The following is a 57,245-nucleotide window of genomic DNA, read 5'->3' on the forward strand; positions in this document are numbered from 1 at the left end:
GTGTTTGGGACGTAAAGCGACAGCAGTCCCAAACACCGGCCCCGCAGGCCCGTCACCGCACCCGACACCCACCCAGCCCGCCGCAGGCGCAACGGCGAGCAACCACCGCGGCGGGACAGCCAGCTACGTGCGGCGGCACCGCAAAGCGCAACGGCGAGAAACCCCGACGGCGGGACAGACGGGTACGTGGGAGTCAAATGCAACTCGCAATGAGGAGCGCCACGTCGTCCGGGTCCTCCGGGCGGCGTAGTTCGCGGAGGAGGCGGTCGCAGGTTTCTTCCAGGGAGCGGTCGGGCGCGTCCAGCAGGTGCAGGAGGGTCTCCAGGCGTTCGTCGAGGGAGTGGTGGCGGGTCTCGACCAGGCCGTCGGTGTACAGGACGAGCTGGTCGCCGGGGGCGAGGTGCACCGTGGTGGTCTCGAACGGGACGCCGCCGACCCCGAGCGGGGTGCCGGTGGGCAGGTCGAGGAAGGTCGGGTGATGGCCGCGGCGGACGAGGACGGGCGGCAGATGGCCGGCGGTGGCCAGGTGGCAGGCGGCGCGGTGCGGGTCGTAGATCGCGTAGACGCAGGTGGCGATGTAGTGCTCCAGCGCCGAGGTGATCTTGTCGAGGTGGGTCAGGACCTGCGCCGGATCCAGATCGAGGTCGGCGAAGGCGCTCGTGGCGGTGCGCAGCCGGCCCATGGTCGCGGCGGCGTCGATGCCGCTGCCCATGACGTCGCCCACGACGAGCGCGGTCCGGTCGCCGTCCAGCGGCAGTACGTCGTACCAGTCGCCGCCGATCTCGTACGTGGCCTGTGCGGGCCGGTACCGGGACGCGATCTGCAGGCCGGGGAGCTGCGGCGGGTGGTCCGGGAGCAGGCTGCGCTGGAGCGTCTCGGCGGCGTTGCGCACACTCTGGTGCGAGCGGGCGTTGTCGATGCACACCGCGGCGCGGGCGGCCAGTTCGCCGGCGAGCGCGAGGTCGTCCTCGTCGAACGGCTGCGGGGTGCGGGCCCGGGACATGCCCAGGAAGCCGAGGATCTGGCCCCGGGCGGTGAGCGGGGCCAGCAGATAGGAGTGCACCCCGGCGCGTGCCATCCGGGCGGCGGCGGGGGCGTTGCGGGCGATGCGTGCGAGGTCCCGGTCGTCGGTCCGGGGCACCAGGATCGGGCGGCCGGTGCGGACGCACTGGGTGGCCAGGCGGTCGGGGGCGTAGGCGACGGTCTGGCCGGGGGGATCGGCGGCCTGGACGGCCTCGGTGGGGTAGGCGGCCTTGACCGCGAGGGCGCGGAAGATCGCGGGCCCTTCGGCGGCGTCGTGGCGGTGTTCGTCGAGGACGGAGTCCAGTACGTCGACGGTGGCGACGTCGGCCAGTTCGGGGACGGTGACCTCGGCCAGTTCGCGGGCGGTCTGCCGGACCTCCAGGGTGGTGCCGATACGGGCGGTGCCGTCGGCGATCAGGGCCAGCCGCCGGCGGGCTTCGGTCGCCTCCATGGCGGCCTGGTACCGGTCGGTGACGTCGACCACGAGGTCGGCCACGCCCAGCACCCGGCCCTGGGGGTCGTCCAGCCGGTACAGGGAGATGGACCAGGCGTGCAGCCGGCCGGGGTCGGCGGGGGTGTGGCCGACGATGGTGGTCTGGTCGACCATGGGGGTGCCGGTGGCCAGGACCTGCCGCATCGCGGCCTCCGGCACTTCGAACTTCGGGGCGGTCATGATCTCCCGGTAGTGCCGGCCCAGGTGCTCCTCGGCGGGGACGCCGTGCATCCGCTCCAGGGCCGGGTTCACGGCCACGTACCGCAGTTCGGTGTCGAGGATCGCCAGCCCGATGGGGGACTGGGATATCAGCCGGGTGGACAGCGCGACGTCCCGCTCCAGCTCGCGCAGGGTCGGTGAGTCGGTGGCGAGCCCGAGGGCGTAGAAGTCGCCGCGGTCGTCCAGCAGCCGCATGTTGCGCAGCTCCACCATGCGTGCGGTGCCGTCCTTGTGCCGGACCGGGAAGGTGCCGCCCCAGCTCCCGCCGGTCTCCATGACCTCGGCGAACTTCTTCAGCACCAGGTCCCAGTGCTCTTCGTGCACGAGCAGTGGCGCGGCGTATTTGCCGAGCGCCTCCTCGGCGGTGTAGCCGTAGAGGTCCTCGGCCTGCGGGCTCCACAGGGCGATCCGGCCGTCCGCGTCCACGAGCACGGCGGCCACGCCGAGGAGGTCCATCAGCCCGCTCGGCGGGGACCACCGCCCCTCCGGCAGGCCGGCCTCGGGCCCGTCGCCGGCCGGCGGGGTCCCGGGGTCTTCGGCTGCGCTCACCCGGGCACTCCTTCCACTGCCCCGGCTTCCATCGTGCCCCCGTCCCCGCGGATGCGCCGACCGGGGAAGCGGCCGGTCCGGGCGGCGGGCCGGCACGCGCGGTGAAGTCCCGTTTTCCCGCGTCCCGTTCGCGTGGTCTTGTGGTGGCTACTAGCACGTAATGATCATTGAAGCAACCTCACGTTTTCGCGTCGTGGCTGGTTATGATCGGCAACCCCCACGGCCTCACGATCACGGACCGGCGCCTTCCGTTTCCCCCACGCGGAGCGGCCGAACCGCTGATGGTCTTCTGTTCCCTGTCTCCGCCCCCGAGGACCGATGACTCCCACAGACCCTGAGGGCCCGCCGCCCGAAGGCCAGCGAAAGCAAGCAAGAAACCGCCGGCGGGGTGTGGTCCGGCTGCGCACCCTCCTCATCTGGCTGGCGGTGGTGCCCACCGTCGCGATGGGCGCCCAAGTCTTCGTCTCCGCCGACCGGCTGCTGCAGCAGTCCGCGAACCTGCGCGCCGACGTGGCCGACGGTGAGCGGATCGGCCGGCCGCTGTACGACCTCATGGCCCAGATGCAGGCCGAGCGCAGCATGACGGCGGCGCGATGGGCCGGCTCGCCGGTCGCGCGGACCGTCCTGACACGTCAGCGCGCCGCCACCGACCGCGCCGTCGCAGCGTTCCAGCGGGCGGCCGGTGTCCGGGACACCCGGGACGACGACCGGGTCGACCGCTACGTCCGTGAGGTGCAGAAACAGCTCGGGGAGCTGGACGCCTACCGCGAGCGCACGGATGCCCGTTCCGGCAGCGCGGACCGGGTCACCGGCTACTACAGCGACGCGATCGGCCGGATGATCCGCGTCTACCAAGAGTTCAGCAACATGGACGACGCCGAGCTCACGCAGGAAAGCCGGCCGGTGGTCGCGCTGTTCGCGGCCTCCGAGGTGCTCGCCCGCGAGGACACCCTCTTCGCGTCCGCCGGTCCGGCCCGAAGGCTGAACGGGGCCAGGTTCGGCGAACTCACCAACTCCATCGGCGCCCACCGCTTCCTCTACGGCACGTCGATCGTGCCCTATCTGCCGGAAGACGGCCGGAAAGCCTATGCCCGGATCGCCGCCTCGGACGCGTGGAAGACCATGTCCCGCATCGAGGACGCGGCCCTCGCCGACCACCACGACATCCCGAACGGCGTCGCCCTGCCCCGCGCGGTGCGCGACTGGCCGGCCGCCTACGGCAAGCTCGTCCCACAGCTGACCGACCTCAACTCCGATCGGGTGCAAGGGGTCATCGAGCACGCCGACGCCACGGCCGACGCGCTGGAGGCCGAGGTCTGGTGGATGGTCGCGGGCAGCGCCGCCGGCCTGCTGCTCGTCGTGGCCGTCGTCGTCTTCACCACCCGCACGGTGCTGCGCCGCATGGCCAGGCTGCTCGAACGCACCGTCACCATCGCCGAGAAGACCCTCCCGGACATCGTCGACCGGCTGCAGCGCGGCCGGCCCGTAGATGCCGCCGCACTGCCCGAACCCGGGCGGGAACGGGACGAAGTCGGCCGGATCAGCGACGCGTTCGCCCGGGCCGTGACGGTGTCCGTCGAGGGCTACCGGCAGCTCGCCGACGAGCGGCACGGCTTCGGCATGTTCGCCGCGGGCATCGCCGCCCGCACCGGAAACCTGGTCAGCCGCCAGCTCAGCCTGACCGAGGACCTCCAGGACACCTTCGGGCACGACGAGGCGCTGCTCGCCCAGCTGATGAAGTCCGACCAGCTGACGGTGGGTATGCGGCGGCAGATCGAGAACCTGCTGATCCTCGCCGGCGGCGAGATCACCGACCCGCACACCGAGCCCATGCGCGTCGCCGACCTGCTCCGGGAGGCCGCCGCGGAGGTCGAGGACTTCCGCCGGATCGACCGGGTCGCGCTCGACGAGATCAGCGTGGAGGCCCGGTCCATCAGCGCGATCAGCCACCTCCTCGCCGAGCTGCTGGACAACGCGACGCGGTTCTCCCCGCCGGCGTCGAAGGTCGCCATCCGGGCCGAACTCGTCACGGACGGACTGTCCGTGGAGATCGAGGACCGCGGCCCGCGCGTCGCCGCCGAGCGCTACGAGGAGATGAACGCCCGGCTGCACGCCGCCCCGCCGTACGCCGTCCTCGCCGAGAACGCCCACCGGCTCGGCCTCTTCGTGGTCGGCCACCTCGCCGACCAGCTGCAGGCCCGGGTCACCCTGCGCCGCTCCGCGTTCGGCGGGACGGCGGCCATCGTGATCATCCCCCAGGACCACCTGGTCCGGACCGAGGAGACGGCCACCGCCGCGCCGGCACCGGGTGTCCCCGCGCCGGAACGGCCGTCCCCGCGCACCCCCGCACCGCCACGACAGGAGGAGCGCAAGCCCGAACTCGTCCTCCACGCAAGCCCCGTGGCACCGGCCGAACCTGCCGGACGGGCGCCCGCCGGGCCCGGGCTGCCGCGCCGTCAGCCCGCCGAAGCCCGGGCGACGGTCCGGCCGCTGACCCGGGACGGCTCCGCCCCGCCGCCGCTGCCGGAACGTGTACCCCAGACGCACATGGCCCGGCAGCTCCGCGAGCCCCGCACCGTGGAGCCGGCCGGCCAGGACACCGCGACCCCCGAAGAGGTGGCCGACGCCTGGGCGGATTACGAGCAGGGCACCGAAACAGTGGAAATCGAGCTCCGACAGGACCAGCCATGACGACGAACGACATGATCTACAGCATTCTGGACAACAACCTGAGCCGGATCGCCGGCATCGAAGGCGCCGTACTGCTGTCCAACGACGGGATCCGGCTCAGCGCCTACCTGCTGGAACGGGACCAGGCCGAACGGATAGCCGCGGCCTCCTCCGGCATCGCGGCCACCATGAAGGCCATCTCCCGGGAGGTCGGCGGCGGCCGGGTGATCCGGCAGCTGGTGGAGATGGACGACCGCTACCTCTGCCTCGTCGGCTGCGGCGAGGGCAGCACGCTGATCGTCGTCACCTCGCGCAAGGCCCGCCTCGGCGAGCTGGGCGGTGAGGTCGTACGGGCCTCGCAGGCGCTCGGGGAGTGGCTCGGCACCCCGGAGCGCACCGCGGCCCCCGAGCCGTCATGACGGCCGGCCCGCAGCCGCCCCGGCGACGTCGCACGCGGCTGTACGCCCTCACCGACGGGCGGACCACCGCGCCGCGCACCGTCCTGACCATGGACACCCTGATCACGGCGACGGTCGCGGCGGATGCCGACGGCAGCCTGTCCACCGAGTGGCAGGCCATCCTCGCCATGTGCCGGCCGCCCAACGGACGGGCCGTCGCCGAGATCGCCGCGCGGATGCACATGCGCCTCACGCCCATGGCGGTCCTCCTCAGCGAGCTGGCGGACCGCGGTCTGATCCATCACCGGCCGCCGCTGGAAGCGGCCGAAACGTCCAATGTCCATCTGCTCAGGAAAATCAGGGACAACCTTGCCCGGATATGACACAGACGCCCTGGAAGAGTCACCCGTCAAGATCCTCATCGCCGGTGGATTCGGGGTCGGCAAGACGACGCTGGTCGAGGCGATCTCCGAGATCGAGCCGCTGCGCACCGAGGAGCGGCTGACCGCCGCGGGCGTCGGCGTCGACGACCTCCAGGGCATCGAGGACAAGTCGGCGACCACCGTCGCGATGGACTTCGGCCGGATCACCCTCAGCGACGCCGGGGTGGTCCTCTACCTCTTCGGCACACCGGGCCAGGAACGTTTCTGGTTCATGTGGGACGACCTGTTGGCGGGCGCGCTCGGGGCGATCGTCCTGGTCGACACCCGGCGGCTGGACCGCAGCTTCCCGGCCGTCGACTTCTTCGAGAACCGCGGGCTGCCGTTCGTCGTCGGCGCCAACTGCTTCGACGGCGAGCAGCCGTACACCGCCGAGCAGATCAGGGCGGCCCTGCACCTCAAGGACCCGGAAACGCCCCTGCTGATGCTCGACGCCCGCTCCCGCGAGGACGTCCGCGGCGCCCTGCTGTCGCTGCTGGACCTGCTCATCGCCGAAGCGGAACCGGTCCCGTCGGTCTGACACCACCTGCGGCGCCGGGGCGGCTGGCCGTGATCCGGCCGCCCGGCACCGCCCGCCCGGCGCCGCCCGCCCGGCACCGCCCGCCCGGCGCCGCCCGGCCGCCCCGACGACCGCCCCGGCGCCGCCCGGCAGGCCACCGGGGGCGGCCCGGTCCCGATCACCTAGACTCGGTGGATGGCGAAGTACTTCGATGTCCACCCGGAAAACCCCCAGCGGCGCACCCTCACCACCGTCGCCGACAGCATCCGCTCCGGCGCGCTCGTCGCGTATCCGACGGACTCCTGCTACGCGCTGGGATGCCAGCTGGGCAGTCGGGACGGCATGAGCCGGATCCGGTCGATCCGGAACCTCGACGAGCGCCACCACTTCACCCTGCTGTGCCAGAACTTCGCGCAACTCGGGCAGTTCGTGCACGTCGACAACGACGTCTTCCGCGCCATCAAGGCCGCGACGCCCGGGAGTTACACCTTCATCCTCCCCGCGACGCGGGAGGTCCCGCGGCAGCTGCAGCACCCGAAGAAGAAGACCGTCGGCGTCCGGATCCCCGACCACCTCGTCGCCCAGGCCCTCCTCGCCGAACTCGGCGAACCGCTGCTCTCCAGCACCCTGCTGCTGCCCGACGAGGACGAGCCGATGACGCAGGGCTGGGAGATCAAGGAACGACTCGACCACGTGGTGGACGCCGTGCTCGACTCCGGGGACTGCGGTACCGAACCGACCACGGTCATCGACTTCTCCGGCGGCGAACCCGAGATCGTACGCCGTGGCGCGGGCGACACCGCGCGGTTCGAGTAGCCACCGACGGGCGCCGCACTCCGTTCGGCGCGCGGACCGCAGCCCGCGCGCCTAGCGTGAAAGTCGGAAGGAGTGAGGCACACCATGAGCGATTTCCCGGAAGGCGCCCCCTGCTGGGCGGACGCCATGTTCAAGGACGTCGAAGGCGCCAAGAGCTTCTACGGCGAGGTGCTCGGCTGGACCTTCGGCGAGGCGGCCAGCGAGTTCGGCAATTACACCCAGGCGTATTCCGACGGCAAGGCCGTCGCCGCCGTCGTCCCGCCGATGCCCGGCGGCGACGACGTGCCCTCCGCATGGTGTCTGTATTTCGCCTCCCACGACGTGGCGAAGACCGCAGAAAAGATCAAGGGCGCCGGCGGCACCCTCCTCATGGAGCCGATGCAGGTCGGCTCGTTCGGCTCGATGACGCTCGCCAGGGAGCCCAGCGGTGCCGTCCTCGGGGTCTGGCAGGCCGGCGAACACCACGGATTCGAGAAGGTGGCCGAACCCGGCGCGTACTGCTGGTCCGAGGTGTTCACCCGCGCCCCGGAAAAGGCCGACGCCTTCCTCCAGGCGGTGTTCCCGTATTCCGCGAAGAAGATCGATCCGGGTGACGACCCCGAGGCCCAGGGCATGGACTTCAAGGTCTTCAGCCTCGGCGACTCCGGAAATCCGGTGCTCGGCCGGATGAAAATGGGCGACGAATTCCCGGCCGAGATCCCCTCCTACATCCAGGTGTATTTCACCGTCGCGAACTGCGACGACGCCGTCGCCGCGGCGACGAAGCTCGGCGGCCGGCTGCACTTCGGCCCCATGGACAGCCCCTTCGGCCGCTTCGCCGCCCTCACCGACCCCCAGGGCGCGGCCTTCGCGGTCATCGACACGACCACGACGACCGGCGAGATGCCGCGGATGAGCGACGCCTAGCGGACACCCGCCAGATACGGACACCCCGCCAGATACGGACACCCCACGGGATACGGACACCCTGTCAAAGACGGAAACCCCGTCGGTCCGGTCGATCCCGCCGGTCCGGTCGCCCCCACGGCCCCTTCGTCTCGGCCCCTTCGTCCCGTCGGTCCGACAATGGCCGGTTTCCCGGTGTGGAGGACCGGCCGATACGGCTTGGGTGGGGGCTCCACCACCGGTTGGGGAGGGGACGGGACGGTGCACGTGTACGACTACATCATCGTGGGTGCCGGGTCGGCGGGGTGCGTACTGGCAGCCCGGCTCAGCGAGGACGAGGACGTCCGGGTCCTGCTCGTCGAGGCCGGGCCGCCGGACGACGCCCGGGAGATCCACGTACCGGCCGCGCTGGCCAAGCTGTTCCAGACGAAGTACGACTGGCGCTACCTCAGCGACTGCGAACCCGGACTGGACGGCCGCCGCCGGGTCCTCCCCAGGGGGCGCATGCTCGGCGGTTCCTCGTCGATGAACGCCATGGTCTACATCCGGGGCAACCGGCGCGACTACGACGCCTGGGCCGCCGGCGGCGCCGAACAGTGGGGCTGGGACGACGTCCTCCCGTACTTCCTGCGCGCCGAGGACTTCCAGGGGCCGCCCTCCGTCTGGCACGGCATCGGAGGGCCGCTCACGGTCAGCGAAGGCCGCTCCCGGCACCCCCTGATGGCCGCCTACGTGGCGGCGGCGCAGGAGGCCGGTCATCCCCTCACCGCCGACTTCAACGGCCCCGAACAGGACGGCGTCGGCCACTACCACCTCACCCAACGCGACGGCCTGCGCTGCAGCACCGCCGTCGGCTATCTGCGGCCCGCCCTGGCCCGGCCGAACCTCGACGTGCTCACCGGCGCCCAGTGCACCCGCGTACTGTTCGACGGCGACCGCGCGACCGGCGTCGAGCTGGACCGCGGCGGGGAGCTGCTGCGGCGGCGGGCGGAACGCGAGGTGGTGCTCTGCGCGGGCGCGTACAACTCCCCGCAGCTGCTGATGCTGTCCGGGATCGGACCGGCCGGGGAACTGGCGGCCCACGGCATCACCGCCCGCGTCGACCTCCCGGTGGGGGAGAACCTCCAGGACCACCCGCACGTCGGCCTCACCTTCCTGACTGACACCCCGTCCCTGCTGTCCGCCGAAAACCCGGACGCGGTACGGCAGTTGGAGAACCACGGGGCCGGCCCGCTCACCTCCAACGTCGGCGAGGCCGGCGGCTTCCACCGCACCCTCGACGGCCTCGAAGCCCCCGACATCCAGGTGCACGCCGCCCCGGTGATGTTCCACGAGGAGGGCCTCGGCGCGGTCACCGACCACGCGTTCATGGTGGGCGCGGCCCTGCTCACCCCCACCAGCCGGGGCAAGGTCTCGCTGCGCTCCGCGATCCCCAGCGCACAGCCGCGCATCCTGCACAACTACCTGGCCACCGACGAGGACCGGGACACCATGGTCCGGGCGGTCAGGCTGCTGCTGGACATCGCTGACCGGCCCAGTCTGCGCAAGCACCGCAGGGCCGACTTCCGCCACCCCGCCACCCTGACGGACGCGGGCCTGCTGGACTTCGTCCGGCGCGAACTGCACACCCTGTACCACCCGGCGGGAAGCTGCGCCATCGGTCCCGTCGTCGACCCGCGCCTCAGGGTGCACGGGGTGCGCGGGCTGCGGGTGGTGGACGCGTCCGTGATGCCCACCGTCGTACGGGGCAACACCAACGCCCCCACGATCATGATCGCCGAAAAGGCGGCGGACCTGATCCGCGACCTCCCGGCGCCCGTCTGAGCCCGCCGGCCGGAAAACCGCAGGCATATCGCCCGCCGTCACATTCGGTGAATTGACGGCGGGCGACACGGGCCGGGTAGCGGCCGGAAGGGTGAATTCGTGCACTCATTGTGACGCCTCGGGAGCGCGGTCCGCATTGAGGTGTTCCTACGGTTGAGTCATCGGTGGGCATGTGTGGCCCCACCCGAACGAAGGCTCTTCCATGGACAATCGGATCGTACAAATAAAGATTCACCCTGCCATCGGCATAGCCCGGGTGGGCAACAGCGACCAGCAGCCCTTCATCGGCCCGGAATCACCGGATCAGCCGGCACTTCCGGCCGGCTCGTACAAGGACAGCTCGGGCAAGGTCGTCCGGCAGGCCGCCCGATTCCGGATCTACGGCTACAACGAGAAGGGGGAGGTCGTCAAGGAGCTCAAACAGGGCCAGGACGGCGTGACGGAAATCAAATGGTCGGTACATCTCGCCAACAAGAAGGCCGCCTGGTACCAGTTCCACATTCCGCTCGACATCCCGGAAGCCGCCGCCCTGCCGGACGCCCAGCGGCGCCGGCGTAATTTCGACGTCAAGGGCGCGGACCGGAAGAAACTTGTCATCGATCCCGGCCGCAAGGACATCCGTGCCTCCGCGCAGGAGACCGCCACCTTCGACGGCAAGATCATGGACAAACCGGTTTCCCTGGGGTCCATCTCCACCCAGCAGGACGGTCGTCTCCTGGTCGTCGGAGGCGCCGGCAGGTCGGCCTCCTACGCCACCCCGGAGAAGCCGATCACCGGTGTCACCAACAACGACACCTGGTACGACGACGTCTCCGACGGCCCGGTGACGGCGGAGGTCACGATCAACGGCGCGACGAAGGCCGCGACCCCCAGCTGGGTCGTCGTCGCCCCGCCGCACTACGCCCCCGGCGTGAAGACCGTCCGCACCCTCTACGACCTGCTGTACGACGTGTTCGTCACCGAACAGACACTGCCCGTCGAGCAGCGGCCTTCGTTCCCGGACGACATCGAACCGCTGCTGGGCCGGTTCTGCGATCTGCAGTGGGTCAACCACGGCTTCGCCACCCAGTTCGGCTGGCAGGGACCGCACGACTTCCGCAACCCGGCCCTCCGCAAGCGGCTCGCCGACCCGGGCGAGGCCAGCCGCGAACTCCGTCGCCAGATCTACGTCCAGATGCGCGACTACTGCCGGGACGGCATCTCCCCCGTCCCCTGGCCGTGGCTCTACGGCGACGCCATGGCCAGCAAGCCCAACTCCGTCCGGCAGCACATCACGCTCTCTCCCACCCAGGACCGGATGCTGGCGCAGTGGGCCGAGGGCCACTTCACCACCGGCCCGATCCGCACCGGCTACCCCGACGTCGACCAGGCGCCCGTCACCGAGCAGCCGCGCCTGCTGGACCGGGGCGCGCTGGAGAACTGCGCCGCCGACGCCTTCCATCCCGGCTGCGAGGTCACCTGGCCGGTGCGGCACAAGACCATGTACTCCGAGCCGTTCCGCATCCTGCACCGCACGCCGGAGAACCCGGAACGCGACTACGGCGATGTGCTCAGCCTCGCGGACGCCCTCGGCAAGAACGGCCCGCTGTACGCGCAGGGGCCCGGCGACCTCACCCGCTGGATGGCCGCCCCCTGGCAGTGCGACGCGGCGAGCTGCCGCTCCGGCTATGAAGTACGTGCCGGGCTCGGCCCCCGCTACAGCCCCTATCTGCCGACCTTCTGGCCCGCCCAGGTTCCCAACCACGTGCTGAAGCAGGCCGACTTCGACATCGTCAACACCAAGCCGACCGGCAATGACGACAGCGCCAGGGAGAAAGCCTTCGAGAACCGGGCGGTGTGGCTGCGCGGCCTGAAGGGCACCGACTTCAACGTCCAGCGCCGCCAGATGATCGACGACTGGTACAAGTTCGGGATCGTCCGGACCCAGGAATACCAGGTGGGCGACGAGAAGTTCCCCCGGTTCATGCAGGTGGAGTCCGAGCCCGGATATCCGAAGGCCCCCGACCACGCCAACCTCATCAACATCCAGGTGCCCGAGGCGGGCGCGCCCCAACTGGCCGGCGCGGCCGACGCGTGGACCGGCGAGGTCGCCGCCGCGGACGTCTCCGCCATGCTCGTGCAGCAGGTGGTCCAGGAGGTCAAGGAGGCCACCGGCCACGACGAGGCGGCGATCGCCGCCGGATACCTGGAGAAGCTCGACCCCCTGCACGGCTCCCCGTGAGCCCCGCGCCCGCCTACGACGTCGTGGTGGCGGGCGGCGGTCCGGCAGGCTGCGCCGCCGCGCTCGCCCTCGTACGGGCCGGGCGCACGGTCCTGCTGGCCGACGCCGGCACCGGACCGCCCAAGGCCGGTGAGGCGCTGGTCCCCGTGGCGCGGCTGCTCCTCGCCGACCTCGGCGTCGACCGGTCCGTCCTGGGCGCCGGCCATCTGCCCTGCCACGGCAACCTCTCCGCCTGGGGCTCGGCCGAACTGCACGCCGTGGACTTCCTCCACGACCCGTACGGGCATGGCTGGCACCTCGACCGTGGGCTGTTCGACCGGCGGTTGCGCGCCGCCGCCCGCGCGGCCGGTGCCGACCTCGCCGAGCGCACCGCCGTACGGCGCCCCGCCCGCCAACCGGACGGCACCTGGCGGCTCGCCCTGCGCGACCGCTCCCGCGGGGACGAGGAACGCACGGTCCACTGCCGATGGGTGGTGGACGCCACCGGGCGGGGTGCGGCGATCGCCGTCCGCGCCGGCGCCCGGCGGCGGACCGGGGACCGGCTGACCGCGCTCCACCTGACCCTGGACCCGGCCGCGCAGCACACCGCCGACGGCCGTTCCCTGGTCGAGTCCGACCCGGACGGCTGGTGGTACACGGCCCTGCTGCCCTCCCGGCGCCGGCTGGTCGCCTACTTCACCGACCCCGATCTGCCCGTCGCCGGCGGACGCGGCGCCGAGCGGTTCCGGGACCGGCTGCTGGCCACCCGGCACGTCGTCGGCCGGGCCCGCCCGCACGGCCTCACCCACCTTCCGCCACCCCGCCGGGCCGCCGCGCACACCGCCCATCTGGACCGGGTGCACGGCGACGGCTGGACGGCCGCCGGCGACGCGGCGGCCGCCTTCGACCCGCTCAGCTCCCAGGGCATCCTCACCGCCCTCTACACCGGGCTGAGCGCGGGCCGGGCGGTCCACGCCCGGCTCCACGGCGACCGGACGGCACTGGCCGGCTACGCGGCGCAGGTCGCCACGGCCCGTACGGCCTACCGGCACGACCACCGGGTCGTGCACGCCCGGGAAACCCGCTGGCCCGACCGCCCCTTCTGGGCCCGACGGCAGCACCACTCCCCTCCGGACGCCCGCACCCTCCCGAACACCCTCCACACGAAAGGCACGACCTCACCATGAGCACCCCCGAAGCCGGCCACGCCGGACACGAGCACATCCACCGCTTCCTGATCCTCGGCAAGAAGAAGCTGTTCTTCTACCACCTGGCGCTGTACAACCCGCAGTCCGGCCACGACTACCAGGCGGTCTTCACCTTCAGCATCAAGGACAACGGTGAGCTGCGGGACATGTACCTCAAGGACCTGGCGCAGCACGAGAGCGAGCGGGTCTTCTACTCGCTGCGCTGTCCGCACCACTTCGAGCTCCCGGAGCTCCAGCAGGGCAAGGTCTTCAGGGTCCACCTGGAGCGGGTCGTCGTCGACAAGGAAGGGAACCGCGACTTCCAGCAGATGACGAAGACCGAGACCGAGGTGGAGTGCAAGAAGGAGGACGTGCGCCACTTCCGCAAGCTCGGCAACCTCCCCTACCCCGAGTACTTGACGTACCTGATGTTCGGGGAGGGCGACGAGATCCACCTCGCGCACCAGCTCGCGGCCCGTCCGAACTGGGACGAGGCGGTCACCATCGACCCCATGTCCGTCATCGACCCGGCGACCCTGAAGAAGGTCCCGACCCTCGTCATCGAGTCGATCAAGGACGCGCACGGCAAGCTCATCGAGAGCCCGCTCAAGAAGGGCCAGCAGTACGAGGGCAAGCTCAACGGGGACGAGGCAACCCTCGACTTCACCGTGGGCCGCCAGGGCTGGTGGAACCACACCAGCCTCAACAGCTGACCGACCTCCAAGGTGCCCGGGCCGCGACCCTCGCGGTCCGGGCACGCTCACCCTTGACGGACGCGTCCGTGCACTGATCGGCCCTCCGGACGGGCGCTGCGCCTCACGAGGGCGGGGACCAGGCCGTCTGGACCAGCCGTGCCTCCCGCTTGCGGTTGACGAACAGCGCCCGGCCGGGCGGGAGTTGGCGCGCCCGGTGGTTGCCGACCAGGTGCCCCTCACCGGGGTCGCCGGACAACAGCAGCCCCTGTGCGCCCAGTTCGAGGGTGCGCTGCATCACCGGCTCGAACGACGCCCGGCCGGCGCCCGAGGAGCTGCGTGCCAGGATCAGCCGCAGCCCCAGATCGCGCGCGAACGGCAGGTACTCCAGCAATGGCTGCAGCGGGTTGCCGCTGCTGGTCGCCACCAGGTCGTAGTCGTCGACGAGCACGAAGGCGTCCGGCAGGTCGTACCAGCTGCGCTTGCGCAACTGCTCGGGGGTGACGTCCGGCCCGGGCATCCGCCGGCTCAGCGAACCGGCGAGCCCGGCGATCACCTCCTTCAACTGGGGTGCCATACCGCAGTAATGGGAGACATGACGCTCGGGAACGTCGCCCAGGAGGGACCGGCGGTAGTCGGCGACGACCAGCAGCGCCCGCTCCGTCGGGTGGCGCTCGGCGATCTGCCGGGCCAGCAGGCGCAGCAGCGACGACTTGCCGGACTCGCTCTCGCCGTAGACGACCAGCAGCGGATCGGTCTCGAAGTCGAGGCGCACGGGGGCCAGCGTGGCCTCGTCGAGGGCGAACGGGATGCCGGTGGCGGGGCCCTCGCCGGGCCGCGGCAGCGCATCGACCGCGAGCAGGGCCGGCAGCATGCGGACCGGGGGCGCGGCCGGCCCGTTCCAGTGCGTGCGCACCGCGCTCACCAGGTCCGACAGGGCCTCCCCGAGCGTGTCGGGGTCGGGATGGCCGTCCAGCCGCGGCAGCGCGGCGAGGAAGTGGTCCCGCTCGGGCGACAGACCACGGCCGGGCCGCCCGATCGGCACGTTCTCGGCCTGCCGGCGGTCGACCTCCGACTCCAGCGGATCGCCCAGGCGCAGTTCCACCCGGTTGAGCAGCAGATCGCGCAGCGCGGGCCGGATCTCGGTGTACCGGTTGGCGCCGAGGAGGAGGTGGACGCCCAGCCCGAGACCGCGACCGGCGATGTCGAGGACGGCGGGCTCCAGCTCCTCGTGGTCGGACCGGAACGACGACCAGCCGTCGAGCACCAGGAAGACGTCGCCGCACGCCTCGTCGGGGAAGTGCCCGGCGGCCCGGCGCTTCCGGTAGGTGGCCATGGTGTCGAGGGAGTGCGAGCGGAAGAACTCCTCGCGGCGGTCGAGGAGGCCCGCGATCTCGGAGATCGTCCGGCGCACCTTGTCGGCGTCCAGCCGGGAGGCGACCGTACCGACATGCGGCAGGCCCTCGACGTCGAGCAATCCGCCGCCACCGAAATCGACGCAGTAGAACTGCACTTCACGCGGTGTGTGGGTGAGGGCGAACGCGGCGATCACCGAGCGCAGCGCGGTCGACTTGCCCGACCGGGGGCCGCCGACGAACAGCCCGTGGCCGGCCGCGCCGGAGAAGTCCAGGTACCGCACGTCGCGCCGCTGCTCGTACGGCTTGTCCACCACCCCCGCGGGCACCATGAGCGTGCCGGGGGTGAACACCTCCGCGTGCAGGCCCCGTGCGGGTGTCACCGTGAGCGGCGGCAGCAGCTGGTCGACCGTCGGCGACTCGTCCAGCGGCGGCAGCCACACCTGGTGCGCCGCCGGGCCCTGGCCCTCCATCCGCTGCACCAGTACGTCCAGGACGGTGTCGGCGAGCGCGTCCGGCGGGTCGGACGTCCCGCCGGGAGGCCGGTGGACGCCGGAGACGTACGCGGCCTTGAAACGGGCCATGACGTCGCCGTCGTAGCGGAGGAGGCCGGACCCCGGGGCGCTCGGCAGGTGATAGGCGTCCGGTACGCCGATCGCCGCCCGTGACTCCGCGGCGGAGAACGTCCGCAGCCCGATCCGGTACGACAGATGGGTGTCCAGGCCCCGCAGCCTGCCCTCCTCCAGGCGCTGCGAGGCGAGCAGCATATGGACGCCCAGGGAGCGGCCGATCCGGCCGATCTGGATGAACATCTCGATGAAGTTCGGCCTCGCCGTGAGCAGTTCGCTGAACTCGTCGACCACCAGGACCAGGGAGGGCAGCGGCAGCAGGTCCGCGCCGGCGGCCCGGGCGTTCTCGTACGCGGTGACGTTGGGGTAGTTGCCGGCGTCCCGCAACAGCTCCTGGCGGCGCTGGAGTTCGCCGGTGATCGCGTCCCGCATCCGGTCGATCAGGGCCGTGTCGTCGGCGAGGTTGGTGATCACCGCCGCCACGTGCGGCAGCAGCGACAAACCGGCGAAGGTCGCGCCGCCCTTGAAGTCCGCCAGGATGAAGTTGAGGTTCTCGGAGGAGTGCGTGACGGCCAGCGCCAGCACCAGGGTGCGCAGCAGCTCGGACTTGCCGGAGCCGGTCGAGCCGACGCACAGCCCGTGCGGGCCCATCCCGCCCTGCGCGGCCTCCTTGAGATCGAGCACGGCCGGCTGCCCGTTCGGCCCGATGCCGATCGGCACCCGCAACCGCTCCTGCGCGGTACGCGGCCGCCACGCCTGGGCGGCGTCGAACGTCCCGGGATCCCCGATTCCCATCAGCTGGGTGAAATCGAGCTGGTCCGCGACCCGGGAAACGGGTGGCGCGATGTCGTCGGCCGCCGACCGTGACCAGCCGCCGCGGGCCTGCTGCCCCAGTGCGGCGGCCGCCGTCGCCAGATCGTCCACCGTGGTGAGGCCGTCCGTCCGGGGCAGGGCGATGTGTACGTACCGCTTCTCGGTCCGGTCGGTGCACAGGGCCACCCCGGGGGTCGCCGGGGTCAGCCGCGCGGCCGGTTCGGGGTGGACGAGGGATTCGTCGGGGGAGCTGAGCGCCAGCTCGAAGCGGGTCAGCATCACGTCGAGCAGCGACTTGGGCAGGGCCGACCAGTGAGGCGTGGTCACCGCGAGGTGCACGCCGTGCCGCAGGCTCGTCGACCCGATGCCCCGCAGCGCCACCGCGAGGTCCTGGAAGTTGTCGGCGAACTCCGACCAGCCGTCGACCAGGAGGAACAGATCGCCCACCGGCTGGTCGGCGAGTTCGCCGCGGGCCCGCGCACCGCGGTACGCCTCGATGGAGTCGATCGACGGCAGCTGCCCGAACTGGTTCTCCCGCAGGGTGTTGAGCCAGACGGCGTGCGCCACCATGCGGTGCACCTCGTCGGGGTTCTGCCGGTGGGCGATGCCGCGGACGTGCGGCAGGTGCGTCAGCCGGCGCAGTCCGCCGCCACCGAAGTCCAGGCAGTGGAACTCGACCTCGTGCGGGGTGTGCGTCAGGGCCAGCGAGGTCACCAGGGTCTGCAGCAGCAGCGTCTTGCCGCTGCGCGGACCGCCGGCCACCGCCACATGCCCGGCGCCTCCGGACAGATCCACGCAGTGGGTGCGGACCCGGCGGCCCTCCGTGCGGTGCGAGCGGCCGACCGGGGTGATCAGGCGGCCGCTGTCCCGCCAGCCCACCGCCGACAGCCCGCGCTCCTCGGTCACCACCAGCGGCGGCAGCAACTGGTCGAGCGTCGTCAGGGGAGAGGGGCCCTCGGTCTCCGTGAGGCTCGGGAACGGCCGGTGGGCGTGCGCGGCCGCCTTGGACAGCCGCAGCCGGCTGCCGCCCTGGATGTCGCTGCCGAAGAACGTCGGCTTCTGCTCGTGGGTACGGGCGACCACCTCGGCCACGTACTGGTACAGCTCCTGCGCCGTGACCCAGCCGTCCTCGTCGAGATCGGCCCGGCCCGTGGTGAGGCCGTCGATCACCGCGCGGGTGAAGACCGAACTCCACTCGGCCGCGCCGGCTCCCGGGGTCTCGTCCTCCAGGGCCTCCTGGACGGAGTTGGCGGCGGTGATCACATAGCTGCCGCGGTCGACGAACTGCCGGGGGATGTCCTCGGCGTCCGCACCGCCCTTGGACGCACCGAACGCACCGGAGAAGCAGCAGTCCAGCAGGGCGATCTTCTGCTTGGCGCGGCTGTACTCCATCGACTCCTTGATGAACTCCGCCGAGACCGAGCTGGCCCGGACCATCTCGTGACTGGACTTGACGGTCGCGAAGTGCAGCCGCCCCCGGCCGTCCTTCAGCCCGTGGCAGGACAGGTAGACCAGGGCGAGGTCGACCCCGCGGGCCTGGAAGAGCCGCTCGACGGCCTCCTCGATGACGGCCTTCGACTCGTCGACCAGCACCTGGACGAAATCGAACTGCCCGACGTCGGGGTCTTCGAGGAGCGCGGCCAGCTTCCGGGCGTCATGCACCGGCGACCGCAGCTGGGGGAGCGAGTCGTCGAGATAGCGCTCGGTGGCGATGAGCAGGGCACGTCGTTCACCCACCCGATCCTCCCGCGCTCACCGCCGCCCGGGCGACGGCATGGTGACGAACCATCAGGCGCCCTCCGCCGACCCCTCAAGGGCCGCCGGCGTGGACGGTTCCGACAGCGGTGCGGTGCCCGCGCCCGGCCCGTCGTCGGCGGCCAGCGCCTGGATCCAGGCCTCCACCACCGCCTCCTGCGTCTTCTTCGACACCCCTTCGATCTCCAGCCGCCGCTCCCCGCTGACCAGCACGGCCTTGCGGGCCCCGCTGCGCTTGATCCAGTCCCGCACCACGAGCGTCAGGGACCGCAGCGCGGCGACCGAGAACCCGCCGCTGACCACCACCGTCGTGAGTGACGACACCACCCCGCTCTTGCCGCCCACCGCCCCGGGCTCCTGCCCGCGCGCCACATCGGGCAGATCCAGCGCCAGCAACTCCTCCAGGAGCCCTCGCGTCAGTTCGTCGAGTTCCTGCGCATCGGCGTCCTCGTCGTGCACGACGACGGTGACGTCCCCCGTGATCGTCATGAGCCACCCTTCCCGTTGCTGCGGATTCTAGAGGCAGCAGCAGCGCCGTGTGAGACGACTGGGGGACCCAACTCGGTTGCAGGTCAGGAAGGTTGGTGAGGTGCGGGGTCGGATCGGGGACGTGGTCCCCGCGGCCCGCCCGCGGAGGTGGTCCCCGGAGCGCTCAGCGGCAGAGGGCGTCGATGTCCTCACAGAAGGTGGGGAACTCCGCGTCGGCCTCCTCGATGATCTGCTCGGCCGTCCGGCGCGGGGAGGTCGCATACCGCTCGGCGAGGGCGGCCAGGGCCGGGTCCGGGCGCGCGTCGCGGTCGAACACCACGGCCTCCACCGGCCCCAAGCCGTCGGCCAGCACCCACAGGAACCCGGACAGGTCCCCGGCCACCACGCCGCACTCGCCCTCCGAGCCCAGGAACACCACGGGCTGTTCGGCGAGCGGACGCCCCGGGCGGGCGGACCATATGGCGGCCCGGCCGCCCGTACCGTCCCTTCCGAAGAACCGGAAGGCGTCCCCGTCGAGTTCGTCGTTGCCGGTCCAGTGACGCAGCCAGTCGGTGGTCTCCTCGGCCGAGGCGAACGCGTCGAACGGCTCGAAGTCGACGCCCTCGCCGTCGTCGCCGAAGTCGAAGTCGGCCTTGGCCACTTCGGCGAGCGCGGGCGGGAAACGGCGGTCATCGCCGGGGATCTCCTGCACGATCACGTTCATGGTCACAAGCTAACCGCTGCCACTGACAATGCCGGCCGGGCTCCTGGTCGCGCCCGTAGGGGCACGACCAGGAGCCCGAGGCACCGGCCGGATCAGTGCTGCTGTGCCTTGCGGCGGCGGAACACCAGGTAGCCGCCGCCCGCCACGAACAGGGCGGCAGCGGCCGACAGCGGACCGACGGGCGCGCCGTTACCGGTCTCGGCCAGGTCGCCGCTCTGCGCGGAGCGGGACGGCGACGGCGACGGCGCGGCGGACGCGGCCGCCGAGGACGTCGGGGTGGTGCCCGCGGGGGCGGAGGAGGTCGGCGAGGCGCTCGGCTTGGTGGCCGGCCCGCCCGCGGTGGCGGACGCCGACGGCTTGCCGGCGCCGGGCCCGCCGGCGTCCTTGCAGTCGGTCCAGAAGACCTTGTGCTTGGCCCGGCCGTGCTCGCCGGCGAAGTTCCAGAACAGCTTGTAGTGGCCGTCGGGCAGGGACAGGTCCTGCGTCCGGCCGTGTCCCTCGCCGTCCAGCGTCAGGGAACCGGACGTGACCGTCTCCCCCTTGGTGTGGGCGGTCGGGGCCCAGGCCTCGATGTGCCAGTCGACCTGCTGGGCACCGTCGAAGCCGAAGGAGTCGAGGTAGAAGGTGCAGACGTGCGGTTCGTTCTTGCGGAGTTCGACGCCGGTCTTGGCGTCGTGGATCTTCACGGTGCCGTTGTCGCCGGGCGGCGCGGCGTAAGCGGAAGGGGCGGTCAGCAGGGCCGCGGCCACGGCGGCCGTGAGCGAGCCTGCGGAAACAAGCGGGCGCATGGGCATTCCAACGGTAAAAGGGGAACGTTGCCGTGGGGGGCGGCTCAGCTTCCTGGGGACCTCAGGAACCCGTCAAGGCGCCTCACGTCACTTATGCCATCCGATGTCTCTCTCATCCCCATAGGTCTCGCATAACAATTGGGTATGCGCCCGCCGGACGCGTGCCGGACGCGTGCCGAACGCGCCGGGCGCCCGGTGCGCGGGGGCTCAGGACGCCGAGGCGTAGCGCTCCGCCAGTACGGCCACGGCCCGGGCCATCGCCTGCCGCAGCCCGGCCGGGCCCAGCACCTCCGCCTCCCTGCCCAGCCGGAGGAGATCGCTCACTGCGACGGCCTCCCCCTCGACCGCCATCTCCACCTCCACCCAGCCGTCCCCGTCCGGCGGCTCCGCGCTCTCCAGGGCCCGGGTACCGAGCGCACCGAACTGCATGGGCAGCAGCCGCTGCGCCCGGGGGGAGATCCGCAGCCGGGCCGTGCCCTGGTGGAGCGCGGCCTCCAGCCGCCGGGAGGACTCCTCCCAATAGGCGGCCAGATCGAACCCGGCCGGCCGCTCGAAGACCTCGTCGGTGAGATCGACCGCCAGGAGCCGCGACACCCGGTACGTCCGCACCGTCCCGTCCGCCCGCGCCACCAGGTACCAGAGCCCGGCCTTGAGGACGATGCCGAGCGGGTGCAGCTCCCGGTGCACCTCACCGCCCCAACGCCGGTAGTGCGCACGGAGGATGCGCTGTTCCCACACCGCCTGGGCGACCGGCGCCAGATGCGGTACCGGATCGGCGTCCCGGAACCACGCCGGTGCGTCCAGGTGGAACCGGTCCTGGATGCGCCGGGTGCTGTCCGCCGCATCCGCCGGGAGCGCCGCCTGCAACTTCAGCTGAGCGGTCGCCAGCACGGCCCCGAGACCCAGATCGCGCGCCGGCCCCGGCATTCCGGCGAGGAACAGCGCGCCCGCCTCGGCGTCGGTGAGCCCGGTCAGCCGGGTGCGGTACCCGTCCATCAGGCGGTACCCGCCGGTGGGTCCGCGGTCGACGCACACCGGTACGCCCGACGTGATCAGCGCCTCGACGTCCCGGTAGACCGTACGGACCGACACCTCCAGTTCCGCGGCGAGTTCGGGAGCGGTCATCCGCCCACGATTCTGGAGCAGCAACAGCAGGGAGAGGAGCCGGTCGGCGCGCATGGGGCCATTGTCCCGTGGTCCTCCGCCGTACCTGACAGAAGGTGTCAGGTACGGGTCCGATGATGGTCATCCACCGCAGGCACGAGCTTGTGCCGCCGGCCGAACAGAGGACCACCATGCCCACGCAGACCACCGGCCACTTCACCTTCGCCAACTGGGAGGAGCGCACGGTCGGCCGGAGCGAGACCAGCCCGAAGCTCGCCCACGCCTCCGTCACCAACGCCTTCTCCGGCGGCATCGAGGCCGCCGACACCGACTGCGAGTACACCATCGTCTACGTCACCGAGAAGACCGGCACCTTCACCGGCATGCAGGTCCTGGCCGGCCGGCTCGACGGGCGTGAGGGCACCTTCGTGGTCGAGGAGCGGGGCTCGTTCGAGCCCGACGGGGCGGTGCACTGCACCTTCGAGGTCGTACCGGGCGCGGCCACCGGCGAACTGACCGGACTGAGCGGAACCGGCAGCTACACCGCCAAGCCGGGTGCCCCCTCCGTCGCGTACACCTTCCGCTACGACCTGGGCTGACCACGGGCCGCCGGGCGAGGGCGGACCCGCCGCACCGCTGATTACCGGACATCACCATGTGCCGGAAACGCCCTCCCCAACTCCCCACTCACCAAGCAGACTTGGCGCACGAACAACGAACAACGAACAACGAACAACGAACAGCGAACAGCGAAGATCGACCAGCGGCAAACGATGAACGGGCGAGCAGGCGAGCGGAAGGCAGCGAGGATGGGGCGTCGTGGGAGCGCGGCGGTCGCGGTGACGGTGCTGTTGTCCGGGCTGCTGCTCGGCGGTGCGCAACCGCCGGCGGCGGCATCCGGGCGGCACGCACCGGGGGCTACATCCGCACAGCCGTGCGGCGCGCGGACGCATGTCGAGGTCTTCCGGCCGGGCGGCATACCGCTCCTGGACTGGCGGGAGAACCTGGCCTTCGACGGGCACGGCACCCTCTGGGTCTCCCACGTCACCCAGCACCGGGTCGAGGGCTACGCCCCCGGCGGCACGCTCAAGGTCACCCTCCCGGTCAACGGCCCCGGCGGCATCCGGCGCGGCCCGGACGGCCTCATGTACGTCAACTACGGCGTGAATCCGCTGACCACGGGCCTGGGGAGCGGCATCCTGCGCTTCGACCCGGCCGCCGCCCGCCCCAGGGCCGAGCGGGTCGTGGACGGGCTGTCCGGCATCAACGGCCAGGCCGTCGATGCCGCCGGCAACCTCTACGTCAGCCGCGAACTTGCCACCGGGGTCCTCAAGTTCCGCCCGGACGGGACCCCGGACGAGCGGTGGACGCGGGCCGCCTCCGTCTTCGGCACCAACGGCCTGGAGATCGTCGGCGACCAGCTCTACGCGAGCGTCCTCACCAGCACCGCGTCGCCGATCGTCCGCATCCCCTTGAAGGACCCGGCCCGCCACACCACGGTCACCGAGCTGAGCCGCCACCCCTGGGACGCCAAGCTCCTCGACGACCTCACGTCGTTCCGGGGCGATCTGGTCGTCGCGTCGTTCCGTGCCGGGGAACTCCTCCGGGTGGACCCGGTCACCGGCCGGTCCTGCGTCCTGGTGAGCGGTCTGCGGATGCCCACCAGTGTCCGCGTGCCCCTCGGCTTCGGCACGCACGATCCGCGCCACGAGCTGTTCGTCGTCGAGGCCTCGGGCCGCATCGTCAGCGTGCGGATCGCCTGACGGGCGTTATCAGCTGCAAGCAATGTGCAACAAGGGTCGCCCAGGGTAGGCCCGGCCGGATGGAAAAACCGCACCCGGACCGCCATGGGCGCCCTGCTGGGCGTCGTGCGGACCGGGTGCGGACAGATGGGTGGGGCGACCCTCAAGAGCGCGGGTCAGGCCCCCTGGGCAAGCCTCAGGCCTGCTTCTTCTTCTCGTCCTGGAGGTGCTTCTCCTTGACGCGCTGCGCTTCCTTGCGGACGTCGGCCTGGGTGGCGCGCTCCCGCTCCAGCCACTCGGGACGCTCCTCCTTCAGCGCGTCGATCTGCTCCGTGGTGAGCGCCTCGGTGATGCCGCCACGGGCGAGACCGGAGATCGAGATGCCCAGCTTCGCCGCGACCACGGGCCGGGGGTGCGGGCCGTTGCGCCGCAGCTCCCGCAGCCACTTGGGCGGATCGGCCTGCAAGGCGTTCAGCTCGGCGCGCGAGACGACGCCCTCCTGGAACTCGGCGGGGGTGGCCTCGAGGTACACACCCAGCTTCTTCGCCGCGGTGGCGGGCTTCATCGTCTGGGTGGTTTGGTGCGACGTCATGCAGCCAAGGATATCGAGCGTATGCGCTACCGCCGACCACGACCGGTTACCCTGGCGGCGTGACAGGCTCGGAAGCATCCCCTTCGTTCCGGCTCGCCTACGTCCCGGGAGTGACCCCCACGAAGTGGGTGCGGATCTGGAACGAGCGGCTGCCCGACATCCCCCTCACCCTCGTGCAGGTGCCCGCCGCCGACGCCTTCGAGGTGCTGCGGAGCGGCGAGGCCGACGCGGGTTTCGTGCGTCTGCCGGTCGACCGGACGGACCTGGCCGCGATCCCGCTCTACACCGAGACGACGGTGGTCGTGATTCCCAAGGACCACCTCGTGGCGGCGGTCGACGAGGTCAGCGCCGAGGACCTCGCCGACGAGATCCTGTTGCACCCCCTCGACGACACCCTCGACTGGGAGCGTCCGCCGGGACTGCCCGCGTTCGAGCGGCCCGCCACCACGGCGGACGCCATCGAGCTGGTGGCGGCAGGGGTGGGCCTCCTCGTCGTCCCGCAGTCCCTCGCCCGGCTGCACCACCGCAAGGACCTCACCTACCGGCCGGTATCGGACACCCCCGCCTCGCGGGTAGCGCTGTCCTGGCCGCAGGAGGCCACGACCGACATGGTCGAGGACTTCATCGGGATCGTTCGCGGGCGCACGGTCAACAGCTCCCGCGGCCGTCGCCCGGCCGCCGCCCCCGAACAGTCGCCGAAGGCCAAGCGTGCCGAATCGGGCGGCGCCCGGCGCAAGCCCGCCGCCGGTGCGGCGGCCGGCAAGGCGGGCGGCAAGCCGGCCGGGGCCGGGCGCCGGGGCACCGGAGGCCCGCAGGGCGGCAAGAGCGCCAGAAGCGGCAGGAGCGGCAAACCGCGCCGCCGCTCCTAGCGAGCCCCGCACCTCCCCCGTACGCGGCCGCCGGGGCCCCGGCGACCCGGCTGGCCCCGCCGGGCTGGCGCGCGCCGTGGTCCGCCCGGAAGCTGGGCTGGTCAGCGGTTCACCGCGCGCCGGCTGCAGCAGGAGGACCTGTGCCTCCGCGGGACGTGCGCCTCGGTCGGAAAGTGCCCCGGGAAGGTGTTCTCCCATGGCGGAGCGATCGCCCCTCATCTATCTGCGTGGGTACGCCGGCCCGCCCAGCGGGGTGGACAAGCAGGTCGACGACCCGTTCTACGGGCTCAACAGCGGCGCCACCCACATCCGCGTGGACGGGGACGGTGCGCCGCGCTTCTACCAGTTCGAGGGGCCGCTGCTGCGGCTGATGATCGACGAGGACTACGAGCTCCTGGTGCGCGGCGATCAGCATGCGTATCTCGAAACACAGGACGACGGCACGGTCCCGGCCGAGTCCGTCTGGGTGTTCCGCTTCTACGACTATGCCGCCTCCACCTTCGGCACGTCCGTGACGGCGACCCCGGAGGAATTCGATCTGGAGAAGGCGGCGGAGCGGCTGTACGACTTCGTGCAACTCGTCCGCCGGAAGACCGGCGCCGCCAAGGTCCATCTGGTGGCCCATTCCATGGGCGGCCTGGTGGCCCGCTGCATGATCCAGAAGGTGTCCCACACCGCCGATCCGAATGCGGGCACACCGCGCGTTCCCGGTGCCGAGCTGGTGGACAAATTCTTCACCTACGGCACTCCGCACGGGGGCATCTCCTTCGACGTCGGCGGGGGACTGGTCGACTGGGCGATGGAGACGTTCGGGCCGAACGGGTCGGCGATGTTCGCCCCGGACCGGATGTACACCTATCTCACGCCCGGGGCGTCCGACGGCGAGGAACCGCCCACCGGCTGGCAGCCGCACGACATCCCGGAATCCGCCTTCGACGTACAGCGGGTGTTTTGCCTCGTCGGTACCAATGCCGCCGATTACGGACTGGTGGAGAAGGCGGTCGGCCCGCGCAGCGACGGTCTGGTGCACATCGACAACGCCTATGTGCACCAGGCGCATCGGGCGTACGTCCACCGCTCCCATTCGGGACGCTACGGACTGGTCAACTCCGAAGAGGGCTACCAGAATCTGCGCCGTTTCCTCTTCGGGAAGTACCAGGTCCGGGTCGATCTGTGCCAGCTCGACCTGCGCCGGCGCCCCGGTGATGCGGAGACGGTCTGGCAGGCGGAGGCGCGGCTGTCGGTGCGCGGCCTGCCGGTGGTACTGCACGAGCAGAGCGCGGCGCATTACTGCCCGATTCAACTGAATCAGGAAGCCGCCCAGCACGCCGATGCGGACGGCCGGGTCGCCCCGGTCCCGCTGGCCACCGCATTCCTCCTCGACCCGGAGCGCGCCCGGGCGCGCAGCCGGGAACAGTCACCGAACCGCGCGCGCTACACGTTGGCGCTGCGGGTGTTCCACCTCGTCGAAAGGAGCGGCCGGTTCTTCTGGGAGGACCACCTGGAGCAGGTGGCCGACTGGGAGGACACGCTCATCGTGGACGTCGGCCACCCTGATCAGGCACCGGACAACGGACTCCACGTCTGGGCCGGGTGGAATTCAGAGGTCGCGGGTGAGGTCGATCGGGTCGACCCGATCAAGCGGGACCCGTGTTCCCTGACCGCCGAGGACGGAGAATTGCACACCGACATCCCGCTGCCCGGTCCGGCCCTTCCTCTGCTCGGCTCCGAGTCCTGTCTCCGTCTCACCGTCAGCCGTGTCAGGTGAGGTGCACGAGGGACGAGGACCACTGCTCGAGCGCCGCCTTGTCCTTGAAGTTCCCCACGTTCGTGTCGATCGGGTGATCGGTGAATTGGTGGAAGACCCACGGAGCCCGGATGTCGGGGTCACCGGGCCGGCCGTTGTACTGGGCGATCCACAGGCCGTCACCGGCGAACGAGGACTCATCACGGTGCAGCCAGAAATCCCGGTTGCAGTAGAGGATCACCTTGTGGCCGACGGCGCGCTGCCGGGCCTCCTTGAGCCAGCTGTCCTTCCAGGCACTTGAGAGGCGCGGATCCTCCCAGTCGAGGACCAGGATGTCCCCCGCCGCGAGGTCGATTTTGGAGAGGAAGAAATCGACCTGGTCCGAGACGGGGCCGGGGCGGCCGAAATGGTAGAACCCGGTCACCAGCCCGGCGTCGCGGGCGGTCTTCCGCTGGGCGACCCAGTTCTTGTTGGTGAAGCTGGTCCCTTCGGTGATTTTGATGAACACGAAGTCGGAGCCGGCGGTCCGGTACTTCTCCGGCTGGAATGCCGAGACATCGATTCCCTTGATGGTCATGATCGGTTCCCTGTGAGGGCCCATGGCGAGGGGCGCATGGTGACGGGCATGGGGGCGTGCGCGGGCGGCCGGGGCGGTGGCCGGGTGCCGGTCGTGGGACCGTCAGCTCGTCTGCCGGCGGAACGCCTGCCGCGCCAGGGCGTCGTCGGGGGGAAGGACGGCGCCCTTCCACTCCTCGGCCCGCGCTTCGGGCTCCGCGCCCGCGGCGGAACGGGGTGCGGCGGCCGCGGGCGGAGTGACCAGGCACTCCGCGTAGGACGAGCTGGGATGGGCGGCGAGGACGCGTACCCTGCCGTCGCCGGAGCCGCGCGGCGCGACCGGCACGACCGCCACCGGGAAACCCTTCTCATCGGTGACGAACAGCTCGAAGTCGTCATGGCGGAAGTGGTCGATGTCCACGATCGGCTTCGGGTAATGGTGGTATCCGGCCGCTTTCGGAAGCACCCCGGAATGGGTACCGGCGGGCAGCGGCACCGAGGCGTTGAATATCGAGTCCGTCCACTCGGCCACCTGGTCGGCGTTCTTTATGACGGTGGTCAGGAGCCGTTCGCCGTCGTCGTAGCCGAAGCTCGCATAACCGGGCAGGGTGTCCGGGAACGCGCCGACCACCCGGGCCGCGCACTGGCGTACGCGGTCCACCTTCGCGGGATCCGCGCAGAATTGCGCCGACCACTCGATGCCGAGCGGGAGGAACAGGCAGATCCAGCCGTCGTTGTCCTTGACCCAGACTCCGCCGCCGTGGTGGTCCTGGTACGGGCCGGGGGCGAACGTCCAGTCGTCCGTCGTGCCGACGAGCTCACGCATCAGCTTGCGGCTGGCTATGTACTGTGCACTATCGCTGCGGGGCGGGTGGTCGGCGATGGATATGGTCCAGGGGAAGTCTTCGTGTTCCGGGTGTGACCGTGCCGGGCTGTTCATGACGATCTCCTTGTCGAAAACCCGATACCTGGGGCTTCAACAACACCCGGAAGCACCTCGGTCCCGCTCCGTGGACCGGCTCAGCTCACTTCGACGAGGCGAAAGTTGAAGCCGCGAGCGCCTCGAACTCCTCGATCCGGCGATGCTTCTGACATTCCCTGCTCTACGGGCGATGCTACCCCTGGCCCGGAGCCGGTGCGCGGGGTAGCGACCCTGCGCAGAGTCCGTAGTGGCCGGCGCAGTCGGTGCCGTTGATGCACGTGGCGTAGTTGCTGTGGTTACCGGGCGGGAACCTCAGAAGAAGCGCAATTATTGCCCGCAGGCGTTGCTGCGCTGATCAACCGCTGTCAGGGTTTCCGCAATCTCAACCCTCGTCAAGAGATCCCCGGAGGCGTCTTGCCTGTCCGTCGTCGTGTCGTGGTCGCTGCCGCATCCGTTGTCGCGGTCACCGTTCCCCTCGTCTTCTCCCTCAGCGCAGGTGCCCAGCCGGGCACCGGGTCCGCGCCCCGTGCCGCGTTGGCCGGGTCGGAAACCGGACTCAAGCCGCCCGCCAAGGAGTCCGTCGCCACCGGCAGTGGCGGCGCCGTCTCCAGCGTCAACCCCTACGCGTCCCGGGCCGGCATCGAAGTGCTGCGGCACGGCGGCAATGCCGCCGACGCCGCGGTCGCCACCGCCGCGGCCCTGGGCGTCGTCGAGCCGTACTCGGCGGGCATCGGGGGCGGCGGCTACTTCACGTACTACAACGCCCGTACCGGCAAGGTCAGCACCATCGACGGCCGGGAGACCGCGCCGGCCCGGATGAAGTCGGACGCCTTCGTCGATCCCTCGACGGGCAAGCCGATTCCGTTCCCCGAAGCCGTCAACTCCGGTCTGTCCGTGGGAGTTCCGGGTACGCCGGCGACCTGGCGGAAGGCACTGCGCGACTGGGGAACGCTCTCCCCGGCCAAGGCCCTGCGGCCCGCGACGCGGATCGCCGAGGACGGTTTCGTCGTCAACGAGGAATTCCGCGCCCAGACCGAGATGAACGAGGAGCGCTTCCGGAACATCTCCTCCACCGCGAAGCTCTTCCTGCCGCACGGCAAACTCCCGGTCGTCGGTTCCCGCTTCCGCAACCCGGACCTCGCCCGTACGTACCGGCAACTCGCCCGCGAGGGCATGGACGCGCTCTACAAGGGCGCGATCGGCCGCGATGTCGTCCGGACCGTCCAGCACCCGCCGGTGGCCCCGGGTGCCGACGCGAAGATCCGCCCCGGTCTGATGGCGGCCGGTGACCTCGCGAAGTACACCGCACTGCGCCGCGAACCGACCCACACCACCTACCGCGGCCTCGACGTCTACTCCATGGCGCCCTCGTCGTCCGGCGGCACCACCGTCGGTGAGGCCCTCAACATCCTGGAGAACTTCCACCTCTCCGCGGCCGACCGGGTCCAGGCGCTCCACCACTACCTCGAAGCCAGCCGCATCGCCTTCGCCGACCGCAACCGGTGGGTGGGCGACCCGGCCTTCTCCGACGTGCCCACCAAGGAACTGATGGCGAAGAAGTTCGCCAGGGCACGCGCCTGCCTGATCAAGCCGACCAGCACCCTGACCAGCCCGGTCGCGCCCGCGGACCCGCGGCATCCGGGCAACGGCTGCAGCAAGGGATCCGGCAACCACGAGCCGTACGAAGGCCCTTCGACCACGCACCTGGTGGCGTCCGACCGCTGGGGCAACGTGGTGTCGTACACCCTCACCATCGAGCAGACCGGCGGCTCCGCGATCACCGTCCCCGGACGCGGCTTCCTGCTCAACAACGAACTGACCGACTTCGACTTCACGCCGCTCGCCAAGGACGTGCCCGACCCCAACCTGCCCGGACCCGGCAAGCGGCCGCGCAGCAGCATGTCCCCGGTCATCGTCCTGAAGGACGGCAAGCCGCGCTACGCCGTCGGCTCGCCCGGAGGCGCCACGATCATCACGACCGTGCTGCAGACCCTGGTCAACCGGATCGACCTGGGGATGACCCTGCCCGAAGCGGTCGCCGCACCGCGGATCTCGCAGCGCAACCGCCCGGACACCGAGGCGGAGCCGGCGTTCCTCAAGTCCCCGGAGCGCGCGGCCCTGGAACGGCTCGGCCAGCACTTCGTCGAGGCCCCGAAGACGTTCACCCCGTCACCGGAGATCGGTGCGGTCGCCGCCCTGGAGTTCCTCCGCGACGGCCGGACCCAGGCGGTCGCCGAACCCAAGCGCCGGGGCGGTGGGTCCGCGATGGTGCTCCACACGACGGACGGTGCGGCGGGAGCCGCCCACTAGGACCGGACCGTCCTTCTCGCTCCCTCGGGCCCGCGGCGTTCGCCAGCCGCGGGCCCGAGTGCCGTGCGCCTCCGATCGGTTGAGCGTACGCAGCGCCGCCGGATCGTAGGCCGCCAGCTCGCCGAACCGGCCTTCCGGCATCTTCGCCGCCCACGGTGGGTCTCGCAGCAGCGCACGGCCGGTCGGCCCGGTTGGCATACTTGCCCGTCGGCGCGACGTGTTGATTCCCGCAGACGAGGAGCAGTCATGGCCGACCAGCCCACCGCCGAGAAGACCACCTTCCGGACGGTCTTCGAAGTGGGCCCCGACGCCCTGGCGCAGACACAGCGCATCGCCGACACCTTCCAGCGCGCGCTCGCCGGACGGCCGGCCGAGGGTCACGACTTCGGCGCCATCAGCCGCGCGGCGGGGGCGCTCCCCGACTGCGCGACGGTCAAGATCATCCCTGGCTGGGGACTCCAGGAGACCGCGCCGATCGGGGTCATGGTGCTCTCCCTCAGGGAGACCGTTCGCCAGGCGCTGGGGCAGTCCTTCGCTAACCCGGCCTTCTGGGAAAAGGCCGAGGCGGCGCTCGCCGACGCGTTCGTCGGCGGGGAGGTCGCCGACGGCGCCGGCTACTCCCGCAACCTGCTGTTTGCGCTCCAGGACGAGGAGACCGAGGGCTTTGTGCACGCCGTCGCCTTCTGCGCCGACGTGACCCTCACCCTGGACGCCGCGCAGGCCCGCCCGCTGACCCTCGACGACATCGCGCGCTTCACCATCCGGCTGAACGCCCTCGGGGTGCGCCAGGCGCTCCAGCCCCTCGGCTGACCCCGTCGGCCACCCGACCCCACGGGGGCCGGGGCGTGGCACCGCGCCGCGCCCCGGTTCCCCGGGGACCGGCCACGATCCCGTCCGGTACGCGACGGGAGGTGCCATCGGCCGGTCAGAAGGGCTTGGTGGGCAAATACTTGCCGTCGAGGGTGATGACGGCACGCTCGCCGCCCTCGGGGTCGGCGACCTTCTTCACCTCCAGCCTGAAGTTGATCGCGGAGATGATGCCGTCGCCGAACTGCTCGTGGATCAGGGCCTTGAGGGTGGTCCCGTAGACCTGGAGCATCTCGTAGAAGCGGTAGATCGTCGGGTCGGTGGGGATGCCGCCCTCGATCGAGCCGCGGGTCGGGACGGTCTGCAGCAGCCGTACCGCGTCCTCGTCCAGCCCCAGCAGGTCGGCGACGGCCCGCGCGGACTCCGCGGGCAGCGCGTGCTGGCCGAGGACGGCGGCGGTCACGAAGGCGACCGACAGGCCGGCGGCGTCCGCGAGCTGCTGCCAGGACAGATCACGACGGGTCTTGGCCTCGGCGGCGGCGATTGCGAGCTGCTGACGGGCGGTGGGATCGAACTGGGCGTGCACCATGAGAGGGCTTTTCCTTTCGGGAGGGGGCCGTTCACCGGGGGAGTGTTCGGCGGGTGAGGGGACGGCGGGGGAGAGGGCCGCCGAGGGGTGTGGTCGTTCAGGCGGGGTGTGGCTCCGGCCGGGCCCCGGGGGGTGTGCCGTCGCCGAGGTCGTCGACCGCCCCGGTGGCGATGTCGAAGACCCAGCCGTGCAGCCGGACCGCGTCAGCGGCCAGGGCGCGGGCCACGGAGGGATGGGTGGCGAGGTTCGTCAGCTGCGCCGCGACGTTCGCCCGTACCAGCGCGGCCACCCGGTCCTGGCCGGCGGCGCGGTCGGCGGCCGCGGTGCGGGCCTGCGCGGCATCCGCATGCCGTAGCCAGCCGGCGACCGCCGGTGCGCCCCTCAGGTCGTGGCCTTCGACGAGGGCGGTCATCGCCCCGCAGCCGGAGTGCCCGCAGACGACGATGTCCGCCACGCCCAGCACGGCGACCGCGTACTCGATGCTCGCCGCGATCCCGTCGGTGCCCGGCGCGTAGGCCGGGACCAGGTTGCCGGCCGTGCGGATGACGAACAGCTCGCCGGGGTCCGTCTGGGTGACCAGCTCAGGCACGACGCGGGCATCGGAGCAGCCGATGAACAGCGTGCCCGGCTGATGGCTGGTGGCCAGCCGGGCGAAGAGACCGGCCTTGGCGGGGAGCACCTCCCGCTGGAAGCGCGCGATGCCCTCGGTGAGATGACGCGGGTGGTCACCGAGGTGGTCCGCGTGGTGCGTACGGCCTGACCGCCCTGGCTGACCGGGCGGGTGCGCGGCGTCGGAAGGTCGCACTCGCTGTCTCCCTTCTCTCTGGATCGTCTGCCGGGTCACGGACCGTCCTTCTGGTGACCGTCGGTCGCCGGACGACCTTCACCCGGGACCGTCGGTCCGGCTCCATGACATTCCGCCGGAATCCGTCGCTCCGGCCCGACGACATTCACCCTCCCCGACCAGCATCTATAGCGTCCAATACCTACTACCGATGACTTCTATCGTTGCCATCTATACTTGCCTCCATGAAGCCGGAGCTGCGTCATCTGCGGTACCTGCTCGCCGTGGCCGAGCACGCCAACTTCACCCGCGCCGCCGAAGAGCTGCACATCTCCCAGCCCACGCTCTCCCAGCAGATCAAGCAGCTGGAGAAGGCCCTCGGCGTCCAGCTGCTGGACCGCACCGGCCGCACGGTGCGGCTGACCGATGCCGGCGAGACCTACGTCCACCACGCCCGGCGCGCACTCCAGGACCTGGCGGCGGGCGAACGGGCCGTCCTGGACGTACAGGACCTCTCCCGCGGTCACCTACGGCTCGCGGTGACGCCCACCTTCACCGCCTATCTCACCGGCCCACTGGTGGCCGACTTCTACGCCCGGCACCCCGGCATCAGCCTGGAGGTACGGGAGATGACCCAGGACCGCATCGAGGCCGAACTCCTCGGCGACCGCCTCGACCTCGGCATCGCCTTCGCCGGTTCCCATCTGCCCGGCATCCGGGCCACCGCGCTGTTCACCGAGACCCTCAGCCTCGTCGTCGGGCCCCGGCACCCGGACCTCGGCACCCCCGGCCCCCAACCGGTCAGCACCCTCGACGAACGCCAACTCGCCCTGCTCAGCGGCGACTTCGCCACCCGACGGCACATCGACGCCTACCTCACCCGGCACGGAGCGCGCCCCCGGATCGCGGTGGAGGCGAACTCCCTCCTCGCCCTCACTGAAATCGTCCGGCGCAGCCCGCTCGCCACCGTCCTGCCCGATGCCCTCACCCGCGACCACCCGCACCTGGCGCCGCTCGCGCTCGCCCCGGCGCTGCCCGCCCGTACCGTCACCCTGCTCCGCCGCGAGACGACGTACCAGAGCGCGGCCGCCCGCGCCTTCACCCGCCTGACCACCCGGTGGGCACGCGCCCAGGGCTTCCCCGAGGCCTGAGGAAGGGAAGACACCCGCCGGGCTTGAAACTGCCGCAGCGGCAGCTTCTACCGTTCTGACCAGGGCCGGAACGACCGGCCCGGTGAACACTCGTGAGGGAGGCGACGATGGCCTGGCCGACCGCGGAGGTGGCACGGATGTCGGGCGTGACGGCCCGGACGCTGCGGCACTACGACAAGATCGGTCTGCTGCCGCCGGCCCGGATCGGCGCCAACGGCCACCGCTACTACGAGGAGCGTCAACTGCTGCGGCTGCAGCAGATCCTCGTACTGCGGGCGCTGGGCCTGGGGCTGACCGCGATCGGCCGGATCCTGGCCGAGCAGGTCGACGAGATCCAGGCGCTGCGCGGCCATCACCGCCGGCTGCTCGCCGAGCGCGACCGGCTCGACGCCCTGGCCGGCACCGTCGCCCGCACGCTCACCGAACTGGAGCAGTCCAGAAAGGACGGCAGCCCGATGACCGGCATCAACCGGCCGGAGAACCTCTTCGAGGGCGTCCGGCCCGACCAGTACGGAGCGAACCTGCGGGAGTTCCCGGAGCTGGCCGCGGAGGTCGAGCGGCACGCGTCGACGATGACCGAGGCCGAGGTCGAGGCCGGGCACCGGGCGCGTACGGCCCAGATGATCCGGCTGGCCGAGCTGATGGCCGCCGGTGAGCCCGTCGACTCCGACGCGGTCCAGGCGCACATCGACGCCCAGTACCGGACCCTGGCCGGGATCCGGGAGGTCTCGCCCGAGGAGCACCGGGCCATCGGACGTGCCTGTGTGGAGAACGGGCAGTGGCGCGCCGCATACGAGGCGATCGCGCCGGGCCTGGCCGCGTACCAGCGCGACGCCATCGAGGTGTACGCCACCACCCGGCAGAACTGAGCCGGAGAGGCGGTCGTCATGGGGGCGCGCACCCACGGCGGCTTTGACCGGCCCGTCGCGATTACCACAAGTCACCTTTTTCTGCCCCCGATTTCGCCCCAGATCGAAGAGATGGTGCGACCGCGGCATCTGGTGAAAAATCCTGTTGCGACCGTCGTACGGCACCTCGCGCCACATACCGCCGGGTTGCCGTACAGCGGTCACACAGACCAGACCACCAGGGGGAAAACCATGCGAAAGATCACCAAGGCCGCCGCGCTGGCGTTCGCCGTCGGTGCGCTGACCACGGTCGGTGCGACCGGCGCCAACGCCGCCCAGGCCGCAGGCAGCCTGCACGGCTGCCCGTCCGGGGCCGTCTGCGTCTACCCGCAGAACGCCGGGTGGAACGGCGACCGCCCGTCCCTCGCCTTCTACAGCTACGGGCCCCACAACCTCAGCAACCAGGTGGGGCAGCACTACGTCCTGAACAACCAGACCGGCGGCGCGACGGCCCGCACCTGCACCGGCTACAACGGCACGGGCGACTGCCAGGGCTACCTCTGGGCCGGCTACTACATCGACAAGGACCTGACGCCGATCAACTCGATCCTCCTCGTCCGGCCGTGAAGCGGTAACTGCCTGTCCTCGCCCGTGAGTTGTGTGGGCTGGACCTCCGACGAAGAGGTCCGGCCCGAGCGTCCGCACGGCATGGCGTCGCAGGCGCCCCGGTGCCCTCTTGCGGCGGATCGCCGGAATGTAGTCCGCTGCCCCTCATGGGAAAACTACCCCTCATGAAAAGCCGGAGCGTGGTCACGCTGCTCGCCGCCCTGGGTGCCGGAGCCCTCGTCATCCCAGGGGCACCGCAGCCACGCGCCGAAGCCGCCACTGCTGCGTACCGCACCAACTCTCCCCATCAGCAGGGAGGTTCGTCCGTCACAACAGGGCTCGATCACCTCGACACCGTGACCATCCCGGAGATACAGGCGCGCATGGCGGACGGTTCGCTGACCTCGTCCGCGCTCACCCGGGCCTATCTGCGACGGATCGCGATCATCGACCCCGTGATCCACGCGGTGCTGCGTACCGACCCGACGGCCCTGCGCCAGGCGGCCGCCAGTGACGCCAGGCACCGGCACGGCAATGCCCGCGGCCCGCTCGACGGCATTCCCGTCCTGCTCAAGGACAACGTGGACACCCACGACATGCCGACGACGGCCGGTTCGCTCGCACTCGCCGGGACCCCACCGGACCGCGACGCCGCCCTGGTGACCCGGCTGCGGGACGCGGGGGCGGTGATCCTCGGCAAGACCAACCTCTCCGAGTGGGCGAACTTCCGCGCGGAGAAGCCGACATCAGGGTGGTCGGCGGTGGGCGGGCAGACCCACAACCCGTATGTCCTGGACCGGAACCCCTGCGGGTCGTCCGCCGGTTCGGCCGCCGCGCTCGCCGCGTCGCTGTCGCAGGTGGCGATCGGCACCGAAACCGACGGCTCGATCGTCTGCCCCGCCGGGATGAACGGGGTGGTCGGCCACAAACCCACCCTCGGACTGGTCAGCCGGTCCGGCGTGGTGCCGATCTCCGCCGAACAGGACACCGCCGGTCCCATGGCGCGCAATGTGACCGATGTCGCGCTCACCCTCGCGGTGCTCAGCGGCGACGCCGGCGTCCGCCACGGTACGCCCGGCGGCCTCAGCGGCTCCAGCAGCTCCGGCGGTCTGCGCGGCAAGCGGATCGGTCTGTGGCGGTTGCCCTCGCTCGGGTCGAAGGTGGACGCCCTGATGACCCGTACGGCACACAGACTGCGCTCCGCGGGCGCCGAGGTCGTCGAAGTGACGCCCCCGTACCAGGACCGGCTCGCCGAGCTCGAATTCCCGGCGCTGTTCAGCGAGTTCCACCGGGACATCGACGCCTACCTCGCCACCCGCCACGGGCCGCGGAACCTCGCCCGGCTCATCGAGTTCGACCGCACCCACCCGGCCGAACGGACCTGCTTCGCCGGTCAGGAACTGTTCGAGCGGGCGCTCGCCGCGCCGCGCACCACCGACCCCGGCTACCGGGCGAAGCGCGCCGAGTTGAGGGACCTGTCCCGGCGTTCCCTCGACGAGACGATCGCCGCCCACCATCTGGACGCCATCGCCGCGCCGACGAACCCGCCCGCCTGGACGACCGATTGCGCGCGGGGCGACAACGACGTGATCCCGTCCTCCACGCCCGCGGCCGTGGCCGGCTACCCGTCCCTGTCGGTGCCCGCCGGTTTCGTCGACGAGCTGCCGGTCGGCCTGCTCCTGATGGCCGGTGGCCACCGGGACGCCGCGCTGCTGTCGTTGGGGGCCGCGGTGGAGCACCACCTGCACGCCTGGCGAGCGCCGCGCTACCTGCCGTCGGTCGGCCCGGAGAGCCCCCGAGGGTGAGCGGACCGAGGGCCCCGCTCCGGAGCCGCCAGGGCACGGCGGTTGTGCCACCACGGCACGAGCTGGACCACGCCGAACGCCACCTCGACGACGAAGAACGGCCACAGCACCCGCGGGGCTCCGTGGGCCAGCGCGTACGCCTGCCAGGAAGCGAACAGCGTGCGCGCGGCGGCGTCGAACAGTCCGTGCACCGGCAGCGGCCGGACGACGCGCAGCAGGGCCCAGACGACCACGACCGAACCCGTCAGGTTCGCGAACAGGGTCTGCAGGGGTTCGCGGGCCGGCATGGCGCCCAGCCCGAGCGCACCACCCCAGGACGACAGCGCGCCGTGCACCAGCGCATACGTCCACGGGGTCGCGAACCCCGCCGTGACGACGAGGTCGTACCAGGCACTCGCGCGCACCACGCGCAGATAGGACGGGCGGGACGGGGCGGCAAGGCGTATCACGGCGCGGCTCCTGGTGTTCTCCCGGCCCGGTCTCATGACCGGGCACCATGCCGCGGTCTCACGACGGCGACGCCGCACGCTAAAGGGTGGAGTAGGGTCCAAGGTCAAGCCCACGACCTGACGGGGAGTCATGCTCATCGGAGAACTCGCCGCGCAAGCGGGCATGACCAAGGACACCATCCGCTTCTACGAGAAGCTCGGGCTCGTCACCGGCCGTCGGCTGCCCAACGGCTATCGCGACTTCCCGCCCGAGACCGTGGCCTGGCTGCTCTACGTCCGCACCGCGCAGACGCTCGGCTTCTCCCTCGCGGAGATCGCCCGGCTCGGCGAGGAACTGCGCGACGCACCGGACTCCGCGGCGGCACTGTCCGAGCTGTTCGCGGAGAAGATCGCCCTCATCGATGCCCGGATGGCCGAACTCGCCGCGCTGCGCGCCGATCTCGACGCCCGCGTCGGCACCGGCTGCCCCCTCCGGGCGGACCGCCCGGCGGACTGAAAGCCTGCCGCGGAATTCCGAACGACCACAACTCCGCCCGGCTGACGGCCGGTTGGCCGGAGGCCCGACCCGGACGGCGAGCGGGAGACCGTGCAGCGGCACCGGGCGGACGCCCGGGCCCTGCTCGACCGCGTCGGGTAGGCCGCCGGGCCGACTACTTCGCCTTCTGCACCTGCGCCACGATCTTCTTGGTCAGGTCGAGTCCGGCGGCGCCCTTGTCGTTCGACTGGACGTTGTAGAAGGTGGTGACCACGGCGTTGCCGACCCGGGACGCCACCAGTGTGGTGCCGCCCTCCCACTCGGGGGCGGTAAGGACGGCCTTGAGGGTCTGGTCGCCCATCTTCGGAACGGTGGCGGTCTTGATCGTCACCGCGGCGGTGGTGCCGTTGGACTTGTCCGTGAAATGCGCACAGTGCCGCAGCACCTGGCCCAGGCGCAGCATGACCGTTTGCGCGTCCTTGCCCCGGAAACTGTCGACCTCCTGATTGAACTCCTCCTGGGAGGCGTTCTCGAAGTCGCCCTGGGCGAAAGCGGCGCTCTCCAGGCCGGCGGTCTGGATCCAGGCGCTGGCCTCCAGCTTCGGGCAGGCGCCGGCCAGGTCGAGCGGCGCCTTCGCCTTCGACGAGGCGGGCGCGAAGGCGGTCCCCGAGTCGCGGGTGGCGTGCGGGTCGGCCTTGTAGCCCTTGGGCAGCTCGCCGACCGGAAGCAGCGCGGCCTTCAGCCGGGTGCCGTTGAGCAGGCCGGCGTCCGGGCCGCCGGCGGAGTCCGAGGACCCCTTGTGGCCTGCGGACGCGTCGGACGACGGGCGGTCGGAGCCGCCGGACGAACAGGCGGCGAGGGCGAGCGGCAGCACGGCGGTCGCGGCGACCGCCGTCAAGGCACGACGAAGCTTCATGAAGCCTTCTTCTGGATCAAGAAAGGGAGTGAGGAAAGCACGACGAGCCGTCGCGGTATGGGGGTGCGCGGTGCGGCAGGCGCTGATCGTAAGGCTGAGCAGCGAGGACGCCCAGCGGTCCGACGCTGCCCGGTCATCGGCGACCGGACAACCGGAGGGGAAAATTCCGCGAAACCGGGCAGTTGCCCTTGCATTCCGAGAATTTCCTATGGTGATTGTCACGCCGGAGCGGCTCTCGTCCGCGTCGGCAGGGGCGACGGTGCGCGGCGCGCCACGCACTCCGTGTTACATGTATCCATATGTGGCTGAAAAACGGTCAAATCTGGCTCCGCCGCGTGCGCACCGCGCTCGCCCGACGAGCCAAGGACCCACGCCACGGAACGGGGGGCCGGTCCAGCGTCGCCGCCCAGGTCTTCGTCCTGATGTCGGCCATCGTGATCGTGCTGATCGCGGCCGCGGGCGTGGTGCAGGTGCTGCAGGCCCGGCGTGAGAGCGAGCAGACCGCCGGTGCCCGGTCCCTCGGGGTGGCGGTGGCCTTCGCCCATGCGCCCGGTACGGCAGCGGCGCTGCGCTCTCCCCACCCCACCGCCCTGTTGCAGCCCCGTGCCCAGGCGACCCGGCACGACTCCGGGGTCGACTTCGTCGCCGTACTCAGCCCCACCGGCATCCGCTACACCGACCCCCTGCCGAAGCTGATCGGCCGCCCGGCCTCGGGTGACTGGGCACGGGCGCTGCACGGGGAGTCGTTCACGGAGAAGTTCACCGGCGCACCCCGCGACGCGATCCGCGCGGTGGTCCCGGTGACCGACGCGCGCGGTGTCGTGGTGGGGGTGGTCACCGCGGGCGTGCAGATCACCACCGTGTCCGAGGCGGTGAACCGGGAGCTGCCGCTGCTCGGGGGCGCGCTGGCCGCTGCGCTCGCGCTGGCCGTCGGCGGCGCGGCACTGGTGAGCCGGCGGCTGCGCCGGCAGACCCACGGCCTGGGGCCCGCCGAGGTGACGCGGATGTACGAGCACCACGACGCGGTGCTGCACGCCGTCCGGGAAGGGGTGCTCATCGTCGGCGCCGACCGCCGGCTGCTGCTGGCCAACGACGAGGCCCGGCGGCTGCTGGAACTGCCCCGGGGTTCCGAACAGGTCGACGTCCGCGAACTGGGCCTGGAGGCCGGGTTCGCCGACCTGCTGGCCTCCTGCCGGGAGGCGACGGACGAGGTCCACCGGGTGCACGACCGGCTGCTCGCCGCCAGCTGCCGCCCGACCGGCCCCCACGGCGGCAGCGTGATCACCCTGCGGGACACCACGGAGCTGCGGGCCGTCACCGGACGCGCCGAGGTCGCCCGGGAACGCCTCCAACTGCTCTACGACGCCGGCCTGCTCATCGGAACCACACTGGACGTGACGCACACCGCCGAGGAGCTGACGCAGGTCGCCACTCCGCGCTTCGCCGACGCCGTGACGGTCGACGTACCGGAGTGGGTGCTGCGCGGCGAGGAACCCGGTGCGAAGACGCCGGGGGAGATGCGGCGCGCGGCAGTCGCCGGGACGCCCGAGGCCGGCGCGGTGCCGGCGGAGACCGTGGCCTTCGTCAGGTCCGAAACCGATCCCCATGTGCTGCTGGTGCCCGATCTGGAGGTCGCGAGCGGCTGGCGGTCACGCGCACCGGAGGTGGCCCGAACCCTCCTCCGCAGCGGATTCCGTTCCCTGATCACCGCTTCCCTGCGCACCGGGGACGCGGAACTCGGTGTGGTCCACTTCTGGCGCACCGGCGAGCGCGCCCCGTTCGAGGGCGATGACCGCTCGGCGGCGATGGAGCTGGTGGCGCGGGCCGCCCTCTGCATCGACAACGCCCGCCGCTACACGCGCGAGCACGCCACGGCCGTGGCCCTCCAGCGCAGCCTGCTCCCGCGCGATCTGCCGAGCCCGGACGCGGTCCAGGTCGCCCACCGCTACCTGCCGGCCCGGGCCGGCGTCGGCGGTGACTGGTTCGACGTCATCCCGCTGGCCGGGGAGCGGGTCGCCCTCGTGGTCGGCGACGTGGTGGGGCACGGGCTGCACGCCGCCGCCACCATGGGGCGGCTGCGTACCGCGATCCACAACTTCGCCGGCCTCGACATGCCGCCCGACGAACTGCTCAGCCACCTCGACGAACTCGTCGACCGGATCGACCGCGACGAAACCGCCGACACCGAGGCGACCACCGTCACCGGAGCCACGGTCCTGTACGCGATCTACGACTCGGTCTCCGGGCAGTGCACCATGGCCCGGGCCGGGCACCCACCCCCGGCGCTGATCTTCCCCGACGGCACGGTCACGCTCCCGGACGTCCCCGCGGGCCCGCCCCTCGGCCTGACCCAACTCCCCTTCGAGAGCAGCGAACACCACCTGCCCGAAGGCACCCGGATCGTCCTCTACACCGACGGTCTGATCCGCAGCCGTGACCGCTCCCTCGACACCGGCCTGACCCTGCTGCGCCGCGCCCTGACCGGCGCCGGGGACCGGACCGTCGACCAGATCTGTGAGGACGCCTGCCGCACCCTGCTTCCCGCCGAGCAGGAGGACGACATCGTGCTGCTCGTCGCCCGCACCCGACGCCTGCCGGCCGCCCAGGTCGTCCACTGGGACGTGCCCCACGAGCCGTCCGCCGTCGCGCCCGTCCGCACCGCCGTCAGCGAGAAACTCGCCGAATGGGGCCTCGCGGAGACCGCCTTCACCACCGAACTCATCCTCAGCGAACTCGTCACCAACGCCATCCGCTACGGCACCCCGCCGGTCGCCGTCCGCCTCCTCCGTGACCGCACGCTGACCTGCGAGGTCTTTGACGGCAGCAGTACCGCCCCGCATCTGCGCTACGCCGCCACCACGGACGAAGGCGGCCGCGGCCTGTACCTGGTCGCCCACCTCGCCGACCGCTGGGGCACCCGCTACACCCCCGAAGGAAAGATCATCTGGACCGAGCAGCACCTCAGGTGAGCAGCCGGACGGCGGGGCCGGGGGACGGGCTCCCGAGGGGACGTCAGGGTGAGCCGGGTCTCACCCTGACATCCCCTCTTGTTTATGCAACGAGTTGCATAGAAGGATCGGGGCATGGCGCTCGAACACGCGATCCTCGTCTCGCTGCTGGAGCGGCCGGGCTCCGGCTATGAGCTGTCCCGGCGCTTCGAGCGGTCCATCGGATACTTCTGGACCGCCACCCACCAGCAGATCTACCGCGTGCTCAAGCGCATGGAGAGCGACGGCTGGATCGACGTCCGCGAGGTGCCGCAGCAGGCCCGGCCGGACAAGAAGGAGTACTCCGTCGCCGCCCGCGGCCGGGCCGCCCTCTCCGAGTGGCTCCATGAGCCGATCGAACCCGAGAGCGTCCGGCACGACCTCGCGGTGAAGATCCGCGGCGCCGCCTTCGACGATCCGTCCGCGCTGATCCGCGAGGTCGAACGGCACCACCGGGCACACACCGACCGGCTCGCGCACTACCTCGCGGGCGAGCGCCGGGACTTCACCGGCCCCGACGCCCCCGCGACCCCCGACGCCGGACAGCAGCTCCAGCACGTGGTGCTGCGCGGCGGCATCGCCTACGAGCGGATGACGCTCGACTGGCTCGACGACGTCCTCGCCACCCTCCGCCGGCTCGGCGCGACACCACCGTCCGCCGACTCGGCCCCGTAAGCACACCCCTCAACCACCGACCCCCGGAAGGCAAACCCTCCATGGCCGACCAGCTGCTGTTCAACCCGCGCACCTACGACCCGGCGCACTTCGACCCCGAGACCCGCAGGCTGCTGCGCGCCACCGTCGACTGGTTCGAGACCCGCGGCAAGCGCAAGCTGATCGAGGACTACCGCTCCCGCGCCTGGCTGGCGGACTTCCTCGCGTTCTCCGCCGAGGAAGGGCTGTTCGCGACCTTCCTCACCCCGGCCGCGGCCGCCGGCGACGAACCGGGGGACAAGCGCTGGGACACCGCCCGGATCGCCGCGCTCAACGAGATCTTCGGCTTCTACGGGCTCGACTACTGGTACGCCTGGCAGGTAACCATCCTCGGCCTCGGCCCGGTCTGGCAGAGTGACAACGCCACCGCCCGCGCCCGCGCGGCCGAACTCCTCGACCAGGGCGAGGTGTTCGCCTTCGGCCTGTCCGAGAAGGCGCACGGCGCCGACATCTACTCCACCGACATGCTGCTGGAGCCCGACGGCGCCGGCGGCTTCCGCGCCACCGGCTCCAAGTACTACATAGGCAACGGCAACGCCGCCGGCCTGGTCTCCGTCTTCGGCCGCCGCACCGACATCGAGGGCCCGGACGGCTATGTCTTCTTCGCCGCCGACAGCCGCCACGAGGCGTACCACCTGGTGAAGAACGTCGTGGACTCCTCCAAGTACGTCAGTGAGTTCCGCCTGGAGGACTACCCGGTCGCGCCGGAGGACGTCCTGCACACCGGCCGCGCCGCCTTCGACGCCGCCCTCAACACCGTCAACGTCGGCAAGTTCAACCTCTGCACCGCCTCCATCGGCATCTGCGAGCACGCGATGTACGAGGCCGTCACCCACGCCCACCAGCGCATCCTCTACGGCCGCCCGGTCACCGCCTTCCCGCACGTACGCCGGGAGCTGACCGACGCCTACGTCCGGCTCGTCGGCATGAAGCTGTTCAGCGACCGCGCCGTCGACTACTTCCGTTCCGCTGGCCCCGACGACCGCCGCTACCTGCTCTTCAACCCGATGACCAAGATGAAGGTGACCACCGAGGGCGAGAAGGTCATCGACCTCATGTGGGACGTGATCGCCGCCAAGGGCTTCGAGAAGGACACCTACTTCGCCCAGGCCGCCACCGAGATCCGCGGTCTGCCGAAGCTGGAGGGCACCGTCCACGTCAACCTGGCGCTGATCCTCAAGTTCATGGGCAACCACCTGCTCGCCCCGGCCGAGTACGAGCCCGTGCCCACCCGCCTCGACGCGGCCGACGACGACTTCCTCTTCCACCAGGGACCGGCTCGCGGCCTGGGCGCCATCCGCTTCCACGACTGGCGCACCGCCTACGACGCCCACGCCCACCTGCCCAACGTCGCCCGCTTCCGCGAACAGGCCGACGCCCTCTGCGAGTTCGTCACCACCGCCGCCCCCGACGAGAAGCAGAGCCGCGACCTGGACCTCCTCCTCGCCGTCGGCCAGCTCTTCGCCCTGGTCGTGCACGGCCAGCTGATCCTGGAGCAGGCACAGCTCACCACCCTCGACGAGGACGTGCTGGACGAACTCTTCGCCGTCCTGGTCAGGGACTTCTCCGCACACGCCGTCGAGCTGCACAGCAAGGACTCCGCCACCGAGGCCCAGCAGACCTGGGCCCTGGGCGCGGTCCGCCGCCCGGCAGTCGACGACGGCCGCTCGGCACGCGTCTGGGAGCGGGTGGAGGCGCTGGCAGGGGCTTACGAGATGGCGCCCTAACACCAACTGGCTTGCATACCAGGCCAGTTGACTAGCCGGGCATGGGGCCGGCCGACGTTCGAGAACGCCGGCCGGGCCGCCGTGCCGGTCGCGGACTACGGACGGGTCGTCCGCCGAGCTGACGTCTACCCCCGGGGACCCCGGCGCGCTGAGCCGGTGCGCAGGGTTGCCGGTCCACCGGCGCGGTGACACTTCCCCCGCTCGTAGAGGTCCACTTGGCGGCCCCGTGCGACGCTGGCCGAGCAGCGCACGAAGCGTTCTCGCAGCACTCGCTGCTTGGTGAGGTCGCGAACGGTGTCGGCCTGGCGCGGCCCAGGGTCGGTGACGAGCACGATGCGCCGCGCGCCCAGCATGGCGCGCTCTATGTCGCGTGGTTCAGCCTCTATGCCCTTGAGCGTGCCCGATGCCACCGGCCCCTGGGCCAGGGCGAGATCGCGCAGGCCGGCGAACTCCTGGGGCGACACGAGAGCGGTGTCGCGGCGTGCGGCGGGGATGTAGAGGACGCCGTCGGCGGTGTCGCGAACGTCGCCGACCCTGGCTGCCGCGCTGAGTACGTCGTCGATGCGGCTCTCCTCGGTACGCAGGCGGAGCTCGAACGGGAGCAGCGTCAGGAGGGCCAGGGTGACGGCGACGGGGAGCAGCACCCGGGCGTCCGTTCTGAAACGTGCGGCGATCGTGGCGAGCACAACACCGAGCAGGACACCGATAAGAAGCGCGAGCCCTACGTACGCGAACAGCACATAGCGCGTCACATAGAGGGGTTTGACCAGGGAGATCAGCACCAGTCCGACCTGTGGCACCGCGCAGAGCGGGAGTGCGACGACCGCGAGGTTCAGGCGCGTCGGTGGCGCTTCCGCGCGCGGGCGCGCCACTTCGCGGGCCTGCGGCAGACGCGTGCAGAGGGCCGCGACCGTCACGGTGATCAGCACCCCCAGTACGGTCGACCAGCCGAGCGGCTTGATCCAGGAGACCTGCGAGGACTGGGTCCGGCTGGTCAGGATCACCGGCAGGGCCGCGGCAACGGCCCCGGAGGCGGCAAGCGTCCACCGCACAAGGCGGGTTCGGCCGGGCCGGACGCACACCATGGTGACGCCGTGCGCGACGAGCGCGAACAGCGAGAACCAGTTGAGCCATGCGGCGATCAGCGTGGCGACCACATACCCGGCCCACCGCCGACCGTCCGGTCGCTCAAGTGCGCTCACCAGCAGCCATGTGGCGAGTACGACGAAGGCGAGCACGAGGGCGTACGGCCGTCCCTCCTGGGCGTGCTCCTGAACCGCCGGAACGACCGCCAGCGCCAGCCCTGCGGCCGTCCCCGCCGTGCCGGTGGAGAGCCGGGCGCCGACCAGCGCGGTCAGTCCGCATGCGGTGGCGGTGGCGAGTACCGAGGGCAGTCGCAGGGTGACCAGGCTGTCGCCGAAGACGGCGAAGACTCCGTGCATCACCGCGTAGTACAGGCCATGGACGACGTCGACCTGGCCGACCATGCGTCCTATCTCGGTCAGCGACCGATGTGCTGCTTGCCAGGTCGCTGCCTCATCCCGCCACATGCTGTGCTCGCGCGTGATGCCCCACAGCCCGAGAACGAGCGCAAGGACGGCCGGACCGGTGCCGATGGATATGCGGCCGTGCCGCACGGTGCCCCCCAAGAAAACCGAATGCGGAAGATACCGGAACGCCTGCTGAAGCGTGCGTTCCGCCAAAGCCGAAGGAGGGAGCCGTCATTGGGCTCGATGATCTCCCCGTCGTCCGGAATCTACGCGCCGCGGGCACATTTCCTCGCCGTCACGTCACCTCCAGGAACAGGTTCCGAGGAAGATCACATGGAGATTTGCTGACTTCGCGGTAAATGTCCTGTCCATCGGCTTCTGCGCCGGCCCGGGCCGCAGTTGGTGGCGGGGCGTTCTCGTGTGCCCGGGGGCCGAGGGTCCGGTATCGACGGTACGAGGTAATAAAATCGAAAAACTCGGGCAGGTCCGAGTGCCTCATTGCCCGAAGGGATCCGCATGACCACGCCCGCCTCTCCTGACGACTCCTCGCCCTCGGGGAGACCGTCGCTGGACCACGACCCGTGGGCTCCGCCTTCCTCCACAGCGGCCGAGGCCGAAATACCCCGCATGCCGTACCCGGTGCCGACGGCGCAGCCGCGTAACGGCATGGGCATCACGGCTCTGGTGCTCGGCCTCGTCGGCATCGGCCTCGGCGTGTTCATCCTCTTTTTCTGGATTTCCTGGTTGCCGGCACTGCTGGCAGTGATCTTCGGTTCCATCGGCCTGAGCCACGCCCGCAAGGGCCTGGCCACGAACAAGGCCATGGCCGTCAGCGGTCTCGTCATGGGCATCGTCGGTCTGCTGATCGCCGCGGGCACCGGGGTCTTCATGGTCGTGACGGTCAAACACGCCGTCGACCACGCCCGCGCGAAGGTCAAGGAGGTCAAGAAGGAGGCCGAGCAGGAGAGGGAAGACGCGGCAGCCGAGGAGAAGGCCCGGCATCTGTCCTTCGGGAAGTCCTACACCTTCGGTGACGGCCTGAAAGTCACCGTGGCCAAGCCGACGCCGTTCACCCCGGACGCCTTCGCCAACGGTCACGCCAAGGGCAACAAGGCCGTTCAGGTCACGATCACGGTGGTCAACACCGGAAAGGAACGGGTCTCGATCGAGACCGGGCTGCCCGACGTCAATGACGCCGACGGAGCCTCGGCGCAGCTGGTGATCGACGGGAGCGGCCGGCAGAAGGTCCTCACCGGATACCTCCTGCCCGGCCGGAAGGCCGTCGGCAAGTACGCCTTCTCGCTGCCGCCCTCCGCCGCTGACCGGGCCGAGGTCGAGTTCAGCCCCGACGTGATGCGGTGGGACGACGCCTACTGGAGCGGCTCGACCAGCTGACCCGAATCTGGCACGGCGTCATGAGGGAGTCCCCGCCCTGAGTGTGCGGGGCGGGGATTTCCCCATGTGCAGGTAATGAACGAGCCATGAGATTGTCATGTTCATTCAACGCGCGTAGCGCCCGGTCTCCGTTGTGCGGTTCCCTGAAGTGTCTCTCCAACCCCCCCACACTTCTGGAGACCCCATGCGTCGTGCCGTTTTCGGCCTGTCCGTCGCCTCCGTCACCCTCGTCGGCCTGACCGCCGCACCGGCGCTGGCCGAGCCGCCCGCCCCGCCCTCGACGGCCACCGCCCGCGCCGAACTCGCCGCCCTCACCGTCGCGACCCCGCACTCCATGGACGGCTACGCCCGCGACAAATTCGACATATGGGCCAAGCAGCCCGACGGCTGCACCACCCGCCAGGACGTCCTCGCCCGCGACGGCAAGAACGTCGTCGACGAGTCCGGCAACTGCCAGCCGTCCAGCGGAAGTTGGTACTCGGCCTACGACGACACCACCGTCACCGACGTCGCCCAGGCCACCATCGATCACATGGTCCCGCTCGCCGAAGCCTGGCGCTCCGGCGCCGACTCCTGGACCGCCGACCAGCGCAAGGCCTTCGGCAACGACCTCAAGGACCCTCAGCTCCTGATCGCCTCGGAGTCCTCCAACAGCTCCAAGAGCGACAGCGGACCGGCCGACTGGAAGCCCACCAACCACGCCTTCTGGTGCACCTACGCCAAGGACTACACCCACATCAAGTCCATCTGGAAGCTCACCACCACGGACAAGGAGAAGACCGCCCTGTCCTCCATGCTCGACAGTTGCACCAACTGATCCGCACCAACTGATCGACGGCAGGCGGGGGATGACCACCCCGCCGCCTCTCACTCCCTGACGGCACATGCCCGTAGCGCGGTGCCCGGCCGGCCCTCCCTCCGGCCGGACACCGCGACCGGCCCACGAGGCCCCCTGTGGCCGGAAGGCCCCCAGCGCACTCACGGAGACGGATTTCTGAGCCGTCTGGCGGCCGGCCGAACCGGGGCCCGGTCGCTGTTGTCGTCGAGGCCGTTCCGTATGGGCGTCCGGCGCCGGGCATGACGTGCGTACGCCGGATGGCGGGGGCGTCGGCGAGGGCGGCGGCCCTCGGTGCCGCCACCGCCGGGGCCACCTTCCGGACGACGACCCACGCCACGCCACGCCCCGCTGCGCGGCCGGCCGGAAGTGATCCGGTGCTCCCCGGGTCCCGCCGGACGCCGGCGGTGCTGGGCAACGTCGGCGGGACGTGGCACCATCGCGCTCGTGACCAGCAGACCCACCACGGCCCAGTCCCTGCGCGATCTCGCGCTGCTGCGCCGCGTCCGCGACCGCATCGACCGGGAGTACGCCCAGCCGCTGAACGTCGAGGCGCTCGCCCGTGGCGTGAACATGTCGGCCGGGCACCTCAGCCGCCAGTTCCGGCTGGCGTACGGCGAGTCGCCGTACTCCTATCTGATGACGCGGCGCATCGAGCGGGCGATGGCCCTTCTGCGCCGTGGCGACCTCAGCGTCACCGAGGTCTGTTTCACGGTCGGGTGCTCGTCACTGGGCACTTTCAGTACGCGCTTCACCGAGCTGGTCGGGATGCCGCCCAGTGCCTACCGGCGCCAGGCGGCGCTCGCACCGGCCGAGCTGCCGCCGTGCGTGGCGAAACAGGTGACCAGACCGATCAGGAATCGAGAAGCGCAGGTCACCGAGCGCCTCTAGCGTGAGAGGCATGGACATCACCATTCACACCAGCTTCCTCCCGCACGACGACCCGGACGCCTCCCTGGCCTTCTACCGCGACACCCTCGGCTTCGAGGTCCGCAATGACGTCGGGAAGGGCAAGATGCGCTGGATCACGGTCGGCCCCGCCGGCCAGCCCGACACGTCGATCCTCCTGGCCCCACCGGCCGCCGACCCCGGGATCACCGACGACGAGCGCCGCACCATCACCGAGATGATGGCCAAGGGCACCTACGGCTGGATCCTGCTGGCCACCAAGGACCTCGACGGCACCTTCGAGCGGGTGCAGGCCGGCGACGCCGAGGTCGTACAGGAGCCGACCGAGCAGCCGTACGGCATCCGCGACTGCGCCTTCCGCGACCCCGCGGGCAACCTGATCCGCATCCAGGAGCTGCGCTGAGCCGTCCGGCGATCACAGCCATGACCACGGGGAGGGGGCGGGGCCGCGACGGCTCGCCCCCTCCGTCTGCCGGGTGAGCGCGTCGTCACGGCCGCCGGGACGCAGCCTCAGCCGTTGCCGGCGGAGCGCGCCGCCCAGCGCTTCTCGACGCCGGCCAGCCGCCAGTACGCCAGCGCCGCGGCCCACACCACCACGAACAGGCCGACGATGATGAAGCCGACGTTGTCGAGGTCGAGGCCGGAGATCCAGCCGGTCACCGGGTCGCTGAGGCCGAGCTTGTCGTGGAGCACGGTCACCAGCTCGATGGTGCCGATGAAGAGCGCGACGGCGATGGACAGGCCGGTGATGGTGAGGTTGTAGTAGACCTTGCGCACCGGGTTGGAGAACGCCCACTGGTACGCGAAGTTCATGAAGGTGCCGTCGAGGGTGTCGAACAGGCTCATGCCCGCGGCGAAGAGCAGCGGCAGGCACAGGATCGCGTACCAGGGCAGGCCGGCCGCGGCGCCGCTGCCCGCCATCACCATCAGCGTGACCTCGGTGGCGGTGTCGAAGCCGATCCCGAACAGGAAGCCGAGCGGGAACATCTGGCCGGGGCGGGAGATGGAGCGGGTGAACCGGCCCAGGAAGCGGTTCATGAAGCCCCGCGAATCCAGTCGCTGCTCCAGCTCCGCCTCGTCGAAGCGGCCTTCGCGCATCCCGCGGAACACCCGCCAGATCCCGGTCAGCGCAATGAGGTTGAGGGCCGCGATGAGGTAGAGGAACGTGCCCGAGACCGTGGTGCCGATGGTGCCCAGGATCTGGTGGGTGCGGGATTCGTCGTTGAGGAGGGCGCCGGCGAGTTGGGCACCGCCGGCGACGAGGGCCGCCATGACGACCACCACGCTGGAGTGGCCGAGGGCGAACCAGAAGCCGACCGACACGGGACGCTTGCCGTCGGCCATCAGCTTGCGGGTGGTGTTGTCGATCGCGGCGATGTGGTCGGCGTCGAAGGCGTGCCGCATGCCCAGGGTGTAGGCGGTGATGCCGAGTCCGACGCCGAAGACCTGGCTGCCGACGGAGTAGTGGTGGGGCACCACGAGCAGGAACAGCACGCCGAAGGCGACGACGTGCAGCCCGGCTATGACGGCCATCAGGCCCGCGGTGCGGACGGTGTCCTGCCGGCGCCAGCGGAACGTGGCGGGGGCAGGGGTGGTCGGGGTATCGGTGGACAGGGCCATCCGGCGGTCACGCTCCAGCACCTCGTGGATCACTTCGTGAGATGCCGTGGCCGGTCTCCTGGCTTACAGGTACACGCGTCCGTCCCCGCCTTCCCGGCCGCAGGCTGCGGTCAGTGGCGTCGTACGCGCACCGTGCGCGTAACGAAAAGGGTAGGAAACTCCCTGATCACAGTGGCGAGGGCCGCTCCGGTCTGGGACCACGAGGTCCGTCACCGGTCTTCCCGAGCACCACGGCGCGCCAACCTTACGGGTCGTCCGACGATCCCTTCAAGCCTGCACAACTGTGCAGGTATCCAAGATCACATTCGGTGACCTGCAAAGATGTCCTCATGCATCTCGTCCCGGCCGAGCGCGCCGACCACCGCACCATCGACGGCCACCGCGTCTGCGACGCCATCGCCGCCATCGGTGAGCCAGGTGAGGTCCGGGCCTGGGCCGACCGCTTCGCCCTGCTCGCCGATCCCGGGCGTCTCGCCCTGCTGCTCGCCCTCCACCGGGCCGGCCCCATCGCCGTCTCCGACCTGGCGGTCGCCACCGGCATGAAGGACACCGCGGTCTCCCAGGCACTGCGCCTGCTCCGGGCCGCCGGAGTGGTGGAAGGCGCCAAGGACGGCCGGGTGGTGCGCTACCGCGTGGTCGATGACGCGACCGCGGCCCTGCTGACGCACTGCACGGCGGCACAGCCCCGACCGGCGGAGGCATAACGCCGTGGCCCGCTGCCTGGGACAGCGGGCCACGGAGCTACGGGAAGACCCCTGGACCTGGGACTACTTGACCGAACCGGCCATGATCCCCTGGACGAAGTGACGTTGGAACGCGAAGAACACGATCAGCGGCACGATCAGGGACAGGAAGGCACCGGGCGCCAGCACGCCGATGTTGCTGCCGAACTGCCGCATCTGCGACTGCAGGGCGACCGTCAGCGGCTGTGACTCGTTGTCCGCGAAGAGCAGGGCGACCAGCATGTCGTTCCAGACCCACAGGAACTGGAAGATGGCCAGGCTGGCGATGGCCGGGCGGCCCAGTGGCAGGATCAGCTGGGAGAAGATCCGCCACTCCCCGCCGCCGTCCATCCGCGCGGCCTCCAGCATCTCCTTGGGGATCTCCGCGAAGTAGTTGCGCAGCAAGAAGATGGCGAACGGCAGACCGTAGGCGGTGTGGAACAGGATGACGCCGGGGATGGAGCCGAACAGGCCGAGCGCGCCGAACAGTTTGGCCACCGGCAGCAGGCCGATCTGCACCGGCACCACCAGCATGGCGACCACGACCAGGAAGATCCAGTCCCGGCCGGGGAAGTCCATCCAGGCGAAGGCGTAGCCGGCCAGTGCGGCGATCACCACGACGGCGATCGTGGTGGGCACCGAGATCAGCACGGTGTTCCAGAAGGCCTGGACGATGCCCGAGTCCTTCAGCAGCGCCGCGTAGTTGTCGAGCGACAGCCGGCCGGGCGCGGTCAGCGCGGTCCACCACCCGCTGTTGGCGTTCGCCTCCTCCGTACGCAGCGAGGAGATGAACAGGCCGGCGGCCGGGGTGAGCCAGACCAGGCCGATGACGAGCAGGAACAGCTGGATCACGGCCCGGCTGATCCGCTTCGCCGGGCGGCGGGCCGACCGCCTGCGCGGCGGGACGGTTTGCTGGGCGGTGGTCATGACTGGCTCCTGCGGAAGCGACGGATGTTGAGGGCCATGGCCGGCACCACCAGGAGCAGCAGCAGGACGCCGAGGGCGCTGCCCAGTCCCTGGTTGTTGCCGCCGCCGAAGGAGACCAGCCACATCTGCAGGGCCAGGACGTTGGCGTCCTGCTGTACCGGCCCGGGCGCGATGATGTAGACGAGGTCGAAGACCTTCATCACGTTGATCACCATCGTCACGAACACCACGCCCAGGACGGGGCCGAGCAGCGGCACGGTGATCCGGCGGAAGACCTGCCACTCGTTCGCGCCGTCCATCCGCGCGGCCTCCAGCACGTCCCGCGGCATCGAGGAGAGCCCGGCGCCGATGAGGACCAGGGCGAAGCCGGTCCAGATCCACATGTAGGCGCCGATGATGGCGGGGGTGATGAGGGCCGGGCCGAGCCAGGCGATGCCCTCGTACGGCGGGGCGAAGTCCTTCGCCGGCAGCTGCAGGGCGTACGACCCCGGAGCGAGACCGGTCAGCCGGTAGGAGCCGTCGGCCGCGGTGGTCGCCGTGCCGGCCACCTTGCCACGGGAGTCGACGGCCTCGACGGTCAGCTTCGGCAGCCCGCGTTCGCCGCGGTCCACGGTGCCGGGCTTGCCGCCACCGCCGGGGGTGAAGTCGAGGTAGACCACACCGCGCAGCTCACCGTGGCCGGCCGAGGCCCCCGCGGCCCCGGCCGCGGGCCGCGCCCCGTGCGGCATGTCCTTCGGCGCCACACCGACCAGCCCGAGGTTGACGACCTGGCCGGGCTCGGTGCGGCGCGCCGTGCGGTAGCCGCCGTCAGGGCGCTTGGTCAGCTGCTTGTCGCCGAGCCGGGACTTGGCCGTCGGGAAGGACGTGGACTCGCCCTGGAAACTGTCGTGGATGCCGACGGTGACCGCGTTGAGCACACCGCGCTGCGGATCCTGCTCGTACGCGAGCCGGAAGATGATGCCGGCGGCGAGGAAGGAGATCGCCATCGGCATGAACATCAGCAGCTTGAACGCCGTCTTCCAGCGGATCTTCTCGGTCAGCACGGCCAGCACCAGACCGAGTCCGGTCAGCAGCGCGGGGGCGAAGACGACCCAGATCGCGCTGTTGCGGATGGCCCGGAGGGTGGCCGGGTCCTGGAACATCTGGGTGTAGTTGCCGACGCCGACGAAGGTGTCACCCGAGGCGTCGTACATGCTGCGGATGACCGAGAAGACGATGGGGTACGCGACGAGCGCCCCCAGCAGCAACAGCGCGGGGAAGAGGAACACCGCGGCGATCCGGCGGCGGCGCCGGACGGCGCGCCGCGCGGGGGCGGCGGCCGTCCGGCGGGGAGTGCCGCCCGGGGGGAGGGGCGGGCCGCCGCGCGTGGTGGCGGGCGGCACCGCTGAAGTGGTGGCAGGCATGGCTGGAGCCTCGGTCCTTACTTTCCGTACGCCTTGGCCGCGGCCGCTTCGAGCTTCTGGGCCGTGCCCTTGGGGTCGGACGGGTCACGCAGGAAGTCCTGCAGCAGCTTCCACTCGCCGGCGCCCTGGGTGCCGCCGAAGGCCGCCGGTGCCTGGTCGGACATGTCGAAGCGCACCGAATTCCCGGCGCCGGTCAGCGACTTGGCCGCATTGCGGGTGACCTCGTCGTGGTAGGCGGACGCCGGCACCTTCTTGTTGGGCGAGATGTAGCCGCCCGCCTTGGCCCAGATCGCCGACGCCTCGGGCGTGCCCAGGTACTTGACCAGTTCCATGGCGGCCTTCTTGTTCTTCCCGGCCTTGAGCACCACCGCGGCGTCACCACCGCTGACCACCGGCGCCTTGCCGCCGTCGACCGACGGGAAGGGGAAGAACTTGGCGTCCTCGCCGACCTTCTTGTGCAGTTCGTCGGTGACCAGGGCGCTGACGAAGTCGCCCTCGTAGACCATGGCGGCCTTCTGCTCGGGGCCGAAGACCTGCTGGACGGACTCGGGGAAGTCGGTGCGCAGCGCGCCCGATCCGCCGCCGGCCACCAGGTTCTTGTCGCCGAAGAGCTTGCCGAGGGTGGTCAGAGCCTTGACCACGGAGGCATCGGTCCACGGGATCTTGTGGGCGGCCAGCTGGTCGTACTTCTCCTGTCCGGCCTGGGAGAGGTAGATGTTTTCGAACCAGTCGGTGAGCGGCCAGCCGGCCTCACCGGCGACCGAGAAGGCCGGGACACCCGAGTCGGAGAGGGTGCGGCCGGACTTCAGCATCTCCTGGTACGTCTTCGCGGGCTTCACCCCGGCCTGCGAGAACGCCTCCGGGCTGTACCAGACCGTCGACTTGTGCGACGCCTTGAAGTACAGGCCGTAGTACGTCTTGTCGACGGTGCCGTAGTCCTTCCAGACCTGCGCGAAGTTCCGCTTGGCCTCGGCGCCGATCTCCGCCGAGAGCGGCGCCAGCCAGCCCTTCTTGGCGAACTGCTGCAGCACGCCGACCTGCGGCACCATCACCACGTCGGGCGCGTTGCCGCCCTCGATCTGGCTGCCGACGACGGTCGAGACGTTGTCGCCGGTGGAGGAGAAGACCACCTTGGCGCCGGTCTTCTCGGAGAACCCGTCCAGCACCTTCTTGAAGTTGGTCTGTTCCACGCCGGTCCAGACACCGGCCACGGTGAGCGTCTGGCCGCTGAGTTCCTGCTTGCCGCCGCCGGCCGAGGCACCGCCGCCACATGCGGTGGCGGACAGCGCCAGGCCGAGCACGGCCGCGCCGGAGAGGGCGGCTCGGGTGTGTCGTACGGAGGGTCGTCTCATGGTGGTTTTCCCTTCGGGAGGACTGGCGGGGCGTCGGGGGGAGGGGTGTGGGGCTATCGGGGGGCGGGTGCGGACGCGGACCCGGGGGCGTGCATCCACCAGGCGGCGGTGGAGCCGGGCAGCGTCCCCGGGGGGCAGTCGCCGCTGGCCAGCAGCGGGACGCCGGGGGCGGGGGCGGGCACCGGCTCGGTGCCGAAGTTGACGGCACAGACCAGACCGTCGCCGCGTTCGAACGCCAGCACCTGGGGCGGGGAGGGGAGCCAGCGCAGCGTTCCCTCGCCGAGCTGGGGGAGGCTGCGGCGCAGCTGCAGCCCCTCGCGGTAGAGGTGCCAGAACGACCGGGTGTCGGCCAGGGCGCGGTCCGTGGCGTGGTCGGCGAACCACTCCGGCTGCGGCAGCCAGGGCCGCGCCGCGTCGGTACCCGCGGTGAAGCCGAACGGGGAGGCGTGCCCGGACCAGGGGAGCGGCACCCGGCAGCCGTCGCGGATGTGCTGCCGGCTGCCCGTGCGGTGGAATATCGGGTCGGTCAGGACCTCGTCCGGCAGGTCGACGACCTCCGGCAGCCCCAGCTCCTCACCCTGGTAGATGTACGCCGCGCCGGGCAGCGCCAGCATCAGCAGCGCGGCGGCCCGGGCCCGGGCGGCCCCGAGACCACTTGGACCACTGCTGGGTTCGGTCGCGTACCGGGTGACGGTCCGGACCTGGTCGTGGTTGTTGAGGACCCAGGTGACCGTGGAGCCGGTGCCCGCGATGTCGGTCAGCGCCTCGGAGATCACCGTGCGGAAGGTGTCGACGTCCCAGCGCGCGGTCAGCAGGTGGAAGAAGAACGCCTGGTGCAGCTCGTCGGGCCGGACGTACGCGGCCTGTTCGCTCGGGGTACGGACCGAGACCTCGCCGACCAGCAGCCGGTCGCGGCCGTCGCGCGCGGTGTACTCCTCGCACAGTGAGCGCCAGTCGCGCCACACCTGGTGCACCTCGGGCTGGTTCCAGGCCAGCGGGTTGACCGAGTCGCGGGTCCGCTCGTCGGCCGCCGGGTCGGGGGAGTCCGGGAGCTCGGGGTGCTTGAACAGCCCGGCGGCCACGTCGATCCGGAAGCCGTCGACGCCGCGGTCCAGCCAGAAGCGCAGCACCTTGTCGAAGTCGGCGGGCACCGCGGGGTTGCGCCAGTTCAGATCGGGCTGCTCGGGCGTGAACATGTGGAGGTACCACTGGCCCGCGGTGCCGTCCGGCTCGGTGACGCGGGACCAGGCGGGACCGCCGAACATCGCCCGCCAGTTGTTGGGCGGCAGTTCACCGTCCGCCCCGCGTCCGTCGGCGAAGTGGAACAGCGCGCGGGCCTCGCTGCCCGGTCCGTCCTGCAGGGCCGCGCGGAACCACGGGTGGTCGCTGGAGCAGTGGTTGGGGACGATGTCCAGCAGGACCCTCAGGCCCAGCCGGTGCGCGTCGGCCACCAGCAGGTCGAATTCCGCGAGGTCGCCGTATACCGGGTCGACGTCGCGGTAGTCGGCGACGTCGTAGCCGTGGTCGTGCTGCGGGGAGGGGTAGAAGGGGCTGAGCCAGATGCCGTCCACCCCGAGCTTCTTGAGGTACGGCAACCCCGTGCGGACGCCGGCCAGATCGCCGATGCCGTCACCGGTGCTGTCGAGGAAGCTGCGGACGTAGACCTGGTAGATCACCGCGTCGCGCCACCAGCGCTGAGCCGTGTCCGGGGACGTGGTCCCGGTGGCCGGCCGGACCGCGGGGGCGGCGGGGCCGGTGAGGGGGAGGGAGGGCGCGTCTTCGGCCGGGGAGCCGTTGTCTGCGGTGGCGATGAGCATCTGCCGTGATCCCGTTCTTGCATGAGCATGCCGTGCGGCCTGCCGGGGTCGCTGTTATGCATGCATGTTAAGTAGGCATGTCTTTTCGGTGTCAACGAAAAGGAGGGAACTGTTTGCAAGGTGCCCCGATTTGTCCCGCATTTTTACGCGGGTCGAAGCGCGTCCGTTACTTAACAAGTAACTAGGGAGGGGGGAGGTGACGTCGGGCGAGGGTCAGCCGCGGCTGACGATGGCCCGCAGTTCGCGCTCCAGGCGCGCGACGGTGGCGTCCGTGCTCAGCCGGTGGACCAGCGCGTCGTGCATGACGGCCTGCACCGCCAGGCTCACCTGGTCGTAGCGCGGGCTCTTCAGCCGCGGCCGGGCGGTCAGCACCGCCCGCTTGAGCGTCGGCAGGTACGGGAACCGCCGCACCAGCCGCGGATCCGCGTACAGATCCGCCCACACCGGTGGCAGCGCACCCTCGGTGAGTACCCGGCGCTGCACCGGCTCGGACGTCAGATAGGAGATCAGCGCAGCGGCCGTCTCCGGATGCCGCGAATGCGCGTTGACGGCCAGATTGGAACCGCCGAGCGCGCTGGCACCCGGCCCGTCGGGACCCGGCAGCGGCACCGCGCCGAACTTCCCCGCCACCTTCGACGTCGGGCCGCCGGCCAGCGCGTACGCGTAGGGCCAGTTCCGCAGGAACAGCAGATGGCCGTCCTGGAAGGAC

49 protein-coding genes and 1 riboswitch (1 of these 50 running past the window's edge) are annotated in these 57,245 nt (G+C 71.0%); of the genes, 29 read left to right on the forward strand and 20 right to left on the reverse strand.

Annotated elements, in window-relative coordinates; genetic code table 11:
* Positions 1-193: 193 nt before the first annotated feature.
* The gene (locus tag IG62_RS0117560; RefSeq protein ID WP_078872064.1) at positions 194-2,191 is read right to left on the reverse strand and encodes a SpoIIE family protein phosphatase; all 1,998 of its coding nucleotides are present in this window, start codon (positions 2,189-2,191) and stop codon (positions 194-196) included.
* 411 nt (positions 2,192-2,602) lie between these two features.
* Here IG62_RS0117560 and IG62_RS0117565 point away from each other — a divergent pair, with 411 nt between their 5' ends.
* The 10 genes from IG62_RS0117565 to IG62_RS0117610 all read left to right on the forward strand — a co-directional run bounded on the left by IG62_RS0117565 (position 2,603) and on the right by IG62_RS0117610 (position 13,916).
* The gene (locus IG62_RS0117565) at positions 2,603-4,975 is read left to right on the forward strand and encodes a nitrate- and nitrite sensing domain-containing protein (RefSeq protein WP_051798187.1); all 2,373 of its coding nucleotides are present in this window, start codon (positions 2,603-2,605) and stop codon (positions 4,973-4,975) included.
* On the forward strand, positions 4,972-5,373 hold the full coding sequence (locus tag IG62_RS0117570; protein ID WP_030412739.1) for a roadblock/LC7 domain-containing protein: 402 nt from the start codon (positions 4,972-4,974) through the stop codon (positions 5,371-5,373). The genes IG62_RS0117565 and IG62_RS0117570 overlap by 4 nt, the downstream gene beginning before the upstream one ends.
* A complete protein-coding gene (locus tag IG62_RS0117575; protein WP_030803255.1) occupies positions 5,370-5,735 on the forward strand; it encodes a DUF742 domain-containing protein in 366 nt (121 codons plus the stop codon). The genes IG62_RS0117570 and IG62_RS0117575 overlap by 4 nt, the downstream gene beginning before the upstream one ends.
* A complete protein-coding gene (locus tag IG62_RS0117580; RefSeq protein ID WP_030803258.1) occupies positions 5,722-6,312 on the forward strand; it encodes a GTP-binding protein in 591 nt (196 codons plus the stop codon). Before IG62_RS0117575 ends, IG62_RS0117580 begins: the two co-directional genes overlap by 14 nt.
* A 174-nt stretch (positions 6,313-6,486) precedes the next feature.
* Positions 6,487-7,107 (forward strand): L-threonylcarbamoyladenylate synthase, encoded by a 621-nt coding sequence (locus IG62_RS0117585; RefSeq protein WP_030412736.1) that lies wholly within the window; start codon positions 6,487-6,489, stop codon positions 7,105-7,107.
* Between the two features lie 84 nt (positions 7,108-7,191).
* Positions 7,192-8,013, forward strand: coding sequence for a VOC family protein (locus IG62_RS0117590; RefSeq protein ID WP_030803261.1), 822 nt, complete (start codon positions 7,192-7,194; stop codon positions 8,011-8,013).
* Positions 8,014-8,253: 240 nt separating this feature from the next.
* A complete protein-coding gene (locus IG62_RS0117595; RefSeq protein WP_030803264.1) occupies positions 8,254-9,816 on the forward strand; it encodes a GMC family oxidoreductase in 1,563 nt (520 codons plus the stop codon).
* 202 nt (positions 9,817-10,018) lie between these two features.
* Complete coding sequence (locus tag IG62_RS0117600; protein ID WP_030803267.1) at positions 10,019-12,037, forward strand: LodA/GoxA family CTQ-dependent oxidase; 2,019 nt, start codon at positions 10,019-10,021, stop codon at positions 12,035-12,037.
* The gene (locus IG62_RS0117605) at positions 12,034-13,203 is read left to right on the forward strand and encodes a tryptophan 7-halogenase (protein WP_051798190.1); all 1,170 of its coding nucleotides are present in this window, start codon (positions 12,034-12,036) and stop codon (positions 13,201-13,203) included. The genes IG62_RS0117600 and IG62_RS0117605 overlap by 4 nt, the downstream gene beginning before the upstream one ends.
* Positions 13,200-13,916, forward strand: coding sequence for a hypothetical protein (locus tag IG62_RS0117610; protein WP_030803272.1), 717 nt, complete (start codon positions 13,200-13,202; stop codon positions 13,914-13,916). Before IG62_RS0117605 ends, IG62_RS0117610 begins: the two co-directional genes overlap by 4 nt.
* Positions 13,917-14,019: 103 nt before the next feature.
* On the opposite strand, the gene eccCb is transcribed toward IG62_RS0117610, so the two are convergent.
* The 5 genes from eccCb to IG62_RS0117635 all read right to left on the reverse strand — a co-directional run bounded on the left by eccCb (position 14,020) and on the right by IG62_RS0117635 (position 21,546).
* Positions 14,020-18,369: a type VII secretion protein EccCb gene (eccCb, locus tag IG62_RS0117615; protein ID WP_030803275.1), complete on the reverse strand. Its 4,350-nt coding sequence runs from the start codon at positions 18,367-18,369 to the stop codon at positions 14,020-14,022.
* Positions 18,370-18,420: 51 nt separating this feature from the next.
* Positions 18,421-18,876, reverse strand: a complete 456-nt coding sequence (locus IG62_RS43265) for a hypothetical protein (RefSeq protein WP_030803277.1) — start codon at positions 18,874-18,876, stop codon at positions 18,421-18,423.
* 163 nt (positions 18,877-19,039) lie between these two features.
* Positions 19,040-19,579 (reverse strand): hypothetical protein, encoded by a 540-nt coding sequence (locus IG62_RS0117625; RefSeq protein WP_030803280.1) that lies wholly within the window; start codon positions 19,577-19,579, stop codon positions 19,040-19,042.
* Positions 19,580-19,671: 92 nt separating this feature from the next.
* On the reverse strand, positions 19,672-20,367 hold the full coding sequence (locus IG62_RS0117630; protein ID WP_030803284.1) for an LPXTG cell wall anchor domain-containing protein: 696 nt from the start codon (positions 20,365-20,367) through the stop codon (positions 19,672-19,674).
* A 207-nt stretch (positions 20,368-20,574) separates the two neighbouring features.
* Positions 20,575-21,546 carry a helix-turn-helix transcriptional regulator gene (locus tag IG62_RS0117635; protein WP_030803287.1) on the reverse strand — a complete coding sequence of 324 codons (972 nt, stop codon included), beginning with the start codon at positions 21,544-21,546 and terminating at the stop codon, positions 20,575-20,577.
* A gap of 116 nt (positions 21,547-21,662) precedes the next feature.
* Between IG62_RS0117635 and IG62_RS0117640 the strand changes: the two genes are divergently transcribed.
* Together IG62_RS0117640 and IG62_RS0117645 are read left to right on the forward strand one after the other, a co-directional pair.
* Entirely contained in the window at positions 21,663-22,070 is a 408-nt protein-coding gene (locus tag IG62_RS0117640) for a DUF3224 domain-containing protein (RefSeq protein WP_030803290.1), read from the forward strand.
* Positions 22,071-22,280: 210 nt separating this feature from the next.
* Entirely contained in the window at positions 22,281-23,234 is a 954-nt protein-coding gene (locus IG62_RS0117645; RefSeq protein WP_158795052.1) for an SMP-30/gluconolactonase/LRE family protein, read from the forward strand.
* 175 nt (positions 23,235-23,409) lie between these two features.
* On the opposite strand, the gene IG62_RS0117650 is transcribed toward IG62_RS0117645, so the two are convergent.
* Positions 23,410-23,805, reverse strand: coding sequence for a DUF5997 family protein (locus IG62_RS0117650; RefSeq protein ID WP_030803296.1), 396 nt, complete (start codon positions 23,803-23,805; stop codon positions 23,410-23,412).
* A gap of 59 nt (positions 23,806-23,864) precedes the next feature.
* On the opposite strand from IG62_RS0117650, the gene IG62_RS0117655 reads away from it, so the two are divergent.
* Positions 23,865-24,674 (forward strand): LysR family transcriptional regulator substrate-binding protein, encoded by an 810-nt coding sequence (locus IG62_RS0117655; RefSeq protein ID WP_030803298.1) that lies wholly within the window; start codon positions 23,865-23,867, stop codon positions 24,672-24,674.
* A 196-nt stretch (positions 24,675-24,870) separates the two neighbouring features.
* Entirely contained in the window at positions 24,871-26,442 is a 1,572-nt protein-coding gene (locus tag IG62_RS0117660) for an esterase/lipase family protein (RefSeq protein WP_030803301.1), read from the forward strand.
* On the opposite strand, the gene IG62_RS0117665 is transcribed toward IG62_RS0117660, so the two are convergent.
* Together IG62_RS0117665 and IG62_RS41990 are read right to left on the reverse strand one after the other, a co-directional pair.
* Positions 26,435-26,998: a glycoside hydrolase family 25 protein gene (locus IG62_RS0117665; protein ID WP_037838506.1), complete on the reverse strand. Its 564-nt coding sequence runs from the start codon at positions 26,996-26,998 to the stop codon at positions 26,435-26,437. The two genes, IG62_RS0117660 and IG62_RS0117665, sit on opposite strands and share 8 nt — an antisense overlap.
* 102 nt (positions 26,999-27,100) lie before the next feature.
* Entirely contained in the window at positions 27,101-27,916 is an 816-nt protein-coding gene (locus tag IG62_RS41990; protein WP_051798194.1) for a DUF6424 family protein, read from the reverse strand.
* Between the two features lie 417 nt (positions 27,917-28,333).
* Here IG62_RS41990 and ggt point away from each other — a divergent pair, with 417 nt between their 5' ends.
* Entirely contained in the window at positions 28,334-30,208 is a 1,875-nt protein-coding gene (gene ggt / locus IG62_RS0117675; RefSeq protein ID WP_030803310.1) for a gamma-glutamyltransferase, read from the forward strand.
* A 246-nt stretch (positions 30,209-30,454) separates the two neighbouring features.
* Positions 30,455-31,018 (forward strand): type-2Aa cytolytic delta-endotoxin, encoded by a 564-nt coding sequence (locus IG62_RS0117680; RefSeq protein ID WP_030803313.1) that lies wholly within the window; start codon positions 30,455-30,457, stop codon positions 31,016-31,018.
* 115 nt (positions 31,019-31,133) lie between these two features.
* Here IG62_RS0117680 and cynS read toward each other — a convergent pair whose 3' ends face one another.
* Positions 31,134-31,604, reverse strand: a complete 471-nt coding sequence (cynS, locus tag IG62_RS0117685; protein ID WP_030803316.1) for a cyanase — start codon at positions 31,602-31,604, stop codon at positions 31,134-31,136.
* A gap of 97 nt (positions 31,605-31,701) precedes the next feature.
* A complete protein-coding gene (locus tag IG62_RS0117690; RefSeq protein ID WP_030803319.1) occupies positions 31,702-32,304 on the reverse strand; it encodes a carbonic anhydrase in 603 nt (200 codons plus the stop codon).
* Between the two features lie 329 nt (positions 32,305-32,633).
* Between IG62_RS0117690 and cynR the strand changes: the two genes are divergently transcribed.
* The 4 genes from cynR to IG62_RS0117710 all read left to right on the forward strand — a co-directional run bounded on the left by cynR (position 32,634) and on the right by IG62_RS0117710 (position 36,798).
* Positions 32,634-33,539, forward strand: a complete 906-nt coding sequence (gene cynR, locus IG62_RS0117695) for a transcriptional regulator CynR (protein WP_030803322.1) — start codon at positions 32,634-32,636, stop codon at positions 33,537-33,539.
* A 107-nt stretch (positions 33,540-33,646) separates the two neighbouring features.
* Positions 33,647-34,408 carry a MerR family transcriptional regulator gene (locus IG62_RS0117700; RefSeq protein WP_030803325.1) on the forward strand — a complete coding sequence of 254 codons (762 nt, stop codon included), beginning with the start codon at positions 33,647-33,649 and terminating at the stop codon, positions 34,406-34,408.
* 231 nt (positions 34,409-34,639) lie between these two features.
* Positions 34,640-35,014 (forward strand): hypothetical protein, encoded by a 375-nt coding sequence (locus IG62_RS0117705; RefSeq protein WP_030803328.1) that lies wholly within the window; start codon positions 34,640-34,642, stop codon positions 35,012-35,014.
* 164 nt (positions 35,015-35,178) lie between these two features.
* Positions 35,179-36,798 carry an amidase gene (locus IG62_RS0117710; protein WP_030803331.1) on the forward strand — a complete coding sequence of 540 codons (1,620 nt, stop codon included), beginning with the start codon at positions 35,179-35,181 and terminating at the stop codon, positions 36,796-36,798.
* Here the strand turns inward: IG62_RS0117710 and IG62_RS0117715 are convergent.
* Positions 36,759-37,247 (reverse strand): hypothetical protein, encoded by a 489-nt coding sequence (locus IG62_RS0117715; protein WP_030803334.1) that lies wholly within the window; start codon positions 37,245-37,247, stop codon positions 36,759-36,761. The genes IG62_RS0117710 and IG62_RS0117715 overlap by 40 nt on opposite strands.
* Before the next feature lie 130 nt (positions 37,248-37,377).
* On the opposite strand from IG62_RS0117715, the gene IG62_RS0117720 reads away from it, so the two are divergent.
* Positions 37,378-37,743: a MerR family transcriptional regulator gene (locus IG62_RS0117720; RefSeq protein ID WP_030803337.1), complete on the forward strand. Its 366-nt coding sequence runs from the start codon at positions 37,378-37,380 to the stop codon at positions 37,741-37,743.
* A gap of 154 nt (positions 37,744-37,897) precedes the next feature.
* Here IG62_RS0117720 and IG62_RS48740 read toward each other — a convergent pair whose 3' ends face one another.
* Entirely contained in the window at positions 37,898-38,638 is a 741-nt protein-coding gene (locus tag IG62_RS48740; protein ID WP_234326584.1) for a hypothetical protein, read from the reverse strand.
* 422 nt (positions 38,639-39,060) lie between these two features.
* On the opposite strand from IG62_RS48740, the gene IG62_RS0117730 reads away from it, so the two are divergent.
* From IG62_RS0117730 to IG62_RS0117740, 3 genes are all read left to right on the forward strand, one after another.
* Positions 39,061-41,607 carry a SpoIIE family protein phosphatase gene (locus IG62_RS0117730; RefSeq protein WP_051798209.1) on the forward strand — a complete coding sequence of 849 codons (2,547 nt, stop codon included), beginning with the start codon at positions 39,061-39,063 and terminating at the stop codon, positions 41,605-41,607.
* A 114-nt stretch (positions 41,608-41,721) separates the two neighbouring features.
* Complete coding sequence (locus tag IG62_RS0117735; protein ID WP_030803346.1) at positions 41,722-42,300, forward strand: PadR family transcriptional regulator; 579 nt, start codon at positions 41,722-41,724, stop codon at positions 42,298-42,300.
* A gap of 41 nt (positions 42,301-42,341) precedes the next feature.
* Positions 42,342-44,066 carry an acyl-CoA dehydrogenase family protein gene (locus IG62_RS0117740; protein ID WP_030803348.1) on the forward strand — a complete coding sequence of 575 codons (1,725 nt, stop codon included), beginning with the start codon at positions 42,342-42,344 and terminating at the stop codon, positions 44,064-44,066.
* A gap of 125 nt (positions 44,067-44,191) precedes the next feature.
* Here the strand turns inward: IG62_RS0117740 and IG62_RS0117745 are convergent, their stop codons facing one another.
* Positions 44,192-45,703, reverse strand: a complete 1,512-nt coding sequence (locus tag IG62_RS0117745; protein WP_234326586.1) for a glycosyltransferase family 39 protein — start codon at positions 45,701-45,703, stop codon at positions 44,192-44,194.
* Positions 45,704-46,183: 480 nt separating this feature from the next.
* Between IG62_RS0117745 and IG62_RS0117750 the strand changes: the two genes are divergently transcribed.
* The 4 genes from IG62_RS0117750 to IG62_RS0117765 all read left to right on the forward strand — a co-directional run bounded on the left by IG62_RS0117750 (position 46,184) and on the right by IG62_RS0117765 (position 49,098).
* A complete protein-coding gene (locus tag IG62_RS0117750; RefSeq protein ID WP_234326588.1) occupies positions 46,184-46,951 on the forward strand; it encodes a DUF4190 domain-containing protein in 768 nt (255 codons plus the stop codon).
* Between the two features lie 184 nt (positions 46,952-47,135).
* A complete protein-coding gene (locus IG62_RS0117755; protein WP_030803357.1) occupies positions 47,136-47,768 on the forward strand; it encodes an HNH endonuclease family protein in 633 nt (210 codons plus the stop codon).
* Between the two features lie 465 nt (positions 47,769-48,233).
* Positions 48,234-48,677 (forward strand): helix-turn-helix transcriptional regulator, encoded by a 444-nt coding sequence (locus IG62_RS0117760; protein WP_030803360.1) that lies wholly within the window; start codon positions 48,234-48,236, stop codon positions 48,675-48,677.
* Between the two features lie 10 nt (positions 48,678-48,687).
* Positions 48,688-49,098, forward strand: a complete 411-nt coding sequence (locus tag IG62_RS0117765) for a VOC family protein (RefSeq protein WP_030803363.1) — start codon at positions 48,688-48,690, stop codon at positions 49,096-49,098.
* 107 nt (positions 49,099-49,205) lie between these two features.
* On the opposite strand, the gene IG62_RS0117770 is transcribed toward IG62_RS0117765, so the two are convergent.
* Entirely contained in the window at positions 49,206-50,315 is a 1,110-nt protein-coding gene (locus IG62_RS0117770; RefSeq protein WP_037838528.1) for a HoxN/HupN/NixA family nickel/cobalt transporter, read from the reverse strand.
* A 30-nt stretch (positions 50,316-50,345) separates the two neighbouring features.
* Positions 50,346-50,563, reverse strand: a riboswitch (cobalamin riboswitch).
* Positions 50,564-50,644: 81 nt separating this feature from the next.
* Between IG62_RS0117770 and IG62_RS0117775 the strand changes: the two genes are divergently transcribed.
* A complete protein-coding gene (locus tag IG62_RS0117775; RefSeq protein WP_030803370.1) occupies positions 50,645-51,019 on the forward strand; it encodes an ArsR/SmtB family transcription factor in 375 nt (124 codons plus the stop codon).
* 63 nt (positions 51,020-51,082) lie between these two features.
* Here the strand turns inward: IG62_RS0117775 and IG62_RS0117780 are convergent, their stop codons facing one another.
* From IG62_RS0117780 to IG62_RS0117800, 5 genes are all read right to left on the reverse strand, one after another.
* On the reverse strand, positions 51,083-51,964 hold the full coding sequence (locus IG62_RS0117780; protein ID WP_234326590.1) for a carbohydrate ABC transporter permease: 882 nt from the start codon (positions 51,962-51,964) through the stop codon (positions 51,083-51,085).
* Positions 51,961-53,367: an ABC transporter permease subunit gene (locus tag IG62_RS0117785; RefSeq protein ID WP_030803375.1), complete on the reverse strand. Its 1,407-nt coding sequence runs from the start codon at positions 53,365-53,367 to the stop codon at positions 51,961-51,963. Before IG62_RS0117785 ends, IG62_RS0117780 begins: the two co-directional genes overlap by 4 nt.
* A gap of 17 nt (positions 53,368-53,384) precedes the next feature.
* Positions 53,385-54,719, reverse strand: a complete 1,335-nt coding sequence (locus IG62_RS0117790) for an ABC transporter substrate-binding protein (protein WP_030803379.1) — start codon at positions 54,717-54,719, stop codon at positions 53,385-53,387.
* A 53-nt stretch (positions 54,720-54,772) separates the two neighbouring features.
* Positions 54,773-56,536 (reverse strand): glycoside hydrolase family 13 protein, encoded by a 1,764-nt coding sequence (locus IG62_RS0117795; protein ID WP_037838507.1) that lies wholly within the window; start codon positions 56,534-56,536, stop codon positions 54,773-54,775.
* 213 nt (positions 56,537-56,749) lie between these two features.
* A protein-coding gene (locus tag IG62_RS0117800; protein ID WP_030803387.1) for an ABC transporter substrate-binding protein crosses the window boundary here: on the reverse strand, positions 56,750-57,245 show its 3' end. Its footprint extends 776 nt past the window's final position; only the last 496 of its 1,272 coding nucleotides appear in the window; its start codon lies off the right edge, out of view; the stop codon is at positions 56,750-56,752.

The organism is Streptomyces sp. NRRL S-337 (genome assembly GCF_000720175.1).
Lineage (GTDB): Bacteria > Actinomycetota > Actinomycetes > Streptomycetales > Streptomycetaceae > Streptomyces > Streptomyces siderophoricus.

Bases quoted from the DNA above. Each gene is read 5' to 3' on its own strand.
- IG62_RS0117720 (WP_030803337.1), top strand. From the start codon at position 37,378: ATGCTCATCGGAGAACTCGCCGCGCAAGCGGGCATGACCAAGGACACC.
- cynS (WP_030803316.1), bottom strand. From the start codon at position 31,604: ATGGTGCACGCCCAGTTCGATCCCACCGCCCGTCAGCAGCTCGCAATC.
- IG62_RS0117560 (WP_078872064.1), bottom strand. From the start codon at position 2,191: ATGGACCTCCTCGGCGTGGCCGCCGTGCTCGTGGACGCGGACGGCCGG.
- IG62_RS0117625 (WP_030803280.1), bottom strand. From the start codon at position 19,579: ATGAACGTGATCGTGCAGGAGATCCCCGGCGATGACCGCCGTTTCCCG.
- IG62_RS0117750 (WP_234326588.1), top strand. From the start codon at position 46,184: ATGCCGTACCCGGTGCCGACGGCGCAGCCGCGTAACGGCATGGGCATC.
- IG62_RS0117740 (WP_030803348.1), top strand. From the start codon at position 42,342: ATGGCCGACCAGCTGCTGTTCAACCCGCGCACCTACGACCCGGCGCAC.
- IG62_RS0117710 (WP_030803331.1), top strand. From the start codon at position 35,179: ATGAAAAGCCGGAGCGTGGTCACGCTGCTCGCCGCCCTGGGTGCCGGA.
- cynR (WP_030803322.1), top strand. From the start codon at position 32,634: ATGAAGCCGGAGCTGCGTCATCTGCGGTACCTGCTCGCCGTGGCCGAG.
- IG62_RS0117705 (WP_030803328.1), top strand. From the start codon at position 34,640: ATGCGAAAGATCACCAAGGCCGCCGCGCTGGCGTTCGCCGTCGGTGCG.
- IG62_RS0117780 (WP_234326590.1), bottom strand. From the start codon at position 51,964: ATGACCACCGCCCAGCAAACCGTCCCGCCGCGCAGGCGGTCGGCCCGC.
- IG62_RS0117600 (WP_030803267.1), top strand. From the start codon at position 10,019: ATGGACAATCGGATCGTACAAATAAAGATTCACCCTGCCATCGGCATA.
- IG62_RS0117665 (WP_037838506.1), bottom strand. From the start codon at position 26,998: ATGACCATCAAGGGAATCGATGTCTCGGCATTCCAGCCGGAGAAGTAC.
- IG62_RS0117575 (WP_030803255.1), top strand. From the start codon at position 5,370: ATGACGGCCGGCCCGCAGCCGCCCCGGCGACGTCGCACGCGGCTGTAC.
- IG62_RS0117755 (WP_030803357.1), top strand. From the start codon at position 47,136: ATGCGTCGTGCCGTTTTCGGCCTGTCCGTCGCCTCCGTCACCCTCGTC.
- IG62_RS0117735 (WP_030803346.1), top strand. From the start codon at position 41,722: ATGGCGCTCGAACACGCGATCCTCGTCTCGCTGCTGGAGCGGCCGGGC.
- IG62_RS0117680 (WP_030803313.1), top strand. From the start codon at position 30,455: ATGGCCGACCAGCCCACCGCCGAGAAGACCACCTTCCGGACGGTCTTC.
- IG62_RS0117790 (WP_030803379.1), bottom strand. From the start codon at position 54,719: ATGAGACGACCCTCCGTACGACACACCCGAGCCGCCCTCTCCGGCGCG.
- IG62_RS0117660 (WP_030803301.1), top strand. From the start codon at position 24,871: ATGGCGGAGCGATCGCCCCTCATCTATCTGCGTGGGTACGCCGGCCCG.
- IG62_RS0117565 (WP_051798187.1), top strand. From the start codon at position 2,603: ATGACTCCCACAGACCCTGAGGGCCCGCCGCCCGAAGGCCAGCGAAAG.
- IG62_RS0117630 (WP_030803284.1), bottom strand. From the start codon at position 20,367: ATGCGCCCGCTTGTTTCCGCAGGCTCGCTCACGGCCGCCGTGGCCGCG.
- IG62_RS0117610 (WP_030803272.1), top strand. From the start codon at position 13,200: ATGAGCACCCCCGAAGCCGGCCACGCCGGACACGAGCACATCCACCGC.
- IG62_RS0117590 (WP_030803261.1), top strand. From the start codon at position 7,192: ATGAGCGATTTCCCGGAAGGCGCCCCCTGCTGGGCGGACGCCATGTTC.
- IG62_RS0117645 (WP_158795052.1), top strand. From the start codon at position 22,281: ATGGGGCGTCGTGGGAGCGCGGCGGTCGCGGTGACGGTGCTGTTGTCC.
- IG62_RS0117635 (WP_030803287.1), bottom strand. From the start codon at position 21,546: ATGCGCGCCGACCGGCTCCTCTCCCTGCTGTTGCTGCTCCAGAATCGT.
- IG62_RS0117775 (WP_030803370.1), top strand. From the start codon at position 50,645: ATGCATCTCGTCCCGGCCGAGCGCGCCGACCACCGCACCATCGACGGC.
- IG62_RS0117795 (WP_037838507.1), bottom strand. From the start codon at position 56,536: ATGCTCATCGCCACCGCAGACAACGGCTCCCCGGCCGAAGACGCGCCC.
- IG62_RS48740 (WP_234326584.1), bottom strand. From the start codon at position 38,638: ATGAAGCTTCGTCGTGCCTTGACGGCGGTCGCCGCGACCGCCGTGCTG.
- IG62_RS43265 (WP_030803277.1), bottom strand. From the start codon at position 18,876: ATGACGATCACGGGGGACGTCACCGTCGTCGTGCACGACGAGGACGCC.
- IG62_RS0117785 (WP_030803375.1), bottom strand. From the start codon at position 53,367: ATGCCTGCCACCACTTCAGCGGTGCCGCCCGCCACCACGCGCGGCGGC.
- IG62_RS0117730 (WP_051798209.1), top strand. From the start codon at position 39,061: ATGTCGGCCATCGTGATCGTGCTGATCGCGGCCGCGGGCGTGGTGCAG.
- IG62_RS0117765 (WP_030803363.1), top strand. From the start codon at position 48,688: ATGGACATCACCATTCACACCAGCTTCCTCCCGCACGACGACCCGGAC.
- IG62_RS0117640 (WP_030803290.1), top strand. From the start codon at position 21,663: ATGCCCACGCAGACCACCGGCCACTTCACCTTCGCCAACTGGGAGGAG.
- IG62_RS0117700 (WP_030803325.1), top strand. From the start codon at position 33,647: ATGGCCTGGCCGACCGCGGAGGTGGCACGGATGTCGGGCGTGACGGCC.
- IG62_RS0117650 (WP_030803296.1), bottom strand. From the start codon at position 23,805: ATGACGTCGCACCAAACCACCCAGACGATGAAGCCCGCCACCGCGGCG.
- IG62_RS0117770 (WP_037838528.1), bottom strand. From the start codon at position 50,315: ATGGCCCTGTCCACCGATACCCCGACCACCCCTGCCCCCGCCACGTTC.
- IG62_RS41990 (WP_051798194.1), bottom strand. From the start codon at position 27,916: ATGAACAGCCCGGCACGGTCACACCCGGAACACGAAGACTTCCCCTGG.
- IG62_RS0117570 (WP_030412739.1), top strand. From the start codon at position 4,972: ATGACGACGAACGACATGATCTACAGCATTCTGGACAACAACCTGAGC.
- IG62_RS0117585 (WP_030412736.1), top strand. From the start codon at position 6,487: ATGGCGAAGTACTTCGATGTCCACCCGGAAAACCCCCAGCGGCGCACC.